40 protein-coding genes (2 of these 40 only partly in view) are annotated in these 57,671 nt (G+C 57.6%); 24 read left to right on the top strand and 16 right to left on the bottom strand.

Annotated features, from left to right (window positions below; all coding sequences use genetic code 11):
* The 4 genes in view from GSQ81_RS01425 to GSQ81_RS01410 are tightly spaced (each overlapping or abutting the next) and all read left to right on the top strand, a layout consistent with a single transcriptional unit that may run on beyond the window.
* Nucleotides 1–1,175, top strand: partial view of a CRTAC1 family protein gene (locus GSQ81_RS01425; protein ID WP_158908964.1) — the final stretch only. 2,353 nt of this gene lie to the left of the window's left edge; the window shows 1,175 of its 3,528 coding nt (coding positions 2,354–3,528); the start codon falls outside the window, past its left edge; the stop codon is at nucleotides 1,173–1,175.
* Complete coding sequence (locus GSQ81_RS01420) at nucleotides 1,172–2,968, top strand: CRTAC1 family protein (protein ID WP_158908963.1); 1,797 nt, start codon at nucleotides 1,172–1,174, stop codon at nucleotides 2,966–2,968. The genes GSQ81_RS01425 and GSQ81_RS01420 overlap by 4 nt, the downstream gene beginning before the upstream one ends.
* Nucleotides 2,965–3,825 (top strand): hypothetical protein, encoded by an 861-nt coding sequence (locus GSQ81_RS01415; RefSeq protein ID WP_158908962.1) that lies wholly within the window; start codon nucleotides 2,965–2,967, stop codon nucleotides 3,823–3,825. Before GSQ81_RS01420 ends, GSQ81_RS01415 begins: the two co-directional genes overlap by 4 nt.
* A complete protein-coding gene (locus tag GSQ81_RS01410) occupies nucleotides 3,825–5,651 on the top strand; it encodes a CRTAC1 family protein (RefSeq protein ID WP_158908961.1) in 1,827 nt (608 codons plus the stop codon). Before GSQ81_RS01415 ends, GSQ81_RS01410 begins: the two co-directional genes overlap by 1 nt.
* A gap of 21 nt (nucleotides 5,652–5,672) precedes the next feature.
* Here the strand turns inward: GSQ81_RS01410 and GSQ81_RS01405 are convergent, their stop codons facing one another.
* Genes GSQ81_RS01405 through GSQ81_RS01395 form a run of 3 tightly spaced genes read right to left on the bottom strand, consistent with a single transcriptional unit; the run spans nucleotide 5,673 to nucleotide 9,516 of the window.
* On the bottom strand, nucleotides 5,673–7,253 hold the full coding sequence (locus GSQ81_RS01405; RefSeq protein ID WP_158908960.1) for an NAD(P)/FAD-dependent oxidoreductase: 1,581 nt from the start codon (nucleotides 7,251–7,253) through the stop codon (nucleotides 5,673–5,675).
* Nucleotides 7,226–8,185 carry a radical SAM protein gene (locus GSQ81_RS01400; protein WP_158908959.1) on the bottom strand — a complete coding sequence of 320 codons (960 nt, stop codon included), beginning with the start codon at nucleotides 8,183–8,185 and terminating at the stop codon, nucleotides 7,226–7,228. Before GSQ81_RS01400 ends, GSQ81_RS01405 begins: the two co-directional genes overlap by 28 nt.
* 11 nt (nucleotides 8,186–8,196) lie before the next feature.
* Nucleotides 8,197–9,516, bottom strand: a complete 1,320-nt coding sequence (locus tag GSQ81_RS01395; RefSeq protein ID WP_216846351.1) for an asparagine synthase-related protein — start codon at nucleotides 9,514–9,516, stop codon at nucleotides 8,197–8,199.
* A 343-nt stretch (nucleotides 9,517–9,859) separates the two neighbouring features.
* On the opposite strand from GSQ81_RS01395, the gene GSQ81_RS01390 reads away from it, so the two are divergent.
* The 3 genes from GSQ81_RS01390 to GSQ81_RS01380 all read left to right on the top strand — a co-directional run bounded on the left by GSQ81_RS01390 (nucleotide 9,860) and on the right by GSQ81_RS01380 (nucleotide 15,680).
* The gene (locus tag GSQ81_RS01390) at nucleotides 9,860–13,156 is read left to right on the top strand and encodes an FG-GAP-like repeat-containing protein (RefSeq protein WP_158908958.1); all 3,297 of its coding nucleotides are present in this window, start codon (nucleotides 9,860–9,862) and stop codon (nucleotides 13,154–13,156) included.
* A gap of 100 nt (nucleotides 13,157–13,256) precedes the next feature.
* The gene (locus GSQ81_RS01385) at nucleotides 13,257–13,646 is read left to right on the top strand and encodes a hypothetical protein (RefSeq protein ID WP_158908957.1); all 390 of its coding nucleotides are present in this window, start codon (nucleotides 13,257–13,259) and stop codon (nucleotides 13,644–13,646) included.
* A gap of 120 nt (nucleotides 13,647–13,766) precedes the next feature.
* Nucleotides 13,767–15,680 (top strand): ABC transporter ATP-binding protein, encoded by a 1,914-nt coding sequence (locus tag GSQ81_RS01380; RefSeq protein ID WP_254059927.1) that lies wholly within the window; start codon nucleotides 13,767–13,769, stop codon nucleotides 15,678–15,680.
* 69 nt (nucleotides 15,681–15,749) lie between these two features.
* Here GSQ81_RS01380 and GSQ81_RS01375 read toward each other — a convergent pair whose 3' ends face one another.
* A complete protein-coding gene (locus GSQ81_RS01375; RefSeq protein ID WP_158908955.1) occupies nucleotides 15,750–17,834 on the bottom strand; it encodes a S9 family peptidase in 2,085 nt (694 codons plus the stop codon).
* A 135-nt stretch (nucleotides 17,835–17,969) separates the two neighbouring features.
* Between GSQ81_RS01375 and GSQ81_RS01370 the strand changes: the two genes are divergently transcribed.
* The 3 genes from GSQ81_RS01370 to GSQ81_RS01360 all read left to right on the top strand — a co-directional run bounded on the left by GSQ81_RS01370 (nucleotide 17,970) and on the right by GSQ81_RS01360 (nucleotide 20,260).
* The gene (locus GSQ81_RS01370; protein ID WP_158908954.1) at nucleotides 17,970–18,671 is read left to right on the top strand and encodes a DUF4142 domain-containing protein; all 702 of its coding nucleotides are present in this window, start codon (nucleotides 17,970–17,972) and stop codon (nucleotides 18,669–18,671) included.
* 89 nt (nucleotides 18,672–18,760) lie between these two features.
* Nucleotides 18,761–19,549 (top strand): YgcG family protein, encoded by a 789-nt coding sequence (locus tag GSQ81_RS01365; RefSeq protein WP_158908953.1) that lies wholly within the window; start codon nucleotides 18,761–18,763, stop codon nucleotides 19,547–19,549.
* Between the two features lie 129 nt (nucleotides 19,550–19,678).
* Nucleotides 19,679–20,260, top strand: coding sequence for a LemA family protein (locus tag GSQ81_RS01360; RefSeq protein WP_158908952.1), 582 nt, complete (start codon nucleotides 19,679–19,681; stop codon nucleotides 20,258–20,260).
* A gap of 60 nt (nucleotides 20,261–20,320) precedes the next feature.
* On the opposite strand, the gene GSQ81_RS01355 is transcribed toward GSQ81_RS01360, so the two are convergent.
* Nucleotides 20,321–20,668, bottom strand: coding sequence for an STAS domain-containing protein (locus GSQ81_RS01355; protein WP_158908951.1), 348 nt, complete (start codon nucleotides 20,666–20,668; stop codon nucleotides 20,321–20,323).
* Between the two features lie 14 nt (nucleotides 20,669–20,682).
* On the bottom strand, nucleotides 20,683–21,210 hold the full coding sequence (locus GSQ81_RS01350) for an ATP-binding protein (RefSeq protein WP_318523852.1): 528 nt from the start codon (nucleotides 21,208–21,210) through the stop codon (nucleotides 20,683–20,685).
* Between the two features lie 325 nt (nucleotides 21,211–21,535).
* Between GSQ81_RS01350 and GSQ81_RS01345 the strand changes: the two genes are divergently transcribed.
* The 5 genes from GSQ81_RS01345 to GSQ81_RS01325 are packed head-to-tail and all read left to right on the top strand — an operon-like array spanning nucleotide 21,536 to nucleotide 27,720.
* Nucleotides 21,536–22,810: a magnesium transporter MgtE N-terminal domain-containing protein gene (locus GSQ81_RS01345; protein WP_158908950.1), complete on the top strand. Its 1,275-nt coding sequence runs from the start codon at nucleotides 21,536–21,538 to the stop codon at nucleotides 22,808–22,810.
* A 39-nt stretch (nucleotides 22,811–22,849) separates the two neighbouring features.
* A complete protein-coding gene (locus tag GSQ81_RS01340) occupies nucleotides 22,850–23,914 on the top strand; it encodes a glycosyltransferase (protein ID WP_158908949.1) in 1,065 nt (354 codons plus the stop codon).
* On the top strand, nucleotides 23,911–25,449 hold the full coding sequence (locus GSQ81_RS01335; RefSeq protein WP_158908948.1) for an FAD-dependent oxidoreductase: 1,539 nt from the start codon (nucleotides 23,911–23,913) through the stop codon (nucleotides 25,447–25,449). The genes GSQ81_RS01340 and GSQ81_RS01335 overlap by 4 nt, the downstream gene beginning before the upstream one ends.
* 31 nt (nucleotides 25,450–25,480) lie before the next feature.
* Entirely contained in the window at nucleotides 25,481–26,473 is a 993-nt protein-coding gene (locus GSQ81_RS01330) for an aldo/keto reductase (RefSeq protein ID WP_158908947.1), read from the top strand.
* Entirely contained in the window at nucleotides 26,470–27,720 is a 1,251-nt protein-coding gene (locus tag GSQ81_RS01325) for an Nramp family divalent metal transporter (RefSeq protein ID WP_158908946.1), read from the top strand. The genes GSQ81_RS01330 and GSQ81_RS01325 overlap by 4 nt, the downstream gene beginning before the upstream one ends.
* A gap of 183 nt (nucleotides 27,721–27,903) precedes the next feature.
* On the opposite strand, the gene GSQ81_RS01320 is transcribed toward GSQ81_RS01325, so the two are convergent.
* Complete coding sequence (locus GSQ81_RS01320) at nucleotides 27,904–28,464, bottom strand: hypothetical protein (protein WP_158908945.1); 561 nt, start codon at nucleotides 28,462–28,464, stop codon at nucleotides 27,904–27,906.
* Between the two features lie 215 nt (nucleotides 28,465–28,679).
* Nucleotides 28,680–32,237: a polysaccharide deacetylase family protein gene (locus GSQ81_RS01315; RefSeq protein ID WP_158908944.1), complete on the bottom strand. Its 3,558-nt coding sequence runs from the start codon at nucleotides 32,235–32,237 to the stop codon at nucleotides 28,680–28,682.
* Nucleotides 32,238–32,343: 106 nt separating this feature from the next.
* Here GSQ81_RS01315 and GSQ81_RS01310 point away from each other — a divergent pair, with 106 nt between their 5' ends.
* Nucleotides 32,344–33,744, top strand: coding sequence for a glycosyltransferase family 39 protein (locus tag GSQ81_RS01310; protein WP_158908943.1), 1,401 nt, complete (start codon nucleotides 32,344–32,346; stop codon nucleotides 33,742–33,744).
* On the opposite strand, the gene GSQ81_RS01305 is transcribed toward GSQ81_RS01310, so the two are convergent.
* The 3 genes from GSQ81_RS01305 to serS form a co-directional block, all read right to left on the bottom strand.
* A complete protein-coding gene (locus tag GSQ81_RS01305) occupies nucleotides 33,707–34,423 on the bottom strand; it encodes an outer membrane lipoprotein-sorting protein (protein ID WP_254059926.1) in 717 nt (238 codons plus the stop codon). The genes GSQ81_RS01310 and GSQ81_RS01305 overlap by 38 nt on opposite strands.
* Before the next feature lie 68 nt (nucleotides 34,424–34,491).
* Nucleotides 34,492–34,872, bottom strand: a complete 381-nt coding sequence (locus GSQ81_RS01300) for a hypothetical protein (protein ID WP_158908942.1) — start codon at nucleotides 34,870–34,872, stop codon at nucleotides 34,492–34,494.
* A gap of 4 nt (nucleotides 34,873–34,876) precedes the next feature.
* Entirely contained in the window at nucleotides 34,877–36,205 is a 1,329-nt protein-coding gene (gene serS, locus GSQ81_RS01295) for a serine--tRNA ligase (protein ID WP_158908941.1), read from the bottom strand.
* Between the two features lie 146 nt (nucleotides 36,206–36,351).
* Here serS and GSQ81_RS01290 point away from each other — a divergent pair, with 146 nt between their 5' ends.
* From GSQ81_RS01290 to dgt, 5 genes are all read left to right on the top strand, one after another.
* Entirely contained in the window at nucleotides 36,352–36,579 is a 228-nt protein-coding gene (locus GSQ81_RS01290; RefSeq protein WP_158908940.1) for a hypothetical protein, read from the top strand.
* A 96-nt stretch (nucleotides 36,580–36,675) separates the two neighbouring features.
* A complete protein-coding gene (locus GSQ81_RS01285) occupies nucleotides 36,676–37,614 on the top strand; it encodes a dihydroorotate dehydrogenase (protein ID WP_254059925.1) in 939 nt (312 codons plus the stop codon).
* Nucleotides 37,615–37,648: 34 nt separating this feature from the next.
* Nucleotides 37,649–39,262, top strand: a complete 1,614-nt coding sequence (gene purH / locus GSQ81_RS01280) for a bifunctional phosphoribosylaminoimidazolecarboxamide formyltransferase/IMP cyclohydrolase (protein ID WP_158908939.1) — start codon at nucleotides 37,649–37,651, stop codon at nucleotides 39,260–39,262.
* 145 nt (nucleotides 39,263–39,407) lie between these two features.
* Complete coding sequence (locus tag GSQ81_RS01275) at nucleotides 39,408–41,492, top strand: tetratricopeptide repeat protein (RefSeq protein ID WP_158908938.1); 2,085 nt, start codon at nucleotides 39,408–39,410, stop codon at nucleotides 41,490–41,492.
* Between the two features lie 34 nt (nucleotides 41,493–41,526).
* Entirely contained in the window at nucleotides 41,527–42,669 is a 1,143-nt protein-coding gene (dgt, locus tag GSQ81_RS01270; RefSeq protein WP_158908937.1) for a dGTP triphosphohydrolase, read from the top strand.
* 21 nt (nucleotides 42,670–42,690) lie between these two features.
* Here dgt and GSQ81_RS01265 read toward each other — a convergent pair whose 3' ends face one another.
* The 3 genes from GSQ81_RS01265 to GSQ81_RS01255 all read right to left on the bottom strand — a co-directional run bounded on the left by GSQ81_RS01265 (nucleotide 42,691) and on the right by GSQ81_RS01255 (nucleotide 48,106).
* The gene (locus tag GSQ81_RS01265; RefSeq protein ID WP_158908936.1) at nucleotides 42,691–45,114 is read right to left on the bottom strand and encodes a RecQ family ATP-dependent DNA helicase; all 2,424 of its coding nucleotides are present in this window, start codon (nucleotides 45,112–45,114) and stop codon (nucleotides 42,691–42,693) included.
* A 78-nt stretch (nucleotides 45,115–45,192) separates the two neighbouring features.
* A complete protein-coding gene (locus GSQ81_RS01260) occupies nucleotides 45,193–47,193 on the bottom strand; it encodes a glycosyltransferase family 39 protein (RefSeq protein WP_158908935.1) in 2,001 nt (666 codons plus the stop codon).
* Between the two features lie 163 nt (nucleotides 47,194–47,356).
* A complete protein-coding gene (locus tag GSQ81_RS01255; protein ID WP_158908934.1) occupies nucleotides 47,357–48,106 on the bottom strand; it encodes a glucose 1-dehydrogenase in 750 nt (249 codons plus the stop codon).
* A 397-nt stretch (nucleotides 48,107–48,503) separates the two neighbouring features.
* Here GSQ81_RS01255 and GSQ81_RS01250 point away from each other — a divergent pair, with 397 nt between their 5' ends.
* The gene (locus GSQ81_RS01250) at nucleotides 48,504–48,731 is read left to right on the top strand and encodes a hypothetical protein (RefSeq protein ID WP_020713518.1); all 228 of its coding nucleotides are present in this window, start codon (nucleotides 48,504–48,506) and stop codon (nucleotides 48,729–48,731) included.
* A gap of 96 nt (nucleotides 48,732–48,827) precedes the next feature.
* Nucleotides 48,828–49,967: a 3,4-dihydroxy-2-butanone-4-phosphate synthase gene (ribB, locus tag GSQ81_RS01245; RefSeq protein ID WP_158908933.1), complete on the top strand. Its 1,140-nt coding sequence runs from the start codon at nucleotides 48,828–48,830 to the stop codon at nucleotides 49,965–49,967.
* Between the two features lie 14 nt (nucleotides 49,968–49,981).
* On the opposite strand, the gene GSQ81_RS01240 is transcribed toward ribB, so the two are convergent.
* Together GSQ81_RS01240 and GSQ81_RS01235 are read right to left on the bottom strand one after the other, a co-directional pair.
* Entirely contained in the window at nucleotides 49,982–55,792 is a 5,811-nt protein-coding gene (locus GSQ81_RS01240; protein WP_254059924.1) for a choice-of-anchor D domain-containing protein, read from the bottom strand.
* Nucleotides 55,793–55,925: 133 nt separating this feature from the next.
* The gene (locus GSQ81_RS01235) at nucleotides 55,926–56,576 is read right to left on the bottom strand and encodes an HAD family phosphatase (RefSeq protein ID WP_254059923.1); all 651 of its coding nucleotides are present in this window, start codon (nucleotides 56,574–56,576) and stop codon (nucleotides 55,926–55,928) included.
* 60 nt (nucleotides 56,577–56,636) lie between these two features.
* Here GSQ81_RS01235 and GSQ81_RS01230 point away from each other — a divergent pair, with 60 nt between their 5' ends.
* A protein-coding gene (locus GSQ81_RS01230) for a pyridoxal phosphate-dependent aminotransferase (protein WP_158908931.1) crosses the window boundary here: on the top strand, nucleotides 56,637–57,671 show its 5' portion. 132 nt of this gene lie beyond the right edge of the window; the window shows 1,035 of its 1,167 coding nt (coding positions 1–1,035); the start codon lies at nucleotides 56,637–56,639; its stop codon lies off the right edge, out of view.

The following is a 57,671-nucleotide window of genomic DNA, read 5'->3' as shown; positions in this document are numbered from 1 at the left end:
GGTACAAGATCGGCGGCAATGAATTGGTGTCGAAAGATGGCTTCTACGATCTGCGCGTCACCGGCGAGCTTTGGGAGACGTACTACTACGACTATCTGGCATTGATGACAGTAGATCATCCGGTGGGAACGGAGATCTTTACCGATGAGCGCTTTGCCGTGCCGCCGGTGAAGCTAGCGGTGACGGCGGTCGCAACGCCTCAGCCAATCGCTAGCGCAATTGACGACAATGGAGAGGATGTCACGGCGATACTGCGGTCACTCGACGGAAAGTATCTCGACAACTTTGGCCGAGGGCAGTATCAGGGCGTAACTCGTGATCATTATGTAGAGATTGATCTTGGAGAGGGTGCCCCGAAGACAGGCCCTCTCTGGTTAATTGCCAAGGGTTGGCTGCATCCAGCCGACTCATCGCTGAACGTAGCTATGAGCCAGGGCCAGCATGAGCATCCCAAGCCTCTCAGTCTTGAAGTACCCAATGGTCACGGCGGCTGGAAGGTGGCACGGCCAAACCTCGGATTTCCAGCAGGCCGCAAGAAGATTTGCCTGATCGATCTGACCAATGTCTTCGTTCCCGGAACGCCTCGACGCGTCCGACTAAGAACGAATCTCGAAGTCTATTGGGATTCCGTCGAATGGGCCAAGGGATTGCCGGATACACCACTGAAGATCGAACGCCTGACACCTAGCACCGCAGACTTGCACTATCGCGGCTACTCCACCATTCATCAGGCAAACGCGTCTTCGCCAGAGATTCCTGACTACAACCATCTGATGTCGACGACACAGATATGGCGTGATCTTGCGGGCTACTACACTCGTTACGGAGATGTGCGTCCTTTGCTGTCTGGCATCGACGATCGCTACGTCATCATGAACGCGGGCGATGAAATGTCATTGCGCTTTGCCGCACCGGCAGCGCCGCCTGCGGGGTGGGTGCGCGACTATGTGATTGCGGGCGATGGCTGGATCAAGGATGGCGACTATAACTCCACAAATTCGCAGGCCGTGTTGCCTTATCCGTATCACGCTAGAAGGCAATACGATACGCCCCCCGGAAAGCTGGAGGACGATTGGGAATATAAACACCACAAGGAGGATTGGCAGATTTATCAGACGCGCTATGTAACTCCGGGGATTTTTGAAGAAGCCTTGAGAAGTGGAGCAGGGAAATGAAACGAGTTCCTATTGCGCGGATTCTAGTCAGTATTTTCTTTGTGGCATTGCTGCTGACGCCTGCGGTTCTCAGAAGACTGTCCGGAAGGCAAGCCTCTGCCCGGATGAAGTTTGATACGAAATCTGCGCTGGCGAACCACGGGTTTTATCTCACGGAGGTCTCGCATGCGGCTGGCATCGATTTTGTTCATCAGGGACCTAAACTCGATTCAAAACTTGCGTCCATTATGCCCGAGGTCGCGTCCATGGGTGCCTCCGTCTCCATCGTCGATTTCGATCGCGATGGCTGGCCCGATATCTATGTGACGAACAGTGCGGAAGGCAGCAAGAATCATCTGTACCGGAACATGCATGACGGCACCTTCAAAGACGTCGCGGAACAGATGGGCATTGCCGATGTCAACCAGGTTGGTACAGGCGTTTCCATGGGAGCGGTCTGGGGCGACTACGACAACGATGGCTATGAAGATCTCTATCTGATTAAGTGGGGCCGTCCTGAGCTGTTTCATAACGACCAGGGTCACGGCTTCACCCGCGTAAGCGAAAAGGCAGGTTTGCCGCCATGGATCAACGCGAATACTGCTGTCTGGTTCGACTATGACGGAGACGGTTTACTCGACCTGTTTGTTGGTGGTTACTATCCGGAAGATGTCGACCTATGGCATTTGAAGTCGACCAGGATGATGCCGAATAGCTTTGAGTACGCCAACAATGGTGGACGAAAGTATCTCTTTCATAACCTCGGAAATGGGAAGTTCGAAGAAATCAGCGCAAAGGTAGGAATCAATAGTCGCCGTTGGGCTTTAGCGGCAGCCGCTGCCGATTTGCGTGGAACCGGCCATCCCGATCTTTTTGTCGCGAATGACTATGGAGTGTCAGAGCTTTATCTCAACGACGGCAAGCGTTTTCACGAGGCTGGCGAGCAGACGGGAGTAGGCTTTGCGCCGAAGAGTGGCATGAATGTAGCCTTTGGCGACATCTTCAACCAGGGAAGATACGCCGTGTACGTCTCCAACATCTCAGAGGACGGTGTTCTAATTCAGGGAAATAATCTCTGGGTGCCCAAAGAAGGTACGAGCGGAAATGGCACCCAGTTTGAAAACCTTGCCCGCGATATAGGTGTTGAACTTGGTGGATGGAGTTTCGGAGCACAGTTCGGAGATTTGAATAACGATGGAACGCTCGATCTCTACCTTACCAATGGCTACGTGTCGCTCGACCGCAAAAAAAGTTATTGGTATGACTTCACAAAGATCTCCGGCGGAAACTCGACGATTATTGGAGACGCCAAAAATTGGCCTGCGATGGATGGAAGGAGTTTGTCCGGTTACCAGCAGAAGCATGTTTGGCTCAATGATGGTGCGGGGAAATTTGTCGATGTAGCACAGGCAGTCGGGGTAACGGACACCTACGATGGGCGATCTATCGCGCTTGCCGATCTATGGAATCGCGGCGTACTGGATGTTGTTGTCGCAAATCAACGAGGGCCGCTGCTTGTCTACAAGAACACCGTAGCGCCGGGAGAAGATTGGGTTGAATTTCAATTAGAAGGGACAAAGAGCAATCGCAGCGCGATCGGCGCGCAGGTTACTTTGTCATGGAACGGCCAGGAACAGATTCAGGAGGTTTCGGGAGGTAGTGGCTTTGCCGCGCAAAATGATCGGCGTCTGCACTTTGGATTAGGCAAGAATGCGCGCATCGAGAAAGCAGTTATTCGCTGGCCCTCCGGGAGAGTACAAACTCTTCGTAACCTTGTATCTGACAAACTGTATAAGATCGAGGAATCGGAATGAGCCAGCTAGCGATTACGACTCCGGTGCCTCCGGGTAGCGGTGCTAAGTGGAAACAAATACTTAGCTTCGATAACCGGTTCATGCCTCCGCTGTTTATTACGCTCATTCTTCTTGTGGGCAACGTCTCGTTTGGCATCCTTGAAAGCTACCAGAAGACTCTGCTGGCAATAGGCACTAGTATTTTGGCCGAGTTGATCCTTGGCCGGATCTTCCTGCATAAGTGGCCTCATCTTGCGAGTGCCTACATTACCGGTATTAGCGTTGGAATCCTACTTCGCTCACCATTCTTCTGGCCATATGCACTTTGTAGTCTGCTGGCGATTACTTCTAAGTACGTGTTGCGCGTTAAGGGGCGGCACATATGGAATCCATCTAACTTTGCTATTTCAGCACTGGTATTTCTAGCTGCTGAGTCGGTTGCCACTCTAAGTATTCAATGGGGCAATAATTTTGGAGCCATGCTAGTGATCTGGCTCCTGGGATCGGTTATTATCTGGCGCCTTCGTCGGTTTCATATCTGTGCCACCTACGTCATTTCGTTTATTGCACTAGCCTTTCTCCGTACCTGGATCACGGGAGATCCACTGTTGTCTGAGATATCTCCGATCACCGGGCCTGAGTACCAGCTTTTCATCTTTTTCATGATTACCGACCCGAAGACTACAGTGCGCTCGAAGAAATGGCAGTGCATCGTTGCGTTTGCTGTGGCTGCCGTTGAGATGCTGCTACGCCTTGATCAGAGCGTCTATGCTCCGTTTTACGCACTCTTCATGGTAGGTCCGATTGCTCTGCTCATTGAGATGTGGTGCACCCACAGAACTATCCCCACTGCGGGCTTGGTAAAGGAAGCATCTTGATGAGATTACAATTTCGGCTTGCTTATGGTCCTTTGTTGCTTGCCCTTCTCCTGGTTTCAGGTTGCAAGCAACATCAGCCTGCTATTTCGTCGCAAAATATTACCCAATCAACGAACCGGCCCGCACCAGTTGAGCCAGTTCAAACGAAAGATGCCGAACCCTCTTCAGCGCGTCCCTCAGGACCTGTTCGATTTACTGACGTGACCGATCAGGCTGGGATTTATTTCCGGCATAATAGCGGAGCTTTTGGGAAGAAGTACCTTCCAGAGACGATGGGAAGTGGAGTTTGCGTTCTGGATTACGACAATGATGGCTGGCAGGACATCTTGTTTGTCAATTCCATGGACTGGCCAGGGCACACATCAACTAACTCCTTGCCTGCGCTCTACCACAATAATGGCAATGGAACATTTACCGATGTGACGCGCCATGTCGGACTTGCCGTGAAGATGTACGGGCTCGGCTGCGCTACCGCCGATTATGATAACGACGGGTTCGAGGACATCTACATTACGGCTCTCGATGGGAATCATCTCTTTCATAATCTGGGCAATGGGAAGTTTGCCGATGTGACGGCCAAGGCAGGCGTGAAAAATCCGGGCTTTGCCACAAGTGCGGTATGGTTTGACTACGATAATGATGGCAAGCTCGATCTCTTCGTCTTGCACTATGTGGACTGGTCTATTGCAACGGACCAATTCTGTTCGATTGATGGAAAGGATAAATCGTACTGCACTCCCGAAGCCTATAAGGGGCAAAGCGCAACGCTTTATCGCAACATGGGAAATGGCGTATTCGAAGATGTAACGAAAAAGGCTGGCCTGTATGATCCCACTGCGAAGTCGCTTGGGGTCGCGTTGCTGGACTACGACAATGATGGCTGGCTTGATCTATTCGTGACGAATGATACGCAGCCTAACAAGCTTTATCACAACAATCACAACGGAACCTTCACAGACACAGCGTTTTCAGCAGGAGTCGCCTTCAGTGATGCGGGCAAAGCGCGCGCGGGGATGGGAACAGACGCTGCTGATTATGATGAATCTGGGCGGCAGAGCCTTGTTATTGGAAATTTTACGAATGAGAGTATGTCGCTCTATCATAACGACGGTTCCGGACTATTTTCCGATAAGGCGACAGACTCCGATATCGCAACGGCATCTGCAAAATCATTAACGTTCAGCACTTTCTTCTTTGATTATGATTTGGATGGCTGGCCGGACATCTTTGCCCTCAATGGCCATGTGACCGACGATGTCAGCGTGACACAGCCCACACTACATTATGCTGAGTCACCGTTGCTCTTTAGAAATAAAGGCAAAGGGCGTTTTGAAAACGTCACCGACAAGGTTGGTTCTGCTTTGCGCCAGACAATTGTGGGGCGCGGTGCCGCATACCTTGACTATGACAAGGATGGGGATCTTGACCTGGTTGTTACCACAAGCAATGGTCCGGCAAAGCTTTTGCGAAATGACAATGGCAATCAGAATGACATGTTGCGGATCATAACAATTGGTACCCGATCAAATCGAGATGGTATCGGTGCGAAGGTTACAGTCAAAACAAGTAAAGGGATGCGTCTTTTTGAAATGGTTAAATCTGGGTCCAGTTATCTTTCGCAGAGCGAGATGCCATTGACATTTGGATTAGGCAAGCCAGATCCCGAGAAGACGGTCAACCTTGATATCGTCTGGCCTTCAGGGAAGAAAGAATCTATTTCAAACATCAAACCAAACCAATTTATAACTCTAAAAGAGGGAAGCGGAGTGGTTTCTGCAGAGCCGATAAAATTGACCCAACCACAGTCGGAGCTTGCACCGCACTAACGTGAAAATTTCCCATAGCTGCTATGGATAGAAGCCACAACTCCGAAGCAGATCCATGATTTCGTCATGCGTAGCCTCTACTTTATGCGCAGATCTGAGTAAGTCTTCAGCGTCGGCAGGGTACCAGTTATGTCGCTGGCGATTGCAGAGGCCAGCGACATCAATTGGCTCTACCGCACGTAAAATATCTTCAATCAAACGATCTGATTCCTGCTTTGTTTCTAAATGAAGCGAGCGTTCAAGTAGATTTCTGCAGTTGGGGCCAAAGCGCGGATAATCGTGAAGTAGAAATGATGGAGCTAGATGCGGCTTCTTGAGCCTTCGCGCTGTCTCTGAAAAAATGGCTGCTGCAAAGTAAAGCATGGATAGTGAGGCAAACACTGGAAAGTTATTCATATTGGCGTACAGGCCAGAGATCAATCTGGACGTTGCAAGGACTTCCTCTTTAGTCTTATTGCCATAATTTTTAAGGCTGGTGTAAAAACGCGGTGTGTCCCAATCATGTTTGAGTATGTTCCCCAATCTGCTAACGCCGAGTAGCGTAAGGGGGAAACCAGTTGAGAGTAGTGGATCGATAAATCCTGCTGCGGACGGAAGCAGTACCCATCTCTTCCCATGAATCGTCTCACTCAAAAAAGAAAGACGTTCTATATGAGTAAATGGGCGTTCCGCTTTTGCATTCGCAAACTGCTCTCGAAGCACAGGTATGGATTCGATCAATCGTTTCCAGGCTGGCTCCCTGTTTGCGAGCTGTAAACGAGAGAAGGCTTTATCGGTTGCAGCTACTCCAGCGCTGGTAACTCCGTTGTTAAATTGAAGGACCCATATCCAACCACCATCGAAGATATGATGCACTGCCGCATCGTCGATTGGATAGGGGGGGGAGTCAGAATTTGCATAAGATGGTGCATCGTCGAGTCGCTTTACATTAGAAAAATGGCTAAAGAGCGCTTGCGTAGAAGGATAGTTCGGTAAAGGACTTTCTAACAGATTCAATGCGCGATGAAGAAAGCCACGTGGTCCAGTAGCATCCACCACGAAGTTGGCGCGAAAGCTGAGGGTTTGCTCGTCCCTTATGCCGCCCAGTGTTACTGCGTTGTCCTCATCGACAAAACTATCCAGCTTTACCCGATCGAAATAGTCAACGCCAATATTTTGTGCTTCGTGGACTAGCATCTCATCGAAGTCCGAACGAAACCAATGCGTGTCTGCAATATGATCATGAGGACTAGCGGCTACGAGAAGCTGTCTTAGATGGTCCGGATCGGGAGCATCAGGATGTCCAGGATGGTGGTGATAGAAAGTAAATCCACGCTTCTTTCCGCAGCCAATCTTCGGATATTGTTCCTGCCAGGTGCCCCACTTAGAGAGCGGCCTAATTTGTGGAAGATCATAGCTCGCAGCAATATCTTCTAGTATCAAGTTCGATAGAGGAGTTGAGGACTCTCCAATGACGAAACGCGGGTGTGTGCCCTTCTCTAATAGAACGACTGAATGTCCTAATCTGCGGGCGATCATGGCAATGAGCGATCCTGCAAAGCCTGATCCCACGACTGCTATATCGTAGGTGCGGTTCAACTGTTCCCCTTGCAGTGTGTGCAATCGATCATATCCGACACTGATTGGCGAAGGTTCATCTGCCTCAGTCGCTCGATGCGCAATGGGTAGCATGAGCATTTGTCCGAAGCAGAATGTAAATCCCATAGATCAACAAAGACACGCCCGCGCCTGAGGTTCAAGCCATAACTTATCGCGGATTCCACTACATCTAGCTGCGGTGGAGAAAATTCGCCTAACTGCGTCAATGCTTCCATCGCGCCATTTCCAGCCCGAGTTGGGATCAGTGTTGCCGCAGTTGCCCCACAATCAAAAGCAAAGTCCAAAGAGCGTTCCGCCCAGTAGAGTGCCTCGTGCGCTTTCATGAAAGGAGGTTGGACGAGAATAAATACGCGAAGGTTTATTTCATTGGATCGTAAATACTGAGATGCCTCTGAAAACTGATTTAGGGTTATGCGCTTATTCAGTCGGGCCAGGATTTCCGGATGAGCTGTTTCAAGTCCCATAGCGACTTCCAGCCTGTTGGAAAGCAGATCACGAAACTTGAGACAAGTTTGGTTGATGAGCGATGGGTGGCTTTCTACAATTGTCCGGTCAAATACATTTGCGCGTGCTGCAATGGCCGGATAGTCTTCGATAGGAATAGCTCCAGGGTCGAAGAAGCTACCACTGTTGTAAAGCTTGATTTGGCGTGCGGGCGGCAATTGCGCCAAGGCATAGTCAATCTGTTGCGGGATAGCGCCTACCGGAAGTTTCTCCGTCAAAGTATTGCGCCAGAGGTCACACATCAGACATCGCCAGGGACATTCGCGGTTGGTTAGAAATATAGTGGCTACTGGCACCACTTCTTGTGCCGCGGAATATTCCTCTTCCACCAGGTATGCGTGAGGACGCCGGGGATCCAGATCTTCGCGCGCCGGGCGTCGAGCGAGAATCCATTTATCTCGCTCGACGCCGCTAGCTGGATAGGAGGACATCAACGGCACCTTCACAGATAGATCGACAGGAATTGTTTTCTATATTCGGCTTCACGAAATGGCAGTCTTCTGCGTAAAGCATCTTCAGGCAGCGCGCCGTGTTGGAATCGGCGTTTGGGAAATGCAGGCATCTGCAAGCCAGTGAGCGCCGCTACTCCTCGGGATACAATCTCCCCCTTCAGTTCATAGAGCTTTTCAACGCTGTAGTCTGTCAATTTAATGAAGGGAATTGCCTCTGCTACAGCGACGACATTCGGTCTGGTAAAAGGACTGAAGCCGTTGAACCCATAGTGATGAGCCGGAGCATAGGTGCGGGTATACGAGCGGCTTAACCCTCCGCTGTAAGTCAGCGAATGCTTGATCTTTCCTACTCCCCACCCTTCCTGGTAGAGCATTTGATTATTAATGACGCTGCGAATAGTAAGTTCGGGATTCTCTTCGATGGGGTAGTCTTTCAAATTCTCATCTCCGCCGTCCCCGTCAAGCAGATAACGCCACTCAGAATATCGCTCGCGGAGCGCCCTGCACAGCGCGAGAGACATGGTAGCCGACTCAATGTCGAGAGGCTTGTAATCTTCGACAATACGGATAGTCTCCTGAGCGTCAAGAGTGGAGGCGTCTACCTCGATTGGCTCGAGAAAGAGGCCAAGACCGACAGCGTCAAGGAAAGAGCGCGCCTGTTGCACGTCGGGGCCATTGCCCAGGTCAAGCACAAAAGCTTTCAACCGACTCAAATTCAGGCCGAGCTTTTTCATTACGTGATAAGTAGTAACGAAGACGCTACCGCTGTCGATCCCGCCAGAAAAACAAACGCCGATTGGCTCTTCCTTAGGAACGCGACTAAGCCACTGGGATATCTCTTCCGCCAGGGCCGCAATGTATTGTTTTCCGATTTGATCGAGATCAGGAGGAAGCGTACCAAGCTTTGGAGAGAAGAAGCGTGTATATACCGGATCCGGATCGGGACAACCTACCAGTTGTATCTCGACTACATGGTGGGCCGGCACCATTCTGGTATAGCTTGGGTGAAATTGCTCATGAAGTCCTTCACTTTTGAGCCAGTTGTAAATAGCATCGATGCGGGCGGCAACGATCAAAACTGGCCCCTCCTGGCGCTTTGCAAGGAAATATCGCATCGGCCGGTCGAGAGACCTGGCCATCTTCACGGTCTTTCCCAATCTTGCGAGCAAGGCAAAGGACCCGGCAATTTCGCGCATTGCATCGGCCGGGCTATCCAGCAGCAACTGTCTCGCTTCTTCGGTCGTCAGATTGTATATCTGGTTGGCTTCCGGTTCCGTCAGATCGACGACTCTTTCAATGTATTGATGCACAGGTATTCCTTGTTGGGACGTTTGTTTGAGTCCAGTTTACGCTCTTCGGGGAGAGCCGCAACGGCTGGCAAAGTTACTCTGCGATACGGTATGCCCGGTCTTCCAGCTCGGCCGTTGATTCCTGCATCAGGGCCGGCCCGGTGTTCTACAATGTGCGGTGACCATGTTCAACAAAATTATTCCATCCGGGCGCCACACTCTACGTGTTCTTTCCAGGCGTACGTGTATCGCGGGCCTTGTGTTATTTGGCCTGTGTGCCTTTACATCGCAGTGTGGATGGGCTGAAGATCAGCCGAACAATTTGGTTGCTGCGGCACAACTAAACAATGTAGGTGTCGCCTTGATGGGGCAGCAATTCACTGAAAAAGCGCTGCAAAAGTTTGATGAGGCGCACAAAACCGATCCAGCCTCAGCGATTCCGATGCTCAATCAGGGCATTGCCTTGCTCTACCTAAGGAAGCTGCCCGAGGCAGAAGCAGTATTGAAGCAGGCAACCGTCGTCGACCCCAGGAACGTGCGCGTCTGGTACAGCCTTGGACTCACGCATCTGGCGGAGAGCAAGTCTGAACTTGCCGTGGAGGATTTCAAGCAGGCGATCAAACTTAATCCCGCTGAAGCAGATAGCCACTACTACTTAGGCTCGCTCTATCGCAGTTTGAAAGATTACGATCATGCCATCCAGGAGTTTGAAGAAGCTCTCCGTCTGAATCCCCTGCACGCCTCGGCCCAGTTTGGATTGGCCAGCGCGCTACAGCGTTCAGGGAAGATTGCCGAAGCGCGAGAACATCTAAAGCGCTTTCAGGTCATCACGCAAACCAAAGTCGGCACACCGCTCGCAGTTACCTATAGCGAGCAGGGCGATTACGCCACGGTACAGAACATGCGGGTTGCCGAACAGCCTGTCGGTCCCATGATTCCCGTGAGCTTCGTCGAGGCTGCCAGAGCCAGCACTTCATCTTCCGCCCCCGCATCAGGCAATCAGCAGGGCGGCGGTGCCTGCATCCTTGATGTCGAAGGCACAAATCAAAAAGATCTGGTCGTCATGGGCGACGGAGACTCTGCCATTCGTGTCTACAAAAATCTGAATGGTGCACTGGAAGAGATTCCAGCGCAGGTAACGGGACTTATTGCCAACGGCCACGCAATAGCCTGTGCTGTAGGCGATTACGACAACGACGGGCATCCCGATCTGGCCGTAGCACTGAGCGATCGAATCATCCTCTTCCACAATTTAGGGAACGGCAAGTTCGCAGATACCACAAAGGCAGTAGGTATCCAGCAACTGAATCACCCGGCAGGTTTGACGTTTGTCGATTTCGATCATGATGGAGATGTAGACCTTTTAATTACAGGTTCTCCCCTCAGTTCGGGCTCAGGGCCAAATGTCCTTTGGCGCAATAATGGGAACTCCACGTTTACCGAGTGGACTGCACCTGTAGGACTAACGGGGGAAAGACATACCACGGGCGTTACGATTTCCGACCTGAACAATGATCGTGCGATTGACCTGATTATCACCGGCGATGGCAGTTCGCCAACGATCTTTGAAAATAAACGCGAAGGCCCTTTCAAGGTAGTGCCACTTTATAAAGACAGCGGCATTGCTCCTACACGCGGCGTCTCCGTCTTCGACTTCAACAAAGATGGATGGATGGATGTAGCGCTCACTCATGCAGGCGCTCCCGGTGTCAGCCTGTGGCGCAACGTGGACGGCAAAAGCTTTGAACGTGTGCCGTTGCCTCTTGCAGACGCCAAAGGGGCATGGGGACTCACTCCGATCGATATCGACAATGATGGATGGATCGACCTGGCTGCAATCGTAGAGACGGCCAGGGGGGCCGAACTGCGGGTCTGGCGCAATCGCGGCTCGCAGGGCTTTGAAGATGTAAGCCACGCGGTCGGTGCGGATCATCTCAAGCTGCACAATCCACGCTCCGTCATTGCTGCTGATATCGACGGCGATGGCGCGGCCGATCTAATCGTTACACAACTCGATGCGCCGCCAATTGTGCTGCGCAACGTAGGTGGAAACCGCAATCACTCCTTGCGGCTGACGCTTGCAGGCCTTGCCGATAACAAGACGGCAATTGGAACCAAGGTCGAAATCTTCTCCAATGGAAGATCGCAAAAATTTGAAGTCGCCGGCGCCGCTGGCTATCTAAGCCAGGGTGCGACCGAGATCATCGCCGGTCTCGGACAAGCGAGCCAGGCTGATGTTGTCCGCCTGTTGTGGCCCACTGGCGTTCCACAGGATGAGCTGGACGTTACGGCCAGCAAAGCTGTGACGCTTACCGAACTTGACCGGCGCGGAAGCTCTTGCCCGGTGCTCTTCGCGTGGGACGGCAGCAAGTACCAGTTCGTCTCCGACGTCATCGGCGCTGGAGTCATCGGCCATTGGGTCTCTCCCACTTCGACCAATACCGCCGATGCTGACGAATGGATCAAGGTCGATGGCGCACAGCTCAAAAAACGTGACGGCCTCTTCAGTCTTCGCTTTGGCGAACCGATGGAAGAGATCAACTTCATCGATCAACTGCGCCTCGTCGCTATCGACCATCCTGAAGGAACGGATGTCTATCCCGATGAGCGCTTCCTCGACGAGCGTCCCTTCGCCTCTGGTAAGACAGTCGTAGCGTCGCCAGCGACGCGCTTACCTGTTGCAGCATGGGACGACCAAGGCTACGATGTTCTGCCTCTACTCGCGAAGCGCGACCACAACTACGTTCGTGGCTTCACGAACCTGAGCTACGCGGGCTACGCGAACATGCATACGCTCACGCTCGACGTGGGCGCGTGGACGCCGCAGAATCCACTTCGCCTCTTCATGAGCGGCTACATCGAATATTTCAGTGCCAGCTCGATGTATGCCGCGTGGCAAGCGGGCTTGAAGCCCATCTCGCCGTTCGTCGAGGCGCAGATGCCGGATGGAAGCTGGAAGCGCATCGTAGAGGATATGGGCTTTCCGGCAGGACTTCCCAGAACCATCGTCGTAGACCTCACTGGAAAGCTTCCGGCAGGCGCACGCCGCATTCGCATCACCACCAACCTACAGATTTATTGGGATCAGATACAGGTCGATAATGACCCCGATGAAGCGAGAAGTGCGAGACAGATGGAGCTGCCTTTGTCGACAGCGCATCTTGAATTCCGAGGCTATCCGCAGCAGGTCGAGGGCAAGACTCCCGGCGATCTGACCTATCGCTACGACCACATCAGCGCGACCGGTCCTTTCCAGTGGCAGCGCGGAAGCTACACGAAGTATGGCAGTGTAACTCCGCTGCTCAACAAGGTGGACAACCAGTACGTCATCTTCGGCAGCGGCGAAGAGATTGATGCTGAGTTCAGTGCTGCTCCGCTGCCTCCGCTGCCTGCGCATTGGAAGCGCGACTACTTCTTCTATGCAAACGGCTTCGTCAAGGATATGGACTTCTATGAGGCGTTGCCGTTTACCGTGGCGCAGATGCCGTTCCATCAGATGACGTCTTATCCGTATCCGGCGAATGAGCATTACCCGGAGAATCCCAGCTCGCTGAAATATCACCTGGACTGGAACGACCGCTTTGAGTCGGGCAAGCGCACCCAGCTCTACCAGTTCAACTACGTGCCTACGACATCGCAGCCAATCGTTGCTCAACCGTGACTCAACCCAGAGGGGAGGCGGTATTCGCGCTTGCGGCCGCTCTCTCCAAACGTCTCAGGTATTCTGATCTTTCAAGTGCATTAAGGAGCACGCACCTCTTATGGCAAAGTTGACTATCGTATTCGGCATTCTGCTTATCATCGTTGGCGTCACCGGGTTCGTCTATACCGGCAGCACATATCCGACCGCACTTATCCCTGCGGGCGCCGGAATCCTCTTCATCCTCTTTGGCTCACTCGCCAGCAGCGACGACGCAAAAAAGCGCATGTTGTGGATGCACGTCTCGGTTACGGTAGCCCTGCTTCTGTTCCTCAGCCTTATCAAGTCCGATATCGACGTCATCCGTCTCAGCCGTGGCGTCTCCTTTCCTTATCCCGCTGCGGTGATCGAAAAGTCGGCGACCTCGCTTCTCAGCTTGCTTTATGTGTTGTTCTGCGTGCGGTCCTTTATTGCGGCGCGGCGTCAAAGAAGCTTGAATCCCGGGGCGTAGGCTTCCCATCTAACAGGCGTAGACTTTAGCTAGTTCCGGCAAGGTCTGCGCCTGTTTTTGGTCCAGGTCTCTGCTCATTTCTTTATGGCTTCTTTCGGTCCATCCAAATACGGCGGCGGTATGAAGGCCGTTGACCGGCCATCCCGAGGTACGGGCCGCGCTGTCGCGGCTGACCTTAGCGCTGCACGACCCAAGCCATCGCTCAAAAAAGTGATGCCCGAGGTCTGGCAGCTCATCAAGCCACGCCGCATTCTGCTCGGCGGCAGCTTCCTGTTGATGGTCATCAATCGCTCCAGCGGCCTTATCCTGCCTGCTTCGACGAAGTACCTCATTGACAACGTGATGGGCAAGCATCCCATCAGATCGCCCTTCCTTGCCCGCTTCGTCGAGAGTCACCACCTCAGCCTTCTGCCCCTGATCGTCAGCATCGTTGTCCTCGCCACCATCCTTCAGGGCATTACTTCCTATGCGCTCACGCAGCTTCTGTCGAAAGAAGGGCAGCGGTTGATTGCAGAACTGCGCATGAAGGTGCAGGCGCATATCGGGCGGCTCCCCGTCGCCTTCTACGACGAAAACCGGACGGGAACACTGGTTGCCCGCATCATGAGCGACGTGGAAGGTGTGCGTAATCTCATCGGCACTGGCGTAGTCGATTTCGTCGGCGGCGTGCTCACCGCGATCTTTGCGTTCTGCTTCCTTATCTTCCTCAGCGTCCAGATGACGCTGGTCACCTTCGTCATCCTGCTGGTTTTCGGGCTCATCCTGCAACGTGCGTTCAAAGTCATCCGACCCATCTTCCGTGAGCGCGCCAAGATCAACTCCGAGGTCACCGGACGCCTCACCGAATCGCTGGGCGGCGTTCGCGTCGTCAAGGGCTATCACGCCGAAGACAGCGAGGCCAGCGTCTTTGCCGCAGGAGCAAACCGGCTGCTGCAAAACGTCATCTCCTCGCTCACGGCGCAATCGCTTATGTCGCTTGCTTCGACTGCCGTGCTTGGCGTCGTTGGCGCGCTGGTGATGTATCTTGGCGCTCATCAGGTGGTTGCTGGACACCTGACGACCGGCGGATACGTGACCTACGTCATGTTTCTCGCATTCATGATTGCGCCTATCGTCCAGCTCGTCTCGATTGGGACACAGCTTACGGAGGCTGTTGCAGGACTCGACCGCACCAACGAGATCCTCGGCGAAAGCCAGGAAGACTCCGAGCCTTCGCGGACGCACAGCCTGCCTGTCATCAAAGGCGACATCGCTTTTCGTAATGTCACCTTTGCCTACGAGGAGGGCAAGCCGGTCTTGCACGGCATCAGCTTCGAGTCCAGGCCGGGAACCGTTACTGCCTTGGTCGGATCGTCAGGCTCAGGCAAGTCGACGATCATCTCACTGATCTGCGGCTTCCATAATGTGACGACCGGCGAGATCCTGGTCGATGGCATCGACCTCTCCACCATTCGCCTCAGCAGCTATCGTGAACAGCTTGGCGTTGTGCTGCAGGAGACGTTTCTCTTCGACGGCACCATTCGCGAGAACATTCTTTTCAGCCGCCCCAATGCGACCGAGAAGCAGTTGATGGAAGCGTGCCGCATCGCTCGTGTCGATGAGTTTGCCGAGCGGTTTCCAGAGCAGTACGACACCATCGTCGGCGAACGCGGCGTGAAGCTGTCTGGCGGCCAGCGCCAGCGGCTTTCGATTGCTCGCGCCATCCTTGCCGATCCTCGCATCCTGATTCTCGATGAGGCGACTAGTTCGCTCGACTCGGAGTCGGAGGCGATGATTCAGAACGGCCTCAACTTCCTGATGCAGGGCCGGACGACCTTCGTGATCGCTCACCGGCTTTCGACGATTCGCCGTGCCGACCAAATTTTGGTCGTCGAGCAGGGGCTGATCGTTGAACGCGGCACTCATGAGGAGCTTTATCAGATGGGTGGCCGCTACTACGACCTCTACACCCGCCAGCACGGGCTTGAGACCAACCTATTCCTCGCGCCGGGTGAGGGCGATACTGTGGATGATCCTGTAACCAGTAAAGTCTAGGTTATCCGGTTACACGAAGTGCTGTGTAACCGGTAAAAATCGCTTGAATGGTTACTTGACGCCCGAACGCTATTTTTCCACCCCAAGCTGCGTGAGCAGAAACGCATAGTCGAAGGCAATCTCCTTGAGGTAGTCGTACCGCCCCGACGCTCCCCCATGTCCCGCATCCATGTTGATATGCAGCAGCAACGGCGCGTCGTTGGTCTTCAACGTTCGTAATTTGGCCACATACTTTGCCGGCTCCCAGTACATGACCTGCGAGTCGTTCAGGCTGGTTTTGACGAGCATCGCCGGGTAGTCCGCAGCCTTCAGATTGTCGTATGGAGAGTAGCTGCTCATGTAGGCAAAGGCCTCTGATTCATTGGGGTTTCCCCATTCCTCGTATTCGGCGACAGTGAGGGGCAGGCTGGCGTCGAGCATGGTGTTCATCACGTCGACGAAGGGAACGTGCGAGAGGACGACGTGGAAGAGGTCGGGGCGCTGGTTGACGACGGCTCCCATGAGCAGGCCGCCTGCGCTGCCGCCCTCGATGGCGACGCGGTCTTTGGCCCCGTAGCCCTGAGCGACGAGTTGCTCGGTTACGGCGATGAAGTCGGTGAAGGTGTTGCGCTTGGCCATCATCTTTCCGGCGTCGTGCCACTGGTCGCCCATCTCGCCGCCGCCGCGGATGTGGGCGTAGGCCATGACGACTCCGCGATCGAGGAGCGAGAGGCGCGAGGGGCTGAAGCCGATGGGCAAGGGATAGCCGTAGGAGCCGTAGCCGTAGATATAGAGGGGGCTGGTGCCGTCGCGTTGGAAGGCGTCGCGGCGGTAGACGAGGGAGATGGGAACCTTGACGCCGTCCTCTGCCGTAATCCAGACGCGCTCGGAGGCGTAGCGGGTGGAGTCGAAGCCGCCGGGAACCTCCTGCTGTTTGAGCAGGGTGGAGGTGCCGGAGGCGAGGTCGTAGTCGTAGACGGAGGCGGGGGAGACCAGCGACTGGTAGCTGTAGCGGAAGGCGTTGGTGACGAACTCGCGGTTGATGTGAGACTGAGCGGTGTAGGCGGGCTCGGGGAAGCTGATCTTTTCTGCGGTGCCTAGTTTGTTGTCTGGGGTGAAGCGGATGACCTCTATGGTGGTGAGGCCAAGCTCTCTGCTTGAACTTACGCAGAATGAGTCGAATACATCGAAATCTTCAAGCGGTGCATTCTTGTCTTCGGGGATCAGCTCGGCCCATGATTCGCGGCCTCCGCCGTCGACGGGGATGGTGACGACGCGGAAGTTTTTGCCGGTGTCGTTGGTGCGGATGTAGAAGAGGCCGTTGCGGTGGTCGACGTAGTACTCCTGCTCATCGACGCGGGGAGCGATGACGAGGAAGACGCCGCCGGGAGTGTCGGCGGGGAGGTAGCTGCACTCGTTGGTGGTGTGGCTGCCGGATTCCATGAGCAGGTATTTGCCGTCGCGGGTCTTGCCGACGCCGAGGTTGAAGCGCTCGTCCTTCTCTTCATAGACGAGGGCGTCGTCTTCGGTTACGTCTCCAAGGCGGTGACGGTAGAGCTTATCTTGGCGCTTAGTGACCTCGTCCTCGGTGGTGTAGAAGAGCGTGTGCGAGTCGGCGGCCCAGACGAGCGAGCCGACGCGCTCGGCGGTGTCGGAGAGGTCGTTGCCGATTTTGAGGTCGCGGATGTGCAGGGTGTACTGGCGGAAGCCGGTGTTGTCGGTGGAGTAGGCGAGCTTCGTGCCGTCGGGGCTGACGCTCATGCCGCCGAGCGACATGAAGGGCTGGCCTTCGGCGAGCTGGTTGACGTCGAGCAGGATCTCTTCGGGCTGCGTGGGGTCGAAGGTCGGCGACGTGGCGAGCTTGCGGCAGTGGATGGGGTACTGGCTGCCTTCGACGGTGCGCGTGTAGTAGAACCAGCCGCGATGACGGTAGGGAACGGACTCGTCGGTCTCCTTAATGTGGGAGAGCATCTCGGCGTATAACCGCGTCTGCAACTCCGTAGTAGGCGCCATGACGGAGAGCGTATATTGGTTCTCCGCTTGAAGGTGAGTGATTACTTCTGGTGAGTCTTTGTCGCGCATCCAGCGGTAATTGTCTTCGAGCGTATGGCCGTGCAGCGTTGTAGGCGTTGGTTCCTGGCGGGCAGTCGGCGGCGTGATGATGCTTTCGGTCATTCAATAAACTCCAGCCGACAGGATACCGCGTTAGACCATTTTGAGAGAGGCAACCCAAACCGGAACGAGTACACCAAACCAGAAGAACAGGCGGCACGAGAACGACTAACAGATGTCCGCCGGAGGGCTCAAGCCATGAACTTTAAACCAGTGCGTATCATCCTGCTGTGTACGGCAACGACTTTATGTCCGGCTGTGTTATTTGGACAGGCAGAGCCGGGGACTCTGCCGGAGATGGCGGCGCAGTCGGCTCCATCGAGTCAGACTGAGCCCGGGCCAGGGCAACAGCAGACGTCAAGGCCGTCGATGCAGGACTCGGTTGGCAGCAGTGGGCAGACTGCTCAGGCAACCAAGGACAAGATGTTTGTACGCAAGGCGGTTGAAGGTGGGCTGGCACAGGTGCAGTTTGGCCAGTTGGCTGCGCAGAAGGGCGGTAGCGATGACGTCAAGGCTCTTGGACGGCAGATGGTCGAAGATCATACGGCGCTGAACAAGGATCTGGGGGGCGTGGCCGACTCTATTGGCGTAATGCTGCCCAAGCATATCGACAAAGAGGACCAGGCGGAGCTGGACAAGCTCAATGGACTGTCGGGCGATGCCTTCGATACGGAGTACCTGACGATGATGGTGAAGGGCCACCACCATGACCTCAGGGAGTTCCGCGTGGAAGCGGAAGGAACGCAGGACTCGGCGCTGAGGGATGCGGTGGTCAAAGGCGCCAAGACGATTCATGAGCACATGGTGATGGTGGACAAACTGGCGACGAGCAAGGGTGTCGAGGTTCCGCATCGGCATCACGAGGACAGCGCGGAACAACCTGCGCCGCCCACGCAGTGATGCTGTAGATGCGTGATGAAAAGGGCGCCGGGAGCGCCCTTTTCTTTTGCCCCGTGGTGCGGTCCGGCAAGGCGTAGAATAAACCTTCAATGAAGCGCATTTCGCGATGGCTGGCAATCGTTGTTCTGGTTCTTTCGCCAGTCGGTTTTTTGACGGCGGAGACCGTGGCGTCGTTACCTGCGCCTACCGGCTATGTCAACGATTTTGCCGGCGTGCTGGCTCCGGGCACGGTGCAGAGCGTGGATGCGCTGTGCACGCAGGTAGATCGCCAGGCCCATGCACAGATCGCGGTGGTTACGATTAAGACGATCGACGGCGACCAGTCGATTGAAGAGTTCGCCACGGCGCTTGAAGAAAAGTGGAAGGTGGGTGCGAAGGGAACTGACCGCGGCGTTCTGATGCTGCTGGTCATGCAGCCACGGCGCGGGCGGATCGAGGTCGGCTATGGGCTGGAGGGCATCCTCAACGACGCCAAGGTGGGCGATATAGGCCGGGCGATGTCTCCGTATGCGCGGCAGGGAGACTACAACCGCGCAGTAGCTTTAGGTGTTGGGCAGCTTGCGCAGATCATAGCGACCGATGCCAATGTGACGCTGACGCAGCCGATGCGGCGGCAGTACAGTCAGCAGCCGCAGCCTGTGCCCGTGCATCTGAGCCTGTGGCAGGTGGTGCTTGGTGGGCTGGGCATTCTGTTTGTGCTGTTCATTCTTGTCCGGACGGGAAATGTTGGGCTGATCTTTTTCCTGCTGGGGAGCCTGATGGGCGGGGGCGGCGGCAGAGGCGGCGGCAGGGATGGCGATGGTGGCGGAGGCGGAGGTGGCTTCGGCGGCTTTGGCGGCGGCAGCTCCGGCGGCGGAGGTGCGAGTGGAGATTTTTGAGGGTGCCCGATGTAGAGATTAGCTCGGCGTCAATGGAGTGAGAAGGGCAGAGATATCCGGGAGTGATACAGTACAGCCGGAGATACCTGCCGAGAAGATCGAAACCAGACAAAGGAGATCGAAGAGCGAATGAAATCTTTATGGGTTGGACTTGGAATTTTGGGAGTTATTGTTCTCATACTGCTGTTTGGATTTGGCAGCTATGTGAGCACGAAGAATACTTTGGTGCAGAAAAATGAGGCCATCAACCAGGCCTATTCGCAGGTGAACGTGGTGCAGCAGCGCCGCCTCGACCTGATTCCGAACCTGGTTGCGTCGGTGAAGGGCTATGTGGCCGAAGAGTCCACTGTGCTGACCAACATCGCAAATGCGCGTGCGGCGATCACGAGCGCTCCGGACCGCGCGAGCAGTATCGCGGCTAACTCGAAGCTCGATGTGGCACTGGGCCCGTTCTTCCGCTTGCAGGAGCAGTATCCGAACCTGAAGGGCAACGAGCAGTTCACGCGGCTGACCGACGAACTGGCCGGAACCGAGAACAGGATTGCCGTCGAACGCAGCCGATACAACCGGACGCTCGAAGAGTACAACGTCTACGTCCGCCAGTTTCCCAACAGCATCTGGGCGAACTTTGCGGGCTTCCACTACAGGGACGAATACTTCAAGGGCAATCCGGAGAACAGCGCTGCGCCTAAGGTTGACTTCTCGAAGTAGAGTGTTTGGGCAATGAAAAGGGCCGTCGCTTTGGCGACGGCCCTTTTGTGCGGAACGATGTTATTTGGTGAAGGAAGAGATGGCGGAGGCTTCGTCGTCCTTGACGTCGAAGACGGTGTAGAGCTTGGTGATCTGCAAGAGGTCGTGGACCTTCTTGGTGAGATTGAGCAGCTTCAGCTCGCCGCCTGCGTTCTTCACCGTGGTAAAGGCGCTGACCAGCTCGCCGATTCCCGAGCTGTCGATGTAGTTGACTTCGCCGAGGTTGAGTAGAATCTTGTTTGAGCCTTTGGCCAGCACATCGCGAACCGCGTCGCGTATGGTAACGCTGCCTTCGCCGAGTGTAATCCGGCCGCTGAGATCCAAAATTGTTATGCCGTCGACCTGGCGAGTCTGTACTTTCATGCTCATGAGTAATCGTCTCCTTAGTTCCCCGGTTGAGCGGGTCTGCGATGTTTAATTAGTGTCAGTTCCGTGCCGGGATGTAACTGGCGAAAGTGTACCTCATCCATGAAGGCCTTGATAAGGAAGATGCCACGGCCTGAACCGCGAAGGATATTTTCCGGCGCCAGCGGGTCGGGAATGGTGTCCGGATTGAGACCGGGGCCCTGGTCGGCGACGCGAATAACGAGCGCGTCCGAGGTGGTTTCAAACGAGGCGGTGATGTGCTTTTTGGGATCGTAGGCATTGCCGTGCAGAACGGCGTTGACGGCGGCTTCGCGGACGGCCATGGCCACATGGGTCGCGGTGTCCTCGTCGAAGCCGGCGCGCTGCGCGCTCTGCTCGGCGGTCAACTCGATCTTGTTGACGCTGTCCAGAGACGAGTCAAGTGTGAAGCTGACGCGGCTTGTGGTGGAATCGGCCAATGCTATCCCTGTGGAACCATGAAAGCAGTCGTCTGCTGCGGACGAGAGCGATGATGGCAGTGTGCTTGTCGTTTCGTCGAATGTCAAGGACGCCGAGTTCTCAAGCTTTTCCAAAATCTTCCTCCCCTTAGTGCAGACCCTGCTGAGACCCCAAGTGTGCGGCCCCGTGATTTCTACTGAACTGCCTCCACTGCTTTCGGCGGCGCAGGCCTTCAGGTGAGCTACTATGCGGATAAGAGGAGTATACGGATACTGCGGAACATATCCGGCTCATCACGCAATTTTATTGGATGCATATTTCAGAACAGACGCACAAATGCTGGCAGGCGGGACGAGTCAGCGATGGAGATTACAGGCGACTGCCTGCGGCGGTTGGATGTAAAGTCTGGTATTACAGCAGTTACGATTGCCTATGACGAAACAGAATCAACGAACGAGCGTCTCTGCCCTGATGGGCGCGAGCGTGGTGGATGGCCAGGGGGCCGTGTACGGTCGCGTGCGCGAGTTCGTCGTTGCTCCTGAGATTGCGACCTCGCAAGTGCATGGCCTTGTACTGAAGCGGGCGGGGGCAAAGCGGGGCGATCAGTCGTCGCTGGTGCTGATTACCGATCTGAGGCTGACACCTCGCAACGAGATGCAACTTCGCGACGGAGCTTCGCCTGCGACGCTGCAAGAGGACCAGAGTCAGTTGATGCTGGAGCGCGACCTGCTCGATCAACAGATCATCGATGTGCACGGCCGCAAGGTTGTCCGCGTCAATGACGTCGATCTGATATGGGAGTCGAGCCCGGAGAATGGCTCCGAGCTGTCGCTGCGCATCGCCGAGGTTGAAGTCGGCCTGCGCGGTGCGGTCCGTCGGCTTTTGAAGGGGCTGCACACTGCGACAGCCGACCGTATCGCGGCGCGCTTCAGCCCTAGCCTCATTCCATGGGATTTTGTCGACCTGATCGATCGCGATCCGTCGCGCCGGGTCAAGCTCAAGATCGAGCAGAACCGGCTCTCGCAGATGCACCCTTCCGATATCGCGGACATTCTCGAAGAGCTTGCGCCTGCCGAGCGCCAGGCTTTGTTTATCAGCTTGAATGAAGAGATCGCAGCCGAGGCGCTGGAAGAGGTCAAGCCGAAGATGCAGCAGGCGCTGATCGAGTCGCTCGACTCCGGTCAGATTGCCGACATCGTCGAGGAGATGGACCCTGGAGCCGCCGCCGACCTGCTCTCCGAATTGTCGGACGAACGGTCCGAAGAGATTCTTGGCGAGATGGAGCCGGAGGAGCGGCAGGAGGTCGAGGAGCTTCTTGAATTCTCCGGCGACTCGGCCGCGGGACGGATGACGACCGACTACATCGCGTTGCCGGTGACGGCCCGGCTTTCGGAGGCTATCGCGGCGCTGCGTGAGTTCGAGGGCGATATGGAGATTGTCACCGACATCTATCTTCTCGATGAAAAGGGGAGGATCGCCAGCCTCATTCCCTTGGTTCAGCTACTGCTGGCTGCTCCGGATGCGCCGCTCGCCGGTCTGCCCGATAGCCATGTCGTCACCTGCGATATCGACGCCAATGGTCGCAAGGTGGCCGAGCTTTTCGACAAATATAATCTGCGTTCGTTGCCCGTGCTGGACGGCGAAAAACGGCTGGTGGGAGTGGTCCACGCCGAGCAGGTGATCGCGCTGTTGCGCGCGAACCACTAGAATTAAATAAAGCCAACGATCAGGAAGACCCAGCTTTCAATGAAGATTCTCTACGCCGCCGGACTTAGCCCGAACGATTCCTCCTTCTATCGCCTGTTGGCGCTGGAGCGGCTGGGCCATCAGGTCATTCCGGTGAATACCTACGACTACCGATATGACAATCCTTTTTTGCGCAAGGTATTTTTGCGGCTCGCCGCGGGGCCGATGGTCACGCGACTGAACCTCGATCTGCTGAGGATAGCTGCGGCTGAAAAGCCTGACCTGCTATGGACGGACAAGCTGCTTTTGATGCAGCCCGCGACGCTCGACCGCATGAAAGAGATGGGCATTGTCACGGTCAGCTACATGATCGACAATCCCTTCGGGCCGCGACAGGACCCCGGCTGGCGGCTCTACATGAAGGACATTCCGCACTACGACCTGCATGTGGTGCAGCGGGATAAAAATATCCTCGACTATCGCCAGCGCGGGGCACGCGACGTCATCAAGATTCAGACCGCCTATGAGCCGACAATTCACTTTCCGCCGCCCGAGGGCTGGAGCGATAAAGACCGTGATCGCGGGGTCTCCTTCATCGGAACGCCCTATGACAATCGCGCTGAATTTCTCACTCGACTATGGAAAGAGTTCGGTTTTCCCGTGAGTGTCTCCGGCGGTCTTGTGTGGAAGCCCGCTTTGGGCGCGGAGGCAGTCGCTGCGATCTATCGCGGCCATGGAGAGCTCTTCCGCGACGAGTACAGAGAGGGCATCTGGAAGTCACCAATTAACCTCAGCTTCATCACCCACTCCAATGAGGATGAGTTTGTCCACAAGAGCTTCGAGATCGCAGGCTGCGGCGGCTTTCTGCTTGCAGAGCGGTCAGAAGGACACATGCAGCGCTTTCGCGAAGACGAGGAAGCAGTGTTTTTTACGGGCATGGAAGAGTGTGTTGCAAAGATTCGCCGCTATCTTCCCGACGAAGCTGCGCGCGCTCGTATCGCGGCTGCAGGACATGCACGCGCGGTACGCGATGGATACCACAATGATCGCCAGGTAGGCCTTATTGTCGAACGCGCCGAGAGGATTATCCAGAAGATGAGAACAGATACTGGGGCCCATTCATGATTCGTGATCTGTTGCAGTCTCAACCGGAGTCGGCATCCGTCGCAGATGTTTGCATTGTCGGTGCAGGCGCCGCAGGTATTGTGCTTGCCGTCGAGCTGGCACGGAGAGGTAAAAGCGTTCTTCTGCTCGAAGGCGGCGGCAGTGAGATTGAAGACAGCTCGCAGGACCCCTATGTCAGCGAAGTGACGGGGCATCCGCATCGCGGTATTCATACCGGGCGCTTCCGCGCAAAGGGTGGAACGACGACCAAGTGGGGTGGGCAGATTCTCGAACTCGATGCGTTGGATTTCGAACGGCGTTCATGGATCGAGGGCAGTGGATGGCCTTTCCCCAAGAGTGAGCTTGCCCCTTTCTATGAGCGTGCGCTTGAACTGGAGGGGTTGGCAAAGGTTACGCGCCAGGATGATGCCGTCTGGCGTGAGGCTGCAGAAGCGCCGCCGAAGTTGCCTCACCTTGAACCTTATTTTTCGCGCTGGTGCCCGGAGCCGAACTTTGCCAGGCTACATCGCACGACGATCGAGGAGCATCCGGGAATTACGCTCTGGCTCCATGCAAATGCTGTCGAGCCGCTGCTTGAAGGGGAGACAATGCGCGGGCTCCGCTGCCGCACCCTTACAGGGAAAGAAGCGGTCTTTCATTCCTCGCGTTTCATCTTTTGCCTGGGCGGAATAGAAAGCTCTCGCTTTTTTCTGCAGCCGAGGGCCGCTGGGCTTCCTTGGAATACATCCGGGTTATTAGGAAAACACTTTCAGGACCACGTCGATTGCAACGCGGCAACCGTAGAGCCGATTCATGCAAAACGCTTTCACCAGATGTTCGACAACATCTTTAGCAGAGGTTTTAAATACCATCCGAAATTGCGCCTCGCATCTGACGAACAGGCTGCATCCGGCACCCTGAACGTTGCGGCAACCATGGCCTTTGTCAGTGATACCGATGAGACGCTGGCTAAGCTGAAGACGACAGCAAAAAATCTTATGCGCGGCCGTACCGGGGAAATCGGGACAGCAGATCTTGGCTTCGCAGCCCGGCATTCCTCTCTTCTGATCCGGCAGGTGGTCCGCTACAAAGTTGGCAAACGTGCTTACAACCCTCCCGATGCGAGCATCTTTCTGCGTGTCCACTGCGAACAGGAGCCGACCTCCCGAAGCAGTATCACGCTGGCTGAGAGCCGCGACGCTCTTGGTCTTCTACGGGCCCGGTTAGATTGGCAGATATCGGAGAATGAGCTGGCCACGATACGGCAGTACGTTCAGATTGCTGCAAAATCCCTGGCTGGCGTAGCTCATATCCGTCCGCATGAAGATCTTTTGACCGATAACTTTGCGGCCTATTGCGACGACAGCAATCACCACATGGGGGGGATGCGTATGGCTGTCTCCCCGGCGGAGGGTGTCGTCGATCCGAATCTGCGCCTTCATGGAATCAATAACGCTTACGTCTGCAGCAGCGCGGTCTTTCCTACGTCTGGTTTCTCGAACCCGACCCACACTCTTCTGGCGTTGGCCGTCAGGCTTTCGCAACATTTGAGTTAGCCTGAGACAGGGCATTTTGGCAGGAGAGAGAATGGACAGGATTGCACTGGGAAGTTCCGGCCGTCAGACCACTCGTCTTGGTTTCGGGAGCTCTTCGCTGATGGGCGCAATGGGCCGCCGGGATTCGCTGGCCATGCTTGAGAGTGCCTTTGACGCTGGGATACGGCACTTCGATGTTGCGCCCATGTATGGGTACGGCGAAGCAGAAGGTTGCCTGGGTGAATTTCTGCAACGGCATCCCGGCGATGTTACCGTGGCGACAAAATATGGTATTCCCCCGGCTAAGAATTCCTCCCTGATGGGAACTGCGCGTGGCGTTGTCCGTCCTTTATTGAAACGGCTGCCGGGACTCAAGCAGCGGCTTGTCGGAGTGGCTCGGACCACAACTCGTAAGGGAGAGAAGGCGTCCTTTACTGCTGCGCAGGCGAAGGCGTCCCTCGATCGAAGCCTGGCCGCTCTACGTTGCAGCCGGATTGATGTGTGGCTTCTACACGAGGTCGAGGCTGCCGATCTTCAGGACGACGGCTTGCTTCGCCTTCTCGAAGACGAAATACTCCGTGGAACCATTGGGACCTTTGGTGTCGGTAGCGAAGCTGGCAAGATCGGCGAACTTCTGAACGCACGCCCGGCCTATTGCCGCGTGCTGCAATACGAGTGGTCCGTTCTGGACGCTCCGGTTCCCGCTGGCGCCCCTTTCCGCATTCACCATCGTTCGCTCACGCAAAATTTTCGCTCTCTGCACGAGCGACTCACAAAAAAAACCGCCATCTGTCGCCGCTGGTCGGAGCAAATTGGAATAGACCTAAGCGAGCGAGAGCTACTGGCCAACCTGATGCTCAAGGCGGCGCTGGTTATGAATCCGGCTAGTGTCATTCTCTTTTCATCGAAAGATTCGCGGCACATTCAGGAAAATGTTCGCGTGGCAGGGGATGCCTCGATTGAGGCACCGGCACGTAAGCTCTACGAGTTGATACAGACCGAACGAGATCAGTTACTATCCGACCCTGAGGACGGGACGCGATGACATCTTGGCGCAGATGGAGAACGAGCCTCATCCTCTTTCTGGCCGTGCTTGGCCCGGGATTCATTACCGCGAACGTCGATAACGATGCCGGCGGCATCCTCACCTACTCGCAGGCAGGCGCGCAGTTCGGCTACACGCTGCTATGGACGATGATTCCGATCACCCTGGCGCTGATCATCGTGCAGGAGATGTGCGCGCGCATGGGCGTGGTCACGGGCAAGGGGCTCAGCGATCTGATTCGCGAAGAGTTTGGGCTGCGCATGACCTTTGTGATGATGATCCTGCTGGTCGTGGTCAACTTCGGCAACGTCATCGCGGAGTTCTCGGGCATCGCCGGGAGCATGCAACTCTTCCATATCAGCAAGTACGCCAGCGTTCCAGCGTGCGCCTTTCTGGTTTGGATACTTGTGGTCAAAGGAGATTACAAGAGCGTCGAAAAGGTTTTTCTCATCGCCAGCGTTTTTTACATTGCCTACATTGTGGCGGGCGTTCTCAGCGGCCCGGACTGGCATCTCGCGATGGTTGAGACGGTGAAGTTGCCCGCTCGCGGCGTTTGGCACGACAAGCTGTACATCTACATGACGGTCGGGATTATCGGCACTACCATCAGTCCGTGGATGCAGTTCTATCTGCAGTCCACCATCGTCGAAAAGGGAATTACGGTTCGCCAGTACAAGGCCTCGCGGCTCGATGTGATCGTTGGCTCCTTCTTCACCGACCTTGTAGCGTGGTTCATCGTTGTGGCCTGCGCGGCGACACTTTTTACTCATGGCATCCGCAATATCGCCGACCCTGCCGATGCTGCGGGAGCCATGAAGCCGCTGGCTGGCCAGTATGCTTTTATCCTCTTTGCCGCTGGACTCTTCAACGCGTCGCTGTTTGCGGCGTCGATCCTTCCGCTATCGACTGCCTATACGGTGTGCGAAGGGCTGGGGCTCGAGAGCGGACTGGATAAGAGCTTCAGCGAAGCCCGCTTCTTCTACTGGTTCTATACGCTGCTGCTGGCGGGCGGCGCGGGCATCGTCCTGATCCCGAACTTTCCGCTGGTCAAATTCAGCATCCTGTCTCAGGTGTTGAATGGCGTTCTGCTGCCCATTGTGCTGATCTTTATGCTGCGGTTGATCAACAAGCATGAACTGATGGGCAAGTATACGAACAGCCGATGGTTCAATGCGATGGCGTGGCTTACTACGGTCATCGTGATTGTGCTGTCCGGGGTGATGATTTGGAATGGCTTCCACTCCTAGCTTGATCGCTGAAAGAACAGGCAACGGCAAAGGTGAAATACAGGGGTCTCTCCACTGCGCTTCGTTCCGGTCGAGGGGACGTGTTCGTAGGGATTTGCTGAGTTCTTAGACGGACCACTAAGGGTCACCACACCAAACGTCAAAAATCATACGCTAACGGATTGCAGAGCTATAAGGTAGTTCTCAACGTGCCGCATATTTAGCGAACACAAACACCTGAGCTAAGACCAAAAGCACAACTATCGCGAGAGCAGCTTTCTGCGTTCCCTTTTTCATTCCGGTCTCGCTGGGCTGATCTCGCCAGAACAAGCTAATTATTGCTTCGCGCTCTCGCCAGAGTAGCAGCATGGTCGAGCCGAGGAGAAAGGCGGCCGCGATCTCCGCCCCCAAAGCGATATGAAAGAAGATGTTGATCATCAAAATGTTGGCCATCACCGGCATAAGGACAGCCGCTCCCAGCAAGGTGCTTTTGCGGAACAGCAGCAACACTCCTCCAAAAATCTGCGTTAGCCCAAGAATGATTCCGTACACGTGTGAATACCCATAGTAGAACCAGGTCAGCTCGAAGCCGCTTAAAGATCCTACTGGCTTAGAACTGAGTGTTGCACCAAGAGCAAACTGCCCTCCGCCGATCAGCTTCCGTGTACCGTAGGTCAGAATGAGGTAGGCGGTTATGTATCGGAGCCACTCAAGGCTAGCCGAGCTTTTGCGCCTCGAAGTGGAAGTCTGGACCAAAGTCTTCATATCTTTTATTAGCACATTGTTTCAGTATTCACGGACGACGATCCTTCAAACAAGATGCGTTGCACAAAGGAACGTTTAAGTAAGCCCACGCTCACAAAGCAAAAGTCCAGTGTTTCTACGTTGCAAAAGCCTGTTGCATTTACTTCTCGGCTGGCAACAGGTTTGCGCAACGAGCCTAAGAGTATGATTTTTGACGGTTGGTGTGGTGACCCCCATTAGTGGACGGAGTCGTCCTCGGTCAGCTTGTCGGTGGCTTTGGACATCTTGGCGGTGCGTTCGAGCTTGTCCCAGTTGAAGGGCTTGCCGTCGATGGCGCGCTTGATCGTCTTGAAGAGCACGACCGAGAAGACCTGTCGGTAGGTGAAGCGCTGAATCCAGATGTGGAAGAGAAGCCAGCCGTCGCCTTTGCTCGCTGGGTGCTTTCGTTCGAGCGCGAAGGCGAGCGCAGACGTAACGAAATCGATCATCAGGAAGGCGAGGAAGAAGATGATCAACTTGTCGAGGTTGGCGGTTGAGGTAGTGATGGGATGGAAGTGTTTGTCGACGTAATAGCCCACCACTCCGGCGACAAACATCAGGTCGATCAGCGGCGAGACGAGCGGCAGCAGGATTTGGAAGATGAGGGTATTTGGGAGCGCAAAGAAGCCCAGGGCCTTGTGTTTGGTGAAGGCGCTGCGGTGCTTCCAGATAGCTTGCAGGATGCCGAAGGACCAGCGGAAGCGCTGGCGCATGAGACCGTTGGCTGTCACTGGCGCTTCGGTGAAGGCCAATGCCGCGTCCTCGTAGATGGAGGAGTAGCCCTGTTCGAGGATGTTCATGGTGAGGTCGGCGTCTTCGGCTACGGTGTTGGAGTGATAGCCGCCGCCGTCCTTGACGATAGAGGTGCGCCACGCTCCGATGGCACCGGGGACGACGGTGACAACATCGAAGAGGTCGAGGGCACGGCGCTCGAAGTTCTGGCTGGTGATGTACTCCAGCGCCTGCCAGCGGGTCCAGAGATTGACCTTGTTGCCCACCTTGGCATTGCCGGCGACGGCACCGATCTTGGGGTTGGCGAAGTTCGGAACCAGACGTGCAATGGCGTCGTGGGCGATGACGGTATCGGCGTCGATGCCAACGTAGATCTCTTCCTCGATGTGCGGAAGCGCGAAGTTGAGAGCCTCTGCCTTGCCTGCGTTGGCTTTGGTCATCACGATAAGGCGACCGGAGGCAATATCGGCGGGGTAGGCCGCGCGCGCTACGTCGTAGGTCTTGTCGGTGGAGCCATCGTCGACAACGATGATGCGCAGGTTTTTATAGGTGGACATCATCACGGATCGAATGGTCCGGACGATGACCGTCTCCTCGTTGTAGGCGGGGATGACGACTGCGACTCTGGGCTGATAGCTCGGCGTCGCGTAGTTCTTGCGCTTGCGCAGACGGTCGATGACGGCGCAGATGCCCATGATGATGAGCCGTGCGCTCATCAGGACGTCGCCGACGAAGAAGACGCCGACGATGAAGTTGTTGAAGAAGCCGACCAGGAAGAAGGTGACGGAGTCGGCGCGGGCTTGCCAGCGCTGGTGTGGCGTAAGCGGCGGCATGACCTCGGCGCGGGTCTTGCCGATGAGGTCGGAGACGTTGACGATCTTGTAGCCGTGGGCGCGCAGGGCCTGGATGAGAACGGGCAAAGCGGCGATGGTTGCGGAGCGGTCACCGCCGCCGTCGTGCATCAGGATGACAGAGCCTTTGGTCCAGGTGCGGACGTTCATGTCCGCGATCTGCTGGAAGACGCTGTCGACGATCTCCTGCGGAGATTTGCGTGGATGCTCATCCCAGTCGTTGGTGTCGATCTTGTTGCCGAGAATGACGTAGCCCATGTGCTGAATGCGGTCGACGGGCGCGGCCTGGTCGTTGGTGTCGGGCTCCTGATCGATGGAGTAAGGCGGACGGAAGTAGAGAGGCTGGACGCCGAGCTTGGAGGCGAAGAGCCGCTCGGTGAGGTTGAGTTGGAGATCGACCTGCGCGTTGGAGATGTCGCTGATGTCGGGATGGGTAAAGGTGTGATTGCCGATCTCGTGGCCTTCGCGATAGACGCGCTGCATCGTGCCGACATTGTTTTCGGCGACCTCTCCGATCATGAGGAAGGTGGCATGCACGTTATAGCGTTTCAGGATGTCGAGGATCTTCGGCGTCCACTCGGGATCGGGGCCGTCGTCGAAGGTGAGCGCGACTTCCTTGGGATGGTAGCCATACTGCTGCACCGTGTAGGAGAGCGGCAGGGAGTCCATCGTCTCGTCGACGATGGAGCGGTAGTTCAACGGGATCGAGGCGTCGTCGTCCAGGGTCATGATGCGCTGACCGTCCTGGGGCTTGCGGGTGATGCGCAGGATGTCGCCGTCGCCCTCGGTATCCACGTCGTAACCGGGTTCAACGGTGGCGAGATCCTTGAGCGGATTCCCTTGCGTCGGGTTGTCCCAGATCTTCCAGAGAGAGTTGTCCTCGGAGCCAAGCCGCCATAGGGCAAAGGTCTCGAGACCGAGGGCGCGGGCTGCGCGCATCTCGTTCAGAACGGTGACGGCGTCGAGAAACCAGACCTGGTGGCGGACGTGTGTGTCCTCGTCGTCGTAGGCGAAGTGGGCATTGAGGGAGTTGTCGTCCAGCTCGACATCAGAGCCGGAGTCGTAGGCCTCCTGCCAGGCCTCCTGCGTGGACAGGTTCTCCGAGGTCAGCACTTTTGGAGGCAAGGCCTTTTTAGGTTTCGCGTGTTTGCCAGATACCGGTGGAGGCATCGCCATCGACCAGTCGTAACCGTAGCTGCCGATGGCGCAGATGATCTTCTCTTTGGGGACGATCTTGAGGACGTTCTTCAGATTGTCGATGAACCAGTCCTGCGGCGCGATGGGGCCGGGGCCGCTGTCGGTCTGGTGCTGGTCGTAGTTCATCAACAGAAGGCCGTCGGAGTGGTCGGCGATGTATTTCAGGTTGAAGTCGTCATCGCCGACGGGAGTGTTCACGTAGAGGCGAAGATGGCGCTGCTGGAAGTCGCTGTAGATTGCGGCGATGAGGGAGTTATAGCCGGGCTGGGCGGCGGAAGGAATCTCCTCGAAGTCGAGGGACAGCCCGTGATAGTTCGGGTTGGCTGCGAAAAAGGTATCGAGCTGCTTGAGGAAGTTTGCGCGGGCGGTGTCGCTCTCGAGAAAGTCTCCGATGGAGGAGAGAAAGATGCCTTTGACCGGATCGTAGTTGTTGACGAGGGGGAAGACCTCGGTATCGACGTGGTTTTTAGCGATGGTGCGAGCGACCTTGAACTCCTGGTCGACGGGATGAACTCCGCTGCTGTCGACAACCTGAAAGGGGCGGTTGTCGATGGTGAATGAGGTCAGGTTGCCTTCCGGTGTAACGACGTGCAGCCACTCGGGAAAGAGAAGATCGACCTGCTTGATGTGTTGCTTGAGCGAGGAGTAGCTGGCGGGGTCCCACTCGACGTAATAGGCCGCGCGAAGGCCTTCGCCCGAATTCAGGGTGACGTCGGAGGGCTTGAGGTCGGTCTTTCGATGCGCGGAGCTGCGAAGTTTCTGGCTGGGCGTCAGAACCGGCTTTCGCGGATTGGTGAGGGCGCGGTAGTTGCGTTTCTTGGGCTGGAAGGAGAGTTCCGGCAACGGCTTGGTGCGCAGCAGGCCCACCAGAAACACGGCGATCAGCAGAATGCCAAGAAGGGCGAGAATGTCGAGAACTCGGCGCAGTCTCTTCCAGCGTTTACGTTGCGGATCGTAGAAGATTTGCTTGTTCATTGAGGAGGGGTTGCGGCGTGAGCGGCTGTACCAATCGTATGCAGTGAATGGGTTGGCGTCAATGTGGAAGCAAAGCCGGGCATCATCCGAAGTATGATGCACATACATGACTCGTCGACGAATACAGCGATGGCTATGGGTGGCTTTGCCGCTGGCGCTGGGGCTTGTCCTGCGGCTGTGGTTTATCGCCCACCTGGCCCGGATCGACGGCGATACGCTGTTGTATGGCGACATCGCCAAGAACTGGCTGGAGCATGGCGTCTATGGGTTTACACGGTCAGGCATCGCGCCTCATCCTACGCTGATTCGACTGCCGGGCTATCCGCTGTTTCTGGCCGCGTGTTTTCGCGTCTTCGGCATGGAGCACTATACGGCCGTGATGGTGGTGCAGAGCATCGTTGACCTGTTTACCTGCCTGGTGATCAGCGCACTGGCTGGACGCTTGTTCGGGCGGCGTGCAGCGATGGTTGCGCTGTGGCTGGCCGCCCTGTGTCCCTTCACGGCAAACTATGTTGCTGCCCCTTTGACGGAGACGCTTAGTTTGGCTTGTGTCGCGATTGCCTTCTATGGATTGGAGCGATGGCGTACGACCTCGCTCGGCTTGAACCGCTGGCTCTGGGTGATTGCCTTTGCGCTTGCCTATGCGCTGCTCCTGCGGCCAGAGCAGGGATTGCTCGCTGCCGCAGTACTAGCTGCAATGCTTTGGGTCTCTTCTCGCGAGCGCGATTGGGTGCGATCCGCGTGGCCGGTGGCGGTGGTTGCCGTGTGCATGGTGCTTCCGCTGGCGCCGTGGGCGGTGCGGAACTGGCGAACATTTCATGTGATTCAGCCGCTGGCTCCGCGCTACGCCACCGATCCGGGGGAGCTGGTGCCGCTGGGATTTCAGCGATGGTATCGGAGCTGGGGCATCGACTTTGCCTCAACGGAGAGTGTGTATTGGAACTATGACAGTGCGGAGATCGACATCAGCGATGTGCCTTCGCGGGCTTTCGATTCTGAGCAGCAATACCAGCAGACCGATGCGCTGTTGAATGACTATAACCAGACCGATAATGCTACTGCTGCTGTCGACGGACAATTCGGAAAGATAGCAGAGGAGCGCATTCATAATGATCCGCTTCGCTATTATGTCGCGCTGCCCGTGGCCCGCTTGCTGAACATGGCATTGCGGCCACGAACGGAGATGATGCCGATCCCACTGTACTGGTGGCATTGGTCGCATCCGGCGAAGAGCTGGTTTGCTGCAGGATATGCCGGGCTGAATCTCGTCTATCTTGTGCTGGGAGGCGTCGGCTTCTGGCTATGGCGAAGGCGGGGATGGGATGGAAACCCCGCGCTGGCGTGGTCGATGATGGGGTTTGTGGTGCTGCGGTGCGCTGTACTGCTGACGCTCGACAACTCCGAGCCGCGCTATACGCTGGAGTTCTTTCCGGTGCTTATTCTCTGGGCAGCAGTGATCGCTGGGCGCCCTAACGACGATCGACCGTTGTCTTCTTATCGGTCTTAAGGGCGAAAGGCTTGGTGTTGACGGTCTGGTTGTAGCGGATATTCGTGAAGTAGGTGGTGCGCTGATCTTCCGACGGCATAAAGAACTGCTGCTTCAAGGAGACGGCTCGTGTGGGATCGACCCAAATGGTGATGTGGCTGACCATGTTGCGGACGTTGGGATCTTTTGAGACCAGATCGAGCTTGGTGGTGGTTACCATCTTTGAGCCGTCGTTGATGGGTTCAGTGCCGAGGTCGGTGACGGTCCACGACTTGGCAAGATCGGTACCGCTGCCACCGAAGCCGAGCGTGAGAAAGCTCTCGTACTGGGCTTGATTATTTCCGGCGCTCAGGATGGTGAGGTGGTCCGAGCCGGGATCGAAGAGTTGCAGGTTGCCATTTTTGTATTCGACGAATTTGGCTGAAGGGGGCTTGATCTGCAAGCCCATCTGCAGGTTCGAACCGCTTTTGAGGAAGTAGGCGGTGCCGGTCTGCGTGGTTGTCTCTTTGACCACACGCTCGTAGATGTCCCAACGAAAGTCGGCTTCTGCTGATTTAAATTTGGCGCTTGCCTGGTCCATTTCGTGCAAGACGGTGTTCAGGTCGGCTGGCTTGGGTTGAGCGAAGGAGGAGAGAGGGGTCATCAAGAGCGCGGCGGCAGGGATAAGAAACGCTGTAGCGGCACGGCGGAAATTCATCATTCGTTCATTGCTCCCGGTCATTGGATGGTTCGTCGAGGGATTGGGTAGCTTGTCGACCTGATCGGACGCTAGCGGAGCACCCAGGCGTTATAGGAGACGATCTTTCCCTTGGCGTCACGGATGGGTTCATAGCGCCGGAGGGTGACGTGGCCGGAGATCGGGTCGATCACGTTGAGGATGGCGGCCTGACGCTCGCTGTCGGTAGTTGCGCCTGCGAGGTCCTGAGCGCGGATTTGGTAGACGAAGATCTTTCCCGCCTCTGTCGTCCCTGCCTCTTTCACCATGACTTCGCTGGGGTCGAGGGTGATGGTCTCGACCGGCTTGGCCTTGAAGTCGATGAACCTCGGGCCGACGAAGAGGAAGAGCAGGATCAGCGTCACCATGACGTCATAGTGGAAGCTGCCGCGCTCGTAGGTCCAGAAGAGATAGCTGCGGAAGAGTTTGATCATCGTGTCAGCCCCTGCCTTGCTGCTTGCCGATGACTGTATCACCGTTCATGTAGGGGACGAGCGCGTCGGGGACGCGAATGGTGCCGTCGGCCTGCTGATAATTTTCCAAGATGGCGAGATAGGTGCGCCCGACGGCGAGGCCGCTGCCGTTGAGGGTGTGCAGAAATTCGCTCTTCTTCGCGCCGGTGGGGCGGTAGCGGATATTGGCGCGGCGGGCCTGGAAGGCCTCGAAGTTGGAGCAGGAGGAGATCTCGCGGTAGAGGTTCTGGCCGGGGAGCCAGACCTCGAGGTCGTAGGTCTTGGCCGAGGAGAAGCCCATGTCGCCGGTGCAGAGCAGCATGCGGCGGTAGGGGAGGCCTAGCTTTTCGAGGACAGTCTCGGCGTGGCGAGTGAGACGCTCGTGCTCTTCGTTGGAGTTCTCGGGCTTGGCGAACTTGACCAGCTCGACCTTCTGGAACTGGTGCTGACGGATCATGCCGCGCACGTCTTTGCCGTAGCTGCCAGCCTCGCTGCGGAAGCAGGGGGTGTAGGCGCAGAAGGAGATGGGGAGTTGGGCTTCGTCGAGGGTCTCGTCGCGGAAGAGGTTGGTGACGGGGACTTCGGCGGTGGGGATGAGCCAGTGATCGGAGTCGTTTAGCTCGCCAGCGACGTAGGCGCCCTTGTCGTCGCAGTGGAAGAGGTCTTCGGCGAATTTTGGAAGCTGGCCGGTGCCGAAGAGCGACTTGGAGTTGACCATGTAGGGCGGGAGGACTTCGGTGTAGCCGTGCTCGCTGGTGTGGAGGTCGAGCATGAAGTTGGCGAGGGCGCGTTCGAGGCGCGCTCCCTGACCGAAGTGGACGACGAAGCGAGAGCCGGAGATCTTGGCGGCGCGGTTGAAGTCGAGGATGCCGAGGGCTTCGCCCAGCTCCCAGTGGGGCTTGGCGGGGAAGCTGAAGGTGGTCTGCTCGCCCCAGGTCTTTTCGACGCGGTTGTAGTGCTCGGACTTGCCGAGGGGGACGGAGTCCTGCGGCAGATTGGGCAGGGTCTGCATCATCTCGCGCAGGCGGTCGTCGGCCGTGGCGGCGGTGGCTTCGAGTGACTCGACTTCTGTCTTGAGGGTTCGCGTCTGCTCGGTCTGAGCGGTGGCGTCGGAGCCAGCCTTGCGCAGGGCAGCGATCTCTGTGGTGAGCTTGTTGCGCTCTGCCTTCAGCGTTTCGACGCGGGTGATGGCGTCACGGCGCTGCTGGTCTACTTCGGCAAAATTGCCCAGCGCGGCAGACGGGTCCATGCCCCGTGCGCGCAGTTTTTCCTCCACAAGGGGCAGATTCGCCCGCATAAACCCTAGATCGATCATTAGAAGTATTTTAGCGTCTCTCGGGGTGAATGCGGATTTTGAGTGGTGGGATCAGTTTGAACCATACGGGAGTGATCAAACTTGACTTACGGAACTCATCCTAATGGGGACATAAAAGCTTGTGGGGTCGATTGAAGAGTGAGAATATGGCTGACGTGTCTAAGCTGAAAATCTCGGGTATTTGCGCCATAGCGTCAGTTCTCAGCTATTTGTGGGCAATTGTTCGCGGCGACGTTGTATGCGCTGGCGACTTTACTGCGTGTCTCATCCTTGCCTTCGCAGTATTTGGCCTGGCGGCGATTATTTTCTTGGTTATCGGCATTATCAGTGCCTTTCGACACAGCCACGCAAGGATCGAATCAAATTCAAATTGACTCGCTATCGGATTTGAGCAGTGGGGCAAAGCCAAATACGATTAGGCTTAGACCTTATGCGTGAATCTGAACAAGGAAATGGAAGGGCATAGCGGGATGAGTGTGACTGCACACAGTAAAGGCCCGGATATGCGGGTGAGCATCGCCGGGGTGGAGCTGCGCTCGCCGGTGATTGCGGCCAGTGGGACGTTTGGCTATGGCATCGAGTTCGAGGAGATTGTCTCGCTCGAGCGCATTGGCGCGTTTGTGACCAAGGGGCTTTCGCGGGAGCCGATGGCGGGCAATGCCGCTCCTCGGATCATCGAGACGGCGGCGGGGATGATGAACGCCATTGGCTTGCAGAATATGGGGGTTCACCCGTTTATCGCGGAGAAGCTGCCCAAGTTGCGGAAGCTGGCTGGCGCGGTGGTGATTGCGAACGTCTTCGGCTTCACGATTGAGGACTGCCTTGAGGTGATCGGCGCTTTGAATGACGCCGAGGGCATCGCGATGTATGAGCTGAATGCGAGCTGTCCGAATACGAGCCACGGCGGCATGGTGTTTGGCACCGATCCGGCTCTACTGCATGAGCTGACGGTTCGGTGCAAGGCGGCGGCGAAGCGTCCGCTGATGGTGAAGCTATCGCCGAATGTGACCAACATCGGGCAGATGGCCAAGGTGGCGGAGGACGGCGGGGCGGATGCCGTCTCGCTGGTGAATACGTTCGTCTCGCTGGCGATTGACGTAAAGACGCGCAAGCCGAAGATCGCCAATGTGACCGGGGGGTTATCTGGACCGGCGATCAAGCCGATTGCGGTGCGGATGGTGCACGAAGTTTCACGGGCGGTGAAGATTCCTGTTGTCGGCATGGGTGGGATTGTGCGGGCAGAGGATGCGGTGGAGTTTATGCTGGCCGGGGCGACGGCGGTGCAGGTAGGGACGGCGAGCTACGCCGATCCGAGGGCGGTCGAAAATATTGCCAATGGACTGAAGCGCTGGTGCGCGGCGCATGGGCTGGCGCAGGCGTCGTCGCTGACGGGCGGAATGCTGCTGTGATTTGAGGCGGCGGGTCAAGCATAATAGAAGTGTGATGATTGAACATTCTTCCGCTTCCAGCTCAGCCGCTCCTGCCGACCTTCGCCCTATTCGCCGCGCTCTCCTGTCTGTGACCGACAAGACCGGCCTTGTCGATTTTGCACGTGCGCTTGCCTCGTTCAACGTAGACCTTGTATCGACCGGAGGGACGGCCCGCGCGTTGCGTGAGGCGGGTCTGCCGGTGCGCGATATCAGCGACCTGACCGGGTTTCCCGAGATGCTGGATGGCCGCGTAAAGACGCTGCACCCTAAGGTGCATGGCGGCATTCTGTCTATCCGCGACAATGCCGAGCATCAGGCATCGGTTGCAGAACATGCGATTGAGCCGATCGATATGGTGGTGGTGAATTTGTATGCCTTCGAGAAGACCTCGCAGAAGCCGGGCGTAGCGTTTGCCGATGTGATCGAAAATATCGACATCGGCGGCCCTTCGATGGTGCGGTCGGCGGCGAAGAACTTCGCCGATGTGGCGATTGTGACTTCGGCGGATGACTACAGCTTGCTGACCGAAGAGTTGACAGCCAACAAGGGCAGTTTGAGCCGGGCCACTCGTTGGCGGCTGGCGAAGCAGGCGTTTGCGGTGACTGCGGCTTATGACGCGGGGATTGCCACGGCGCTCGAGAGCATCGAAGAGCCGGGCGGCGCGGCGGTGTTTTCGAAGGAACTGCCGCATGCGATCCGGTTGATCGAGCCGCTGGCGAAGACGCTTCGTTATGGGGAGAATCCGCACCAGAAGGCAGCGTTGTATGTCGATGGCAGCGGCAAAGGCGTCGCGGGGGCGGAGCAGTTGCAGGGTAAGGAACTCAGCTATAACAACCTCGTCGATCTCGATGCCTGCTGGGATATCGTCAGCGAGTTCGATGAGACGGCGGTGGCGATCATCAAGCACACCAATCCCTGTGGAGCTTCGACCGGGGCGACGGTGCTGGAGGCTTACAAGCGGGCGCTCGAAGCCGATCCCGTCTCTGCGTTTGGTGGCGTGATCGGGATCAATCGCGAGGTGGATGCGGAGGCCGCCGAAGAGATTGCCAAGCTGTTTGTCGAGGCGATTGTTGCGCCTTCGTTTACTGTCGGAGCGTTGGAGCGTTTTGCGGCGAAGAAGAACCTGCGGCTGGTGAAGATTTCTCCGGCAGATACTCCTCGGGTGCTCAAGCAGGTTTCGGGTGGGTTGCTGGTGCAGGATGCCGACCGGCTAAAGGTCAGCGAGGCCGAGTTGAAGTTGGTGACGGAGCGGAAGCCTACGGCGGAAGAGCTACGGGCGCTGCTGTTCGCGTGGAGCATCTGCAAATACGTGAAATCGAATGCGATTGTCTATGCGCGGTTCGCCGATGGGCATGGACAGACGGTCGGCATCGGCGCGGGACAGATGAGCCGCGTGGATGCGGCACGTTTTGGAGCGATGAAGGCCGTGTTGCCGCTGGCGGGGACGGTTGCCGCCTCGGATGCGTTTTTTCCGTTTGCCGATGGGCTGGAAGTGGTTGCCACGGCGGGAGCTACGGCGGTGATTCAGCCAGGCGGCTCGGTGCGGGATGCCGAGGTGATCGAGGCAGCTAACCGGTTGGGAGTAGCGATGGCGTTTACCGGCGTCCGGCACTTCAGGCATGGATGATCGGCAGACAGATATAATCAGCGCCAGCCTCGCAAACGGCACGGTCTGGCGCTGCATCCAATCGCCAGGGAGAGCCGTCTAACCACTGTCTTTCGTCTCGCAAGGATTCGGTCCAGAGTTTTGCCAGTCCAGAAAGTTACATGACATGACCCTGTTTTTGCGTGCTTCGTCCCTTCGCCCGTTCCGCCTTCTGCCGGCGGCGGCGCTTTTGTTTGCTGCGCATTCGATGTTTGCAGAAGCCCCTGCTGCGGCGACGGTCCCATCTTCGACGCCGGACCGCGCTTCGTCGTACTACCACTATGGGTTGGCCCATCTCTATGAAGATATGGCGGTCAGCGCAGGTCGGTCGGACTATGCGACCCAGGCGGTGGAGGAATACAAGCTGGCGTTGAATGCCGATCCCAACTCACAGCAGTTGCAGGATGGTCTGGCTGACCTGTATTTCAAGATCGGGCGAATCCGCGAGGCGGTAAGCACGGCGCAGGACCGGCTCGCCAAGGACCCCAATGACGTTGAGGCCCATGAGCTGTTGGGCAAGGTCTATCTGCGGTCGCTTGGCGATATGCAGACGCCTCAATCGGGGCAGGTCCTGAAGCTTGCCATCGCGGAGTATGAGAAGTTGGCGGAGTTAAAGCCCAAGGACATCGAGACGCATCTTCTGCTGGGTCAGCTTTACGGCTTGAATCATGATTCGGCCAAGGCAGAGGCGCAGTTCAAGGAAGCGCAGAAGATCGACGCGAACTCGGAAGAGGTGGCGCTAAACATGGCGCGTCTCTATAGCGATGAGGGCGATGCGAAGCGCGCTGCCGATGTGCTGAATGGGGTTCCTGTCGATGATCGCAGTGCGCGTGTTGAGTATGCGCTAGGTGTAACGTATGACCAGTTAAAAAATCCCCACGAGGCGGCGGCAGCTTATCAGCGAGCGCTGGACCTTGAGCCGGGCAATCTGGATACGGAGCGTGGCCTTGCCAATGCTTTGTTGATGGAGGGGAAGCTCGATGAAGCGTTGAAGGTCCTTAATGAAATCGTCGCTGCCGAGCCCCAGGACGCGACGTCGCAGATTCATATCTCAGAGATTGAGCGCAGGCAGGGCAACTACGACCAGGCGCTGGCTACGCTCGAGAAGGCCAAGCCGCTGGCGCAGAGTTCGCTCGAGTTGAGCTATAACGAAGCGCTCATCTACGATTCGCTCGGGCGGTATGACGATGCTACCGGGGTCCTGACCAAACTAGTGTCTGACACGGCTCATCCGGACGGCAAGTACAGCGATGGGGAGAAGGCAAATCGGGCGATATTTCTTGATCGCCTGGGCATCATCTACCGGGAAGAGAACAAGACGGCAGAGGCCGTTGCTGCCTACAAGCAGATGGTGGACCTGGGCGGGGAGTATGCTAAGGGTGGCTATCAGGGACAGGTGGATGCGTATCGTGACGCTCACCAGTGGAAAGATGCCACCGTCGCAGCCGCCGCAGCAGCCAAGGCTGCGCCCAAGGACCAGGCGACGCAGTTGATGTATGCCGGACAACTTGCCGATACCGGCCAGGTCGATCAGGGAATCGCGCTGGCGAAGGCCCAGCTTTCGCCCACAGCGACAACTCCGGATGACAGAGACACCTATCTTTCCTTGACGCAGATCTATACCCGGCTGAAGCGCTGGCCGGATGCGGCTGCGGCGCTCGACAGTGCTTCAGGATTGTCCACGAAGCCCGACGAGAAGCTGTATGTGTATTTTCTTCGGGGAGTATTGGCCGACCGGCAGAAACACTATGACGAGGCCGAGACCGAATTCCATAAGGCGTTGGCCATCGATCCGCAGAATGCGACGATCCTGAACTATCTCGGCTACATGCTTGCAGACCGCGGAGTCAAGCTACCTGAGGCCTTGGCCATGATTCGCAAGGCAGTCGATCTCGATCCCCAGAACGGCGCGTATCTTGACTCGCTGGGATGGGCTTACTTCAAGTCCGGTCAATATGACCTGGCAGAGGTGAATCTGCGCAAGGCGATGGAGCGCATGAGCACAGACCCGACCGTCCATGACCATCTGGGCGAGGTCTATGAGAAGACCGGCAAGCTGAAGCTGGCGGTCACGCAGTGGGAGCGATCGATGACGGAGTATGCGCACTCGCTGCCTGCGGATGCAGATCCTACGGACGTTGCGAAGGTGCAGCATAAGCTCGAAAATGCGCGTGTGAAACTGGCCAAGCTTTCGCCAGCACCCGCGAAGTAAAAGCTACTGTCTTCCGTTACACTCGAACCTGACCATGTCTACCAAACTGCATCGTTATGCGGTCGCCGGAGGGCCTGACGATCCGCTGATGGAGCGCGTCTATCCTGCGCCGCTGCGGCCTTCGCGGACTCCTTTTCAGCGTGACCGGGAACGAATTGTGCAGGCCCGCGCCTTTCGCCGGCTTGCAGGCAAGACGCAGGTATTTACCAGCCGGGCCTCGGACCACTTTCGCAGCCGCCTGACTCATACGATGGAAGTCGCGCAGATTGCGCGGCTATGCGCTTCGACGCTGGGGTTGAACGAAGATCTTACTGAGACGCTGGCGCTGGTCCACGATATCGGGCATCCCCCTTTTGGCCATGCGGGAGAGCGAGCGCTCGACCGATGCCTACGCAGTCATGGGCGACGGTTCGATCACAATCTCCACGCGCTGCGTATCGTTGAGCATTTCGAGCAGCGCTATGCGGCGCATCGCGGCCTGAATCTTACGCTCGGCGTCCGCGAGGGAATCATCAAGCACTCGCGCGACTATAGCGTTGGAGACTACCCGGAACTGGCAGAATACATGCTGGATCAGAGGCCGCCGCTTGAGGCCCAGTTGATCGATCTTGCAGATGAGATCGCTTACCTGACCGCTGACCTCGACGATGGCGTTGAGTCGGGGCTACTGTCAATTGGCCACATTCGCGAGCATGTCGACATTCTGGCAAGGTGCTATCGAGCGGTTGAAGAACAACATGCCGGCGTAGAAGAAAAATATCTGTTCAACGAAGCGCTACAGTTGATGCAGAACATTCTGACGGACGACCTGATCGCGACGACAAAGCAGAACGTCGAAGCGCTTGGCGCGGAAAGCCTTGAGGACATACGCCGATGCTCGGACCGGCTCGCTGTCTTTTCGCCGCAGGCAGAGGCTGAGCGCTTGCAGGAGAAGCGATATCTTTACGACACGCTCTACACCTGCGAGACACTCGAAAACGAGCACGACAAAGCAGAAGAGGTTGTGACGGCGCTATTCAACTACTGGATCAACGATCCGGAGGAGCTGCCGCAGGGGCACTTCGACGATATCGCGGAAGAAGGCCTGGCGCGGGTTATCGCAGACTATATTGCGGGAATGACCGACAGCTTCATCCTGCAGCAATATGCGCAGATCAAACGAGTGGTTCGGCGATAAAGAAAAATAAGCAAAGTGTTTTCAAGCTTTGCAGACTTCGATAATCGCCGGGCCAAAGCGCTCCGTTTTTTCCGCGCCGATGCCGCTGATCGTCTTCAATTGGGCGAGGGTCTGGGGGCGCTGCAGGACGATGCCGCGCAGAGCGGAAGAGCCAAGAACGAAAAATTGCGGAAGACCAAGCTTTTCCGCCTCAACCTTGCGCCATTCGCGAAGCTGATGGTCGAGTTCCTGCTGCGCGGGTGTAAGGGATTCGGCTGGTTCAGCGGGGACAGCGCGTGGACGCTGGAAGGTTTCGACTGGCTCTTCTGTCGAAATCTTTTTGCTGATTCGTGTCACTGGCGAGCCGGCCTTGAGCTGTAACTGAGAGGAACGAGCTGGCTTCGGTTTATCGAGGGCGCCGTACTCAGCCGGAACCGGCCTTGAGGTACAGAGAGCGACGACAGCAGCTCCGTAGCGGTCGGCTTTTTCCGGGCCAATGCCGGAGATGCCAAGGAGAGCTGAGATTGTGGTGGGACTCTCCTGCACGATGGCGGTGAGAATGGCATCGGAGAAGACCATGAAGGCGGGTTTACCGGTCTTGGCGGCCTCGACTTTGCGCCACTCGCGGAGGCGTTGGTCGAGGTCTTTTTGCGCCGGGGTATATGCAGCGATGGCCTCGGCTTTCTCTGCTTTGCCGGAGAGTTTTTTGCCAGTGGTCGGTGTGCGCGACTTCGACGGTTTTTGGTCTGTGATGTCCTTGAGCAGAACGTTGAAATCGTCGCCTTCGTCGCGGGTGCGGCCTTCGTGGGTGAGCGAAGCGCGCTTGAAGTTGATGAGCGTGCCTTCGGAGTTGGTGAAGGTATCAGCAGTGATCGCGATGAGGCCAGCGCGGGTGAGCGCGTCGAGGTAGCCATCGAACTGTTTGCGATCGATACCCAGGGCAAGGTCGGTGTGAAGCTTTCCGGTGGCTTTAGCGGAGCCGCCTTCGAGGGATTCAAGGATCGAGCGGAGTTGGCGTTCTTCCAGCGAGGTTGGTGGGCGATAAGTCTGTGCGGTGGCTCGTTCGGGCGAGCAGAAATCGCAATGGCCGCAGGGGCGGAGACCGTCGGCGGTATCGCCGAAGTGTTGGACGAGGGCAGACATGCGGCACTGCGGAGATTCGGCGAAGGCGACCATGCGGTCGATCTGACTGCGGCGGAAGGCGAGCTGTGTGTCGTAGCTGGAGCGCCAGTTGGTCTGGCCGGTAGAGCGGATGTTGCCTGCGATATCGAAAGCCGCTGCGCCCTGGGAGACAAGTTTTTCAGCGGTGCGGTTGAAGCTCTCCACATCCATCTTGAGCCGTTGACGAAGGATGTCGGGCATCTGGTATTCGTCGTTGAGGACGTTGGCCACGCGAGCCAGCTCGGTGGGCGCAGGGTAGTCGCGCTCGAGGAAGAAGTCGTGCATCTTGCGGTCGGCGTAGGAGTGCAGCAGCACGGTGCGGCTGGGGAGACCATCGCGACCAGCGCGGCCGATCTCCTGGTAGTAGGCTTCGACGCTGCCGGGCAAGGCGATGTGGACGACGGTGCGGACGTCCGCCTTGTCGATGCCCATACCGAAGGCGATGGTGGCGACGACCACCTCCAACTCTCCCGAGAGAAAGTGACGCTGAACTCGCTCGCGCACGCTGGGCTCGAGTCCGGCATGGTACGCCGCGGCGCTTTTGCCGAGCGCAGAGGCCAGCTCATCGGCGGCTTTGCGGCTGGGCGCGTAGACGATGGCTGGGCGGTTGGCGGCTGACTTGAGGAGATCAGCGGTGAACTCTTTGCGCCGTGGCTTCGACATCTCGACCACCTCGATGGCGAGGTTGTGGCGGCGAAAGCCGTGAATGAAGAGAGCCGGTTGGTGAAGCTGGAGCTGCGTTGCGATATCTTTTTGGACGGTCGGCGTGGCAGTGGCAGTGAGCGCAATGACCGGGGCAGGCCGCAACGCGGGGAGGTAGTCGCCGAGGGTGCGATAGTCAGGGCGGAAGTCGTGTCCCCATTGCGAGATGCAGTGGGCCTCGTCGATGGCGATCAGCGCTGGCTTCTTTTTCGCCAGCATCTCGGGGAAACCGGGCACGCGCATTCGCTCGGGGGCGATGAAGAGGAATTGCAGGGTGCCGTCAAGGTAGTCGCGGCAGGCCTGGCGCGAGTCCTCGCGGCTGAGGCCGGAGTGGATGCGAGCGACACGGAGGCCGAGGGCGGAGAGCTTGGCGGCCTGGTCGTCCATCAGCGCGATGAGCGGGCTGATGACCAACGCTGTGCCTCCGCGAGCGATGGCGGGAAGTTGATAGCAGAGGCTTTTTCCGGCTCCGGTCGGCATGACCAGAAGAACGTCGCGTCCATCGGTGGCGGCGCGGCAGACAGCCTCCTGATTGGCGCGGAAGGCAGGGAAGCCGAAGGTCCGGTGAAGAAGGGCTGCGAGATCTGGTGATTCGGATTCCATGCGCTTGGCTATCTTCGCATATTCTTTGCCTCGCGCGTAGTGATGCAACGGATGCTCGATACCTGGAGCTGTGTGCGATCAGTGACTGCGGGCTGTCGCAAGTTTGGCCTCGATCATTGGAACTGAGTCTGCCTGAAGTTCAGGCTCTATCGTTTGTGCAGAGTGGAGAGCTTGCTGATAATGCGTTTCGGCTTCCTGAGTGTGATGCAGCTTCATCAGCACATCGCCGAGCGACACCTGCACGGTGACGGAGTCGGGCGCGAATGTGGCTGCCTGCTGGACCGCGGGGAGTGCCTGGTCAATATGACCTGCTTCAACCAGGTTCTGGGTGTGTTGTGTCTCTGCCAGCGCGTAGGCGAGAGGAACCTTGAAGTGGCCGTCGTAGACGAACAGGCCATAATCAATCGCTGCTGTAGGGCGAAGACTGCGGAACTGCTGGTAGGGATTGAGCGCGCCTTGCCCATAGTCGATGCCGGCCAGAACGCCATCGCTAATGAGAACGGGACCGTCGATCTCCGGAGGAACGTCCATGGGCAGATTGAGCCAGAGAGTGTTTTCTACAGTAGGCAGGCGTTTGCAGGGGATGCCGTAGTAGCTGGTGTCAACGACTCCATCGGCGAAGTAGGCAAACCAGCAATTTTTGATGCCTCGGCTGTCGAGATACTTTTTAGCTGCCTTGAGCTGCTGGCCCCAGTCGGTGTTGGCGTCGCCGAGATATTTGTGCAGCGACGACGGGCCACCCCAGGCCTCGTTCGCGTAAGCCATGTATGCGGGCGCCACTCGCGTTGAGGTAGCGATTTGCCAGAGAAGAAGCGCTGCAATGGCATAGCTCCATCGCCGGTTCCTCCGAATGAGCGAGGCGGCAGCAGCAGCGATCAGCACATAGAGAAACGGGTAGATGGGCAGGATATGCCTATGTCCGATGTCCATGGTGGAGTGCATGGCCACGGCAAAAAAGAGCGCAGGCGGGATGAGCAGAAAGTAAAGCTCGCGACGCCGCTTCAGCCGTCCAGTTGCGATGAGCGCAACGGCAACCACCAGCAGCAGAAGAAACGGAAGGGTGGATTTGATGACAAACGCGGCAGGGAAGTAGAGCCATGTGCCATGCCGGTAGATATGGCCGAAGAAGTAACTGGTATCGGCGAACTCGGTGATCTTGGTGTTGGCAAGGCCAAAGATATACGCCTCAGGCAGAATGTGCATGCGCGCCAACAGAGCAAGGTGGTGGGTGTCCTGCTGGCTGGGCAGTCCCTTAAGGTAGTCAGCGAGCGGGGGATTCAGCGTGCGGCCTGCCGGACGAGCGCTATAACGAAATCCATAGAACGACCAGAGGATACCGAATGAGACGGCGCCCACGACGACCAGAGCCACGATGCGGCGAACGAACAGCCGCCAGTCGCGAGCGCTGAATGCCTCTCCGAGAACAAGCAGCACCAGCATCGGAAGAATAAGTATCCCCGTGAACTTTGCTGCCATAGCCAGACCGGTTGCCAGCCCCACAAGCAGGAGTCGGGCAGGCGTGGGCTGCTTTGCATAACGATAGGCAAGATAGAGTGCGAGAAAGATGCAGCAGGAGATGGCAGCGTCGGTCGTAACCAGGGCGCCGTGCGCCAAAAAGTTCGGATCGAAGACCAGAAAGGCGAGGGCCAGAAGTCCCGCGACAGGGCCGAACATCTCATAAGCGGCAAAGAAGACGCAGATCGCGAGGCCGATCATAAAGACGGAGACAGCCATGCGCGCGCGAAAGAGCAGCTTGTCGGCATCATTGTGAAACACGAAGTCCTTTCCGTCGAGAAAGGCTTCGGTCTGTTCAGAACGTCCCTGCAGAGGCGGCACAACCAGATGCATTCGCAGCAGAGGCGCTGCCGCGACCATCTTGACCAGCGGCGGCACCTCGGGGTTGAGGCCGTAGTCATGTTGCTTCAGGATGTTGTAGCCGTCGAAGAGGTGGTGACCCTCGTCCCAGGAGATGGAATTTGTGCGGCTGGTGTATGCAAGCTGGCAGACCAGCACAAGCAGCAATGCGAGCGCGATGCAGAAGATGGTTGTTCTGCTGCGACTCTCTACACTTCCATTCATTCAAGGAATCCTCGACCGTGAAGTTGCTCTTATAGCTTCGCGAACAAGCATAAAACGTTTGAATGGAGTCTTTGAAAATAACTGCGGTGAAAACGACGATTGCCCCAGTCGATGTGACGGCTGGGGCAATCGTCTCTGAACCTTGCAGTGGTCAGTATTGGCTTTAGCGAAGACCGCCTGAGACCAGCAGCGTCTCCCCGGTGATCCAGCCTGAGTCAGACGAGGCCAGAAACACCGCGACGGGAGTGATGTCGTCGGGCTGACCAATCCTGCCGAGAGGAGTCTGTGTCTCAAGCTGCTTCTGGAAGTCGGTTCCGAGGAAGCCAGCTGTGTGGACGCCTTCGGTCTCGACCAGCCCGGGGTTGATGGCGTTGACGCGGATCTTTCTGGGGCTGAGTTCCTTGGCGAGGACGTGGGTGATGGAATCGACCGCGCCCTTGGTGGCCGTGTAGATCGCCGATGCCGGCGGGTTAAGCGCAGTCACCGTCGAGCTGATGTTGATGATATTTCCGCCCTCGGGGCCGAAGTGCTTTGCGGCTTCCTGCGTGGCAAGAAGAAGGCCGAGCACGTTGGTGTTGAATTGACGGTGGAAGATCTCCTCGGTGATCTCTTCGAGCGGCGTGAACTGGTAGACGCCAGCGTTGTTGACGAGAATGTCCAGTTTGCCGAAGGTCTTTTTCGTCTCGGCAAAGATGCGCTTAACGTCCGCAGCTTTGGCCACGTCGCCCTGTACGGCGATGGCCTTGCCGCCCTTGCCGGTGATTTCGGCAACAACCCTATCTGCGCCTTGTCTACTGGAGGCGTAGTTGACCACGACGGATGCGCCCTCCGCTGCGAGACCCTTTGCGATGCCTGCGCCAATGCCTTTGGACGCTCCGGTTACGACTGCTACTTTGCCTGCCAGCTTGCTCATCTCTTTACGCTCCATAAATTGATATTTCGACAACCATCGAATAGATGTGGGGCGATCGAAGAAGGATTCAGTATGGCTGAGGAAAACTAATCTGCGTCCCCAAGCGCCTATTCGGGTGTGAATCGCTCGCGAAATCCCATTGAGGGGGATGATTGCCTCTCGGCAGGTTCTGTCGTCGAGAAGGGATGATTCCAGCATCGCTGGATAGACGAGGGGGTGACAGGAACAGGTTTGCTCCGAAGCAGCGTTTTTCTGGATCTACAGCTTTCCGGAGGCAAGGAAATGCTTGATTTATGGGCATAAATGCCATAGAATGAGTACAGCGTCAAATTCCCTTAAACCGCCGTGCGAAGAGCGGGGGATCATCTAGATATCCTGGAAGAGGTACTGAACAGATATGGCAAAGCGTCGCGGAAATCCAAACTGGGGCAAGCCTGAGCCGATAGGGCCAGTGGTGCCAACGGTTACGTCGTTCGAGCAGGTTGTAAAGGAATTCAAATTGACCCCCGACCAGTACATCCGGTCGACCAGGCTGCGTGAGTGGGCCCGGCGGAACAAGAATTCGAAGTACATTCCCGAGGCGCTGTTGGAAGCGTGGGGATTTGAGATTGAGTCGACTCTGTAAGCAATAATCTGGAGCGATGAGCGCCGCCTGCAAATGGCGGCGTTTCTTTTTGCGTCGAACGTATGATGAGTTGAGTCGAAAGTATTGGAGGCTGCTATGTTTGCCGATGTTGCCGAGGCTGTTGCTGAGATACGGGCTGGACGGATGGTGGTGGTCGTCGACGACGAGGACCGCGAGAATGAAGGCGATCTGACGCTGGCGGCGGAGTTTGTCACGCCCGAAGCCATCAACTTTATGGCGCGGTTTGGCCGAGGCTTGATCTGCCTGACCTTGACCGAGGAGCGAGCGGACTATCTGCGGCTAGGGCCGATGACGCAGGAGAACACGTCGCGGTTCGGCACTGCATTTACCGAGAGCATCGAAGCTCGCGAGGGCGTGACCACAGGAATCTCCGCCGCCGACCGGGCACATACGATTCGTGTGGCGATCAATCCGGCCTCTACGGCGCAGGATCTGGCCCGGCCCGGGCATGTCTTTCCTCTTCGTGCGCGTAAGGGCGGCGTTCTGGTGCGCGCAGGGCAGACCGAGGCTTCGGTCGATCTGGCGCGGATGGCCGGACTGATCACCGCTGGGGTGATCTGCGAGATCATGAACGAAGACGGGACCATGGCACGGGTTCCAGATCTGATCAAGTTCTGCGAGTTGCATGGGTTGAAGATGGTGACGGTGGCCGACCTGATTCGCTACCGGCTGCAGAACGAGCGGTACATTCATCGCGTGGCTGAGTCGATGCTACCGACGGCGCATGGCGAGTTTCGCATGATCGCCTATGAGAGCGAGGTTGAGGGCGGAGAATCGCACGTAGCGCTGGTCTACGGCGATGTAACTGGTGAAGAACCGGTAACGGTTCGCGTGCATACGCACTGCCTGGCGGGCGACGTGTTTTCGACCTCGATGTGCGATTGCAGGGCGGTGGTCGAGAACTCGCTGCGCCTCATCGCCGAAGCCGGCCGCGGCGCTCTGGTGTACCTGCACAACGGAACCAAAGGGTTTGGCATCGATCGCGGAACCATCCCGGCGCGGATAGTGCTGCATCGGGATCGCTCGCGGGATCGCGGCGACGACAAGACACAGCGGACACTGCGGCAGGTCGGTCTGGGTGGCCAGATCTTGTCCGATCTGGGAATTCACAAGATCCGTCTGCTGACCAATACGCCGACTCATGTGCCTGCCTTGCAGGGCTTCGGAATCGAGATCGTGGAGCAGGTTCCGGTGCCGCTTGGGGTCGAAGTTTAGACGTCTTTTTAGATTTACTGGACGATCAGGTTCAGTGTCGCGGTTTGGGTGATTCGCGGACCATTGGTAGATGTAGCTGTGATCTGGTACTGATAGGTGCCGGGCGGCGTTTTGCGCAGGCTGGGATCGGTGGAGTCGAGGCTGCCTCCACTACCGCACCCATTCAAGGTGAGCATGGCTGCCGCAGCAAGGATTAGCGTGCACAGCTTGAAGTGGGGCGGGCGCGTTCTCCAGAAGAAGATCAGCGCGATAGGAAACAGGCAGAGCAGGATGCCACCATGATGGGCCGTCTGGGCGAGAGTGGCCTGAGAGGTAATGGTATTCAGTGTGGCCGTAGTGTTCTGCGCCGCCCCGCTGAGGGCGATGCTGGAGGGCAGCAGGGCGCAACTGGCGTACTGGCCGGGGGTGATGGCCGAGCAATTGAGAATGACGTCTCCGCTAAAACTATTTTGCGGAGTAACAGTGAGGGTGTAGGCCGCAGGATAGCCGCTTTTGACCGTGACGCTGGAGGAGGGCTTGCCGTTAACAGTAAGCAGGAAGCTGCCGCTGGGGACTCCGGTGCCAGTGAGTGGGAGGGTGGTTGGCGAGTTGCTGCTACTGCTGGCGGTCAGGGTTCCGGTTCGGCTGCCAAGCGCGGTGGGCGTGAACGAGACGGTGACGGAACAACTGGCACCTGCGGCGAGCGTGGTAAGCGCGCAGGGAGTGATGATGGCGTAGTCACCTGTGACTGCGAGGTGGAGTCCGGTGACAGGAGCATTGCCGGAGTTGTTCAGGGTAAGCGTAAGCTCTGCCGAGGCGGCGAGAGAGAGACTGCCGAACTCGAGCGAAGCAGGGTTGGCCTGGAGATGAGATTGCGTTCCTATGCCTGTCAGCGCGATCGCGAGGGGCAACGTGGACAGTGAACTGGCTACGTGTATGGCTCCGGCGCGTACCCCCGTTTGCGTGGGAGTGAAGGTTGCTTCGAGAACGCAGCTTGTATTGGGCGCGAGCGAGCTACCTGAGGTGGGGCAGTCGCCTGCAACGGTGTAGTCGCCTGTCGCGGTGATGCCGTGAAAGACCGCCGGGGCCGCGCTGGTGTTCGTGACCTGAACGGGTAGCGTCGAGGTGCTGCCGACGAGGAGACTGCCGAAGTCGAGCGAGGCGGGAAAGAAGCTGAGAGATGCCGGGGTCGCGGTGCCGAGCAGGCTGATGAAATCGAGCGCTGTGCTGGCGTCGGAGGAGATTTCAAGGGCGCTGATGCGTGTGCTGGGAAGCTGTGGCGTGAAGGTTACGGTGAGGGTGCAGCTTGCTCCGGGAACGAGCGTGGTGCAGGTGCTGGTGGTAGTGAAGTCCGATGAGGTTTGAAGGCCGGTGACGTGGAGGGTGAGGGTTCCGGTGTTCGAGAGAGTGACGGTCTGCGCGGCGGAGATATCGCCGACTGCGGTGGAGGCGAAGGTAAGCGAACTTTGCGAGGCGGTGTAAGCGGCCAACGGAGCTGTGTTGTCTGGAACTGCGACAAGGATCGGTGCAGCGGTTCCGGTGAGGTCGACGATATCTGGACTGGTAAGCGCATCGCTCTCGATAACGAGGGAGCCAGTGTCGGTGTTGGAGAGGGGAGAGCTGGTTCCAGTGGCCGTCTGATTCAGCGGAGAGTAGGTAACGGTAACAGCGCAGGACTCACCCGAGGCAAGGGTTGCGCCACAGGTAGTCGTGCTGAGGAATGGCCACTCGCTGGTGACGCGGTGAATCGCGATCGAGGTGGTGTTGGGATTGGTGAGCGTAAGCGTTTGGCTGAGAGTCTGGCCGGAGGCAACCTGGCCAAAGTTGAGCAGTGTGCCGTCGCCTCCGGTGGGAGTGAGGTTGCCGGTGATGGCGAGGGTTCCGGTGCCGAGCCCGTAGCCTTCGACGTAGCCGAGGCTGTTGAGCGTGGCGGTTCCGTCGGTGGGCGTGGCCGCGGCGAAGAGGGTTCCGGTGATGTCGCCGTTGGTGAGCGGAAGAAAGGTGACGGAGAAGTTGCAGCTTGCATTGGGTGCGAGCGCGGCGCAGGGCGGGTCGGCGGCGACGAACTGTCGAGGCAGCGAAAGCGCGAGCGTAAGGGACTTTGTGGTGAGATTGTTGATGGTGAACTGGCGGGTCAGTCCGAGGTTGCCGGTAAGCTGCGGGCCGAAGTTCGTCTCGGCGGGGCTGATCTGGAGGCTGGAGTCTTCGGTGGTGTAGGCGCCAGTGAGCGGGACGGTGTAAATCGCTGCCCCGGTGAGGGAGCTGATGACAGGGATGGTAAGGGTGTCGGCAGCGGGGGCGTTGCCGGGAAGGTACGTCACTGCGATGGCGCAGGTGGCTGCGGGGGGAAGTGTGCCGCAGGCAGTCGTGAGCGTGAAGTTGGTCGTAGTAACAGTGGGAGCGGCAATCTGGAGCGTGGCGGTTCCGGTGTTTTTGAGGATGATGGTCTGCTGTGTAGCGGTTGCGCCGGGGACATTGTTGAAGGTGAGCGCGTTGGGTGTGAGCGAGAGACCGGGATCGGGCGCACCGAAGCCGCTGAGTGAGGCAGTGAGTGTATTGGCGCTGGTGGGAAGCGTGACGACTCCGGTGATCTGGCCTGTGTTGGTTGGCGCGAAGGCCACCTGCACGAAGCAGGAGGCGGTGGGAGCGAGGGTTGCGGTGCAGGGCGCTCCTCCGGTGGGAGTGGTGTTGATGACGAAGCCTGCGCTGGTGGTGGGCGTGGTGAGGGAGACTGCGGCTGAGGTGAGGTTGGTGAGCGTGAAGAGCGTGGGCGCGCTGGTCGAGTCGGCGGGGATGGCGCCGAAGTCATTGTTGACAGGCGTGAGGATGAGGCCGGTAAGCGGTAGCCCGTTACCGGTGAGCGCAAGCGCGTAGGCGTTCCCCGCGACGCTGGAGCGGAGGGCCACGGTCGCGGTTTCAGGGCCGGTCGTAGGCGGTGTGAACTGCAGACCGAGCCAGCAATTCGCGCAGGAGGCGGACGCGTCGGTTCTGAAGGCCGAGGTGGGTGGGGTGCCGTGGCCGTAGCCGATGTCTTCGACGAGGATCGCTTTGAATGCCGAGTTGGAGGTGGCGACGCTGAGAGTGGTAAAGGACTGGGTGATCTTGTACCACTGGACGGCTGGCTTGTCGGCAATGACGTTGCCGAAGTCGAGCGTGCCGTTGTTGGTAGAGAGAATGGAGGTGGCCGTTCCGCTAAGGGCAACGTAAGCAGGAGTGGTCGCAGCGCCAGCGGTGACGGAGAGTAAGCCCTGCCGGGTTCCGGGTTGCGAGGGGGCGAAGCTGATGACGACGGTGCAGGTGCTGTGGGCGGCGAGCGTAGAGGTGCAGCTTGTCGCCTGGGTAAAGTCTCCGCTGAGCGAGAGGGCGAGCGGGAGGGGTTGGGCTCCGGTATTGCCGATGGTGACGGTCTGTGTCGCGCTGGAGACGGCGGTGACCGGGATGGCATTGGGGAAGTTGAGGCTGGAGGGGGAGACGGTGAGATTTGGGTTGACGGTCGCTCCGCCTGCTCCGGGAGGCGGAAGTGTCTTGCCGGTGACGAGGACGGTGAGGCCCTGGTCGAGCGAGAGGGTGATGGAGTCGTTCGAAGGGGAGATTGCGGAGAGGTAGTTAAGTTGTATCTGGCAGACGGTGTGCGCGAGGAGCTGGGTCGGGCAACGGTCGATGAGGGTGAAAGGCGATATGCCGGGAAGGGATACGGCGGTGTGCGGAATTGTGGTGGCTGAGTTGTTGGAGAGGTAGAGGTAGCGCGGAAGACGGAGCCCTCCGGTGTATTGGGTGCCGAAGTCGATCTCGCTGGCGGAGGGGTCGAGGGCTGCGGCTTCGGAGTAGCCGGTGAGTAGGACGCTGCCGGTGCCGACGGTCCAGTTGGATTGAACGGGGCCATCGCTGGCAGGATCGCCCGAGGCGGTGAAGGCGATGGTGATGTGGCAGGTGGCTCCGGCAGACAGCAGCTTGGCCGTGCCGTTGGTCGGGCAGTCGCTCGACTCCTCGGTGAATCCGCTACCGGTGGCGGAAGATGCGAAGGTCTGGCTTTGCGTGCCCAGGTTGGAGACGGTGACGGTGCGTGTGGCTGCGGGGCTGGATGCCGACTCAATACCGAAGTCGAGTTCCTTGGGAGAGAAGACGATAGCGTTGGGCGTAGTAGTGGCTGCGGGGAGAGTTGCGGTTTGGGTGGTGGCGTTGTCGGCCTGAGCAGTGATCGTCCCGGGGCCGGAGCCGTTTAGGGCTATGTTGCATTCGCTACCGGGAGCGAGCGTGGTGGAGCAGTTGGTGGCGAGAGTGAATCCGGTTGCGGCGAGTTGCAGATTGGTAGCGGCAGCGGAGCCAAGGTTGCGGAGGGTGAGGTTAGGGGAGTCGTCCGCGGAGAGGGCGAGGCTGGGTGCGGCTGTCGCGGGATCGACTTTGGTGAGGTAGGCAGCTGATCCGGCACAGAGGCTTCCGTTGCAGCTACCGGGAGCAAGTACGGCGTTGCGGATGGTCGAAGGCAGAGCCGCAGTGGGGGAGTTATAGAGTGGCAGGTCGTAGGTTTGGGTGGCGAGCAGGCTGGAACTGGCGGTGGGCGTTACCGCTCCGGCGAAGACTGGTTGGCCGCTGGCGTCGGTGGCGAGCGAGGTCAGGGTGACGGGGGCGCTGGCGTAGTTGGGGTTGGTCGTCGGGAGGCCGCCGAAGCGCAGGGTCTGGTCGATGATGTTTTGGGCCGTGACGCGTAGAGCGAAAGAGTTACCAATGGTCGAGAGAGTTGGAAGAGGGAGGAGCGGCGTGGTGAGAACTCCAGCGGCCCAGGCTTCGCCGTTGGGCGCGGGGGTGACGACGGATTGCATGCCGGGAGCGAGGAGTGTCGAGGAGAGAACAGCACTGCCGTCCAGTGGTATGCGCAGAAGAGTCTGGTAAGGAAGGTTGACCAGCGGTGTGGCAACGGTGGCGACAGGGAATTGACCGAGCGCGATAGTGCCGGAGAGAAGAAGATTTTGCGCTGTGGGGTCGAGAGCCAGTGAGGTGATGCCTGAGCCAGGAATGTAGGTAGAGAAGGCGATGCCGTCGCCTGCGGGTGTGAGCTTGCTGAGGAAGCCGGAGGATGTGCCGATCATCTCAGGGACGAGTGCGTTGAGGGTAGGGTAGCCCGAAGAGGTGATGTAGCCCGCGATATAGGCGTCGTCGGAGGCGTCCGCTGCGATGGCAGTGGGGGCGGTGGTGCCGTTGGCTCCGCTGAGGTAGGTGGCGTAGAGCAGAGTCGTGCCGGTGGCGTTGAATTTTTCGACGAAGCCGTTTTGCGTGGTGTTGCTGGCGGGGGTCTGGATGAAGGCGGTGGGTGTTACCGGCAGGGTTGCGCCGAAGATGCTGCCGGTGATGAAGACGGCATCTGCGGTGGCGGCGATGGCGGAGGCTGCGGTGCGTCCGCTGCCGGTTAAGGTGACGAAGATCGGGTTGAGGTTAGCGTCGAACTTGGCGATAAAGGAATTGGTGGAGGCATCGGCGGGGGCAGGGAAGGCTGCGCCTGAGGTTGCGGCGAGCGTGCCGGAGGCGGTGGTTCCGGTGACGTAGAGATTGCCGCCGGGGTCGAGCGCCATAGCGAGGCCGATGTCGCCCTTTGCGCCTAGCTGGGCCTGAGCGAGGACGGTGGTGGCGTTGGCATCGGTCTTGAGAAGACGAACGCCGTCTTTCTGGTCGAGGAGAAGATAGAGGTCGCCGTTGGGGGCGGACTGCACGGCATTGAACTGGCCCTGGCTGGCTGCGGAGCGCAGACCGTTGAAGAGGAGTTGCTGGGTTTGTTGAGCAGGAAGGATTCCAGAGACGAAGAGGCTAAGGACGCAAAGGATGAGCCGAGGGGAGGATCGTGTTTTCGTCATGGTCATCTGGCTGCGGTGGTTCGCTGTTTGCAGCCTGCCCTTTAATATCCATGGTGTTGCGAGAGATTAGTTTCTTTCTTTAATAATTCGTGACGGTGGTAACGGTGCTTTGTACCAATTTGGGAATGCAGTGCTATGTGGTAGCTGCCGGAGATTCGTTGAGGAGGTAGTCGAGATTGCGGCGGCGTAGCTCCTGCTCGAAGGCCGGGTGGTCGAGGTGATATTGGATGGCCTGCATCCCGACAGCTTCGGCGGCTTCGATGTTTTCGATCTTGTCGTCGATGAAGAGTATCTGCGAGGGATCAGTGGCGAGTCCTTCGGCGGCGCAGCGGTAGATGGCGGCTTCGGGCTTGGCGAGCTTGAGCGAGTGCGACCAGACGCAGTGGTCGAAGGCGCTGATCCAGTCGAACTTTGCGATGAGGCCTTCGGCCATGGCGTCACCGATGTTGGAGAGGATGCCGGTGCGGACGCCTGCCCGTTGCAGGTGCTGCGCCCACTCGACCATGGGAAGGTTGAGGCGCGACCAGAGGTTGACGTCGGCGGCGATGAGCGCGGCGATCTGCTCGGGCGTAAAGGTGGCGTGGGAGCCTGCGGCTACCTTTTGCCAGTAGGTTTGACCGTTGAGAGTGCCGCGGTCGTATTCGTGGCGGTGCGCCCAGTATTCGCGATCGAGATCGGCTTCGGAGAGGCCGCTGATAGCGAGCATCTGCTGCCATACTGCGGGGTCGGCGGACAGGGAGAGGACCTGGCCGAAGTCGAAGAGGACTGCTTGGATGGGGCGCATAGGTTGAGTAGTTATTGTAGGGGATGACGAGGAAGACGTTGAATTGATTAGCATGGTGAGGTGAGCTTTCGATTTTCTGCGCGGACGGGTTGGGATGTTGGGGAGAGTAGCTTTGCCGCTGCGATCCGCGAGGCGCGGCTGTCTGGGCGGCGACTCTATGATCTGACGATCTCGAACCCTACGGTCTGCGGATTCAGCTATGACGCGGCGGCGATCCTGGCTCCGCTGGGGGACAGTAGCTCGCTGATCTATGATCCCGATGCTCGGGGGATGAGGTCAGCGCGGGAGGCTGTTGCCGGATATTACCGTGAGCATGGTGCCGTGGTCGATCCGGATGCGCTGGTGCTGACCACGAGCACAAGCGAGGGATACGGCTATCTGTTTCGGCTGCTCTGCGATGCGGGTGATGAGGTGCTGGTGGCGCAGCCCAGCTACCCGCTGTTCGATTTTCTGGCTGATCTTGAGGACGTGAAGTTACGGCCCTATCCACTTTTCTACGACTATGGGTGGTGGATCGACTTTGCCGAACTGGAGCTGAAGATTGGGCCGCGGACTCGGGCTATTGTGGTGGTGCATCCGAATAACCCGACCGGGCATGGGACGAAGGGTGTGGAGCGGCGGAGGCTTGAAGAGATCTGTGCGCGGCATGGGCTTGCCTTGATTGTGGATGAGGTCTTTCTGGACTACTCGCTGCGTCGGTCGGATACGGAGGAGCTGGTCAGCTTTGCGGGGGGGGCGCATCCGGGTTTGACGTTCGTCTTGAGCGGGATGAGCAAGATTGGCGGGCTTCCGCAGATGAAGGCAGCATGGATCGCAGGGTTCGGGCCGGAGGCGGTTCGGCAGGAGGCAATGGGACGGCTGGAGGTCATTGCGGATACGTTTCTGTCGATGAACGCTCCGGTGCAAGGCGCGCTTCCCTCATGGCTGGAGGGGCGACAGGGAATTCAGCAACAGATACTGGAACGGGTTCGGACGAATCTGGCTTGTGCTGAGGAGGCCGGGCTGGAGGTGCTGCGGTTGGAAGCTGGATGGTGCGCGATCCTGCGGCTGCCGAGGAGTGTGGATGTAGCGGGGGAGCTATTTGAGGAGTGTGGG

It is taken from the genome of Granulicella sp. L56 (assembly GCF_009765835.1).
Lineage (GTDB): Bacteria > Acidobacteriota > Terriglobia > Terriglobales > Acidobacteriaceae > Edaphobacter.
This window is presented reverse-complemented; position numbering and strand designations above follow the sequence as displayed.

Coding starts and splice junctions, on each gene's coding strand:
- GSQ81_RS01340 (WP_158908949.1), top strand. CDS start 22,850: ATGAAGATTCTCTACGCCGCCGGACTTAGCCCGAACGATTCCTCCTTC.
- GSQ81_RS01235 (WP_254059923.1), bottom strand. CDS start 56,576: ATGCGCCCCATCCAAGCAGTCCTCTTCGACTTCGGCCAGGTCCTCTCC.
- GSQ81_RS01360 (WP_158908952.1), top strand. CDS start 19,679: ATGAAATCTTTATGGGTTGGACTTGGAATTTTGGGAGTTATTGTTCTC.
- GSQ81_RS01390 (WP_158908958.1), top strand. CDS start 9,860: ATGGGGCAGCAATTCACTGAAAAAGCGCTGCAAAAGTTTGATGAGGCG.
- GSQ81_RS01375 (WP_158908955.1), bottom strand. CDS start 17,834: ATGACCGAAAGCATCATCACGCCGCCGACTGCCCGCCAGGAACCAACG.
- GSQ81_RS01380 (WP_254059927.1), top strand. CDS start 13,767: ATGAAGGCCGTTGACCGGCCATCCCGAGGTACGGGCCGCGCTGTCGCG.
- GSQ81_RS01345 (WP_158908950.1), top strand. CDS start 21,536: ATGACGAAACAGAATCAACGAACGAGCGTCTCTGCCCTGATGGGCGCG.
- GSQ81_RS01265 (WP_158908936.1), bottom strand. CDS start 45,114: ATGGAATCCGAATCACCAGATCTCGCAGCCCTTCTTCACCGGACCTTC.
- GSQ81_RS01415 (WP_158908962.1), top strand. CDS start 2,965: ATGAGCCAGCTAGCGATTACGACTCCGGTGCCTCCGGGTAGCGGTGCT.
- GSQ81_RS01330 (WP_158908947.1), top strand. CDS start 25,481: ATGGACAGGATTGCACTGGGAAGTTCCGGCCGTCAGACCACTCGTCTT.
- dgt (WP_158908937.1), top strand. CDS start 41,527: ATGTCTACCAAACTGCATCGTTATGCGGTCGCCGGAGGGCCTGACGAT.
- GSQ81_RS01240 (WP_254059924.1), bottom strand. CDS start 55,792: ATGACGAAAACACGATCCTCCCCTCGGCTCATCCTTTGCGTCCTTAGC.
- purH (WP_158908939.1), top strand. CDS start 37,649: ATGATTGAACATTCTTCCGCTTCCAGCTCAGCCGCTCCTGCCGACCTT.
- GSQ81_RS01320 (WP_158908945.1), bottom strand. CDS start 28,464: ATGAAGACTTTGGTCCAGACTTCCACTTCGAGGCGCAAAAGCTCGGCT.
- GSQ81_RS01410 (WP_158908961.1), top strand. CDS start 3,825: ATGAGATTACAATTTCGGCTTGCTTATGGTCCTTTGTTGCTTGCCCTT.
- ribB (WP_158908933.1), top strand. CDS start 48,828: ATGTTTGCCGATGTTGCCGAGGCTGTTGCTGAGATACGGGCTGGACGG.
- GSQ81_RS01385 (WP_158908957.1), top strand. CDS start 13,257: ATGGCAAAGTTGACTATCGTATTCGGCATTCTGCTTATCATCGTTGGC.
- GSQ81_RS01255 (WP_158908934.1), bottom strand. CDS start 48,106: ATGAGCAAGCTGGCAGGCAAAGTAGCAGTCGTAACCGGAGCGTCCAAA.
- GSQ81_RS01355 (WP_158908951.1), bottom strand. CDS start 20,668: ATGAGCATGAAAGTACAGACTCGCCAGGTCGACGGCATAACAATTTTG.
- GSQ81_RS01275 (WP_158908938.1), top strand. CDS start 39,408: ATGACCCTGTTTTTGCGTGCTTCGTCCCTTCGCCCGTTCCGCCTTCTG.
- GSQ81_RS01365 (WP_158908953.1), top strand. CDS start 18,761: ATGAAGCGCATTTCGCGATGGCTGGCAATCGTTGTTCTGGTTCTTTCG.
- GSQ81_RS01400 (WP_158908959.1), bottom strand. CDS start 8,185: ATGTCCTCCTATCCAGCTAGCGGCGTCGAGCGAGATAAATGGATTCTC.
- GSQ81_RS01285 (WP_254059925.1), top strand. CDS start 36,676: ATGAGTGTGACTGCACACAGTAAAGGCCCGGATATGCGGGTGAGCATC.
- serS (WP_158908941.1), bottom strand. CDS start 36,205: ATGATCGATCTAGGGTTTATGCGGGCGAATCTGCCCCTTGTGGAGGAA.
- GSQ81_RS01305 (WP_254059926.1), bottom strand. CDS start 34,423: ATGATGAATTTCCGCCGTGCCGCTACAGCGTTTCTTATCCCTGCCGCC.
- GSQ81_RS01370 (WP_158908954.1), top strand. CDS start 17,970: ATGAACTTTAAACCAGTGCGTATCATCCTGCTGTGTACGGCAACGACT.
- GSQ81_RS01290 (WP_158908940.1), top strand. CDS start 36,352: ATGGCTGACGTGTCTAAGCTGAAAATCTCGGGTATTTGCGCCATAGCG.
- GSQ81_RS01315 (WP_158908944.1), bottom strand. CDS start 32,237: ATGAACAAGCAAATCTTCTACGATCCGCAACGTAAACGCTGGAAGAGA.
- GSQ81_RS01250 (WP_020713518.1), top strand. CDS start 48,504: ATGGCAAAGCGTCGCGGAAATCCAAACTGGGGCAAGCCTGAGCCGATA.
- GSQ81_RS01420 (WP_158908963.1), top strand. CDS start 1,172: ATGAAACGAGTTCCTATTGCGCGGATTCTAGTCAGTATTTTCTTTGTG.
- GSQ81_RS01335 (WP_158908948.1), top strand. CDS start 23,911: ATGATTCGTGATCTGTTGCAGTCTCAACCGGAGTCGGCATCCGTCGCA.
- GSQ81_RS01300 (WP_158908942.1), bottom strand. CDS start 34,872: ATGATCAAACTCTTCCGCAGCTATCTCTTCTGGACCTACGAGCGCGGC.
- GSQ81_RS01310 (WP_158908943.1), top strand. CDS start 32,344: ATGACTCGTCGACGAATACAGCGATGGCTATGGGTGGCTTTGCCGCTG.
- GSQ81_RS01325 (WP_158908946.1), top strand. CDS start 26,470: ATGACATCTTGGCGCAGATGGAGAACGAGCCTCATCCTCTTTCTGGCC.
- GSQ81_RS01260 (WP_158908935.1), bottom strand. CDS start 47,193: ATGAATGGAAGTGTAGAGAGTCGCAGCAGAACAACCATCTTCTGCATC.